Source organism: Streptomyces sp. NPDC006602, assembly GCF_042870385.1.
Lineage (GTDB): Bacteria > Actinomycetota > Actinomycetes > Streptomycetales > Streptomycetaceae > Streptomyces.
Window position 1 is genome coordinate 901,761 of the sequence record NZ_JBIAHG010000001.1, and the last position, 56,496, is coordinate 958,256.

Below are 56,496 nucleotides of genomic sequence, written 5' to 3' on the forward strand. Positions count from 1 at the left end.
GCTGCTGCTGGGTCTGACCATCGGCCTGGTCGGCATCGACACGGTGTCCGGGCAGCAGCGGCTCACCCTGGGCATCCCCCAGCTGGCCGACGGGATCGACGTGGTCGTCGTCGCCGTCGCCATCTTCGCCGTCGGCGAGGCGCTGTGGGTGGCCGCGCATCTGCGGCGCAAGCCCGTCGAGGTCATTCCGGTCGGCAGGCCGTGGATGGGGAGGAAGGACTGGAAGCGGTCCTGGAAGCCCTGGCTGCGCGGTACGGCGTACGGCTTCCCGTTCGGCGCGCTCCCGGCCGGCGGTGCGGAGATCCCGACCTTCCTGTCGTACGCGACGGAGAAGCGGCTGACCAAGCACCCGGAGGAGTTCGGCAAGGGTGCGATCGAGGGTGTGGCCGGTCCGGAGGCGGCGAACAACGCCTCCGCGGCGGGCACGCTGGTCCCGATGCTCGCCCTCGGGCTGCCGACGAACGCGACCGCCGCGGTCATGCTGGCGGCGTTCCAGTCGTACGGCATCCAGCCCGGTCCACTGCTGTTCGAGCGCGAGGCGAGCCTCGTGTGGGTGCTGATCGCCAGCCTGTTCATCGGCAATCTGCTGCTGCTCCTGCTGAATCTGCCGCTCGCGCCGACCTGGGCGAAACTGCTGCAGATTCAGCGCCCCTACCTGTACGCGGGAATCCTGTTCTTCGCGTCGATGGGTGCGTACGCCGTCAACGCACAGCCCCTGGACCTGTTCCTGCTGCTGTTGCTGGGACTCCTCGGCTTCGCGATGCGGCGGTTCGGACTGCCGGTGCTGCCGCTGATCATCGGCGTCATCCTCGGCCCGCGGGCCGAACTGCAGGGACGGCGCTCCCTGCAGCTGTCGGGCGGTGAACTGTCGGGGCTGGTGGGCGGACCGGTGTCCTACGCGGTGTACACGGCGATCGTGCTGGTGCTCGTCTGGCCGTTGGTGCGGCGGTTCGTCGTACGTCCGCTTCGTGAGCGAAGTGCCTGAGAGTGCCGGAGAGGGGGTCTGCAAGGGCCCTGGAGGGAGAGCAGAGATGACCGTACTGGTCGGATACGTACCCACACCCGAGGGTGAGGCCGCGCTGCGCGCGGGAATCGACGAGGCCCACCTGCGCGGCGAGAAGCTGCTGGTGGTGAACACCTCTCGGGGTGACGCCTATGTGGACCCGCGCTTCGCGCAGGAGCCTGATCTGGCTCATGTCCGCGAGGACCTGGCCGCGCTGGGGATCGAGTTCGACGTCCGCCAGGTGCTCGGCGGTGGCGATGCCGCCGAGGAGATCATCGAACTGGCGGAGCAGGCGGACGTGTCCCTGGTGGTGATCGGGCTGCGGCGCCGGAGCGCGGTCGGCAAGCTGATCATGGGCTCCGCCGCGCAGCAGATCCTGCTGGGAGCCGGCTGCCCGGTCCTCGCCGTGAAGGCCGCTTCCTGAGCACGGCGCCGGGGGCCGGGAGCTCCCAGCCCCCTCGGAGCCCCTCGGAACTCACTCTCACCGTATGGGACAACGATGATCTTTAGAACATTCGGCTGGTCGTTCGTCGTCACGGCGGCCGGCCTCACCTTCGCCGCGTGGCAGTGGGGATGGGAGGCGTTCGGGATCGTACTGATCCTGTCGATCCTGGAGATCTCGCTGTCCTTCGACAACGCGGTGGTCAATGCCGGAATCCTGAAGAAGATGAATGCCTTCTGGCAGAAGCTCTTCCTCACCGTCGGCATCCTGATCGCGGTGTTCGGCATGCGGCTGGTCTTCCCGGTGGTGATCGTCGCCATCAGCGCGAAGGTCGGTCCCATCGAGGCGGTGCGGCTCGCCCTCGACGATCCGGGCCGGTACGAGGACCTGGTCACCGACGCCCACCCGGCGATCGCCGCCTTCGGCGGCATGTTCCTGCTGATGATCTTCCTCGACTTCATCTTCGAGGACCGCGACATCAAGTGGCTGAACTGGCTGGAGCGCCCGCTGGCCAGGCTGGGCAAGGTCGACATGCTGTCGGTCTGCATCGCGCTCGTCGTGCTGCTGGTCTCGGCGATGACCTTCGCCACCCACGCGCACGTCAGCACGGGACATGCGGACAAGGCCGCCACGGTGCTGCTCTCCGGAATCGCCGGTCTCATCACGTATCTGGTCGTGGGCGGCCTCTCCGGATACTTCGAGGACAAGCTCGAGGAGGAAGAGGAACACGAACACGAGGAGGAAGAAAAGGCCAAGGCCGAGGGCAAACCGGTCTCGGTGGTCGCCCTGGCCGGCAAGGCCGCGTTCTTCCTCTTCCTCTACCTGGAAGTCCTGGACGCGTCCTTCTCCTTCGACGGCGTGATCGGCGCCTTCGCCATCACCAACCACATCTTCTGGATGGCGCTCGGCCTGGGTATCGGCGCCATGTACGTCCGGTCCCTCACCGTCTACCTGGTCCGCCAGGGCACCCTCGACGACTACGTCTACCTGGAGCACGGTGCGCACTACGCGATCGGTGCCCTCGCCGCCATCCTGCTGATCACCATCCAGTACCAGATCAGCGAGATCATCACCGGCCTGGTCGGTGTCCTCCTGATCGCGGCTTCCTTCCTTTCATCCGTGCGCCACAACAAGGCACGCGAGGCGGCCGAGGGGATAGGCCCGACCTCGGACGAGAAGGCGGAAGTCTCGTCCGGAACGTGACGTGACCGGCCGGCGATCAGGGCCGAAGGCACGTTCCGCACTCCAGTACGGCGGTCGGCGCGGCCACCGCTGACCACCGTGCGGCACAACTTCGCCGCGGTCGGCCGGCTCAGTCTTCACAAGCTGCTGAGCAAGATCGGCCGCACTGGGCCCGACGTGATCGACAGCCCTTGGTCCCGACCCGGCTGGCGGTCCGCGCGAGCACGGGAGCGCCGCCGCTCTCACCCGAAGGCGAAGCGCGGCGGCGCTGACCCGCACGGGCCCGGCGAGGGTGCTCGAAGGGCGCGTGCGGTTCGGATCAGTGGTTGAGGGGAGCGGGTTCCGGCATCAGCTTCTGGTCCACTGCTGGTTGCTGCTTCCATTGCAGTACCAGACATCGACCGCGGTGCCATTGCCGGTGCCCGCTCCGGCTGCGTCCAGGCAGAGCGCCGGGTTCGCGACGCTGGTCACACTGAGGTCGGCGTTCAGGTTCCACTGCTGTGCCGCCGCGCCGGTGCAGTCGGAGATGACCACGGGGTCTCCCGCCGTGGCTCCGGTGCCTCCCACCGTCATGCACTTGTTGCCGTAGACGGTGAGTTGTTTGTCCGCGTTCCAGTTCCAGATCTGGTTGCCGCCGTCGTTGCAGTCCCAGAGGTCGAGTTGGGTGCCGTTGGCCGTGCTGAAGCCGGGCACGTCGACGCAGCGGTTGGAGCCCACTCCGCGCAGGACCTCACCGGGAGGCGCGGGCGGCAGGTCGTTGACGGGCGGGGTCGTGCCGAAGCCGTAGCCCCAGCGCAACAGGGCGACTCCGGTGGCGCTGTTGTCCACCAGGTTGCCCTCGGAGTCCAGCGACTCGATCGAGTAGGCGTCGCCGAACCTCAGCCCCGGCCAGTACACCAGTCCCATCCCCTTGCCTCGGGCGGTGTTGGCCACGGCCGCGAGATACGAGGTGTAGACGTTGCCGTTCCACGCGCCGTAGTTCAGACCGATCGTCATCGGGGCGCCGGCCTCGTCGATGATGGTGCGGCCGGCGTACGTGCCGATCCGGGCTTCGAGGTCGGCGACCCAGTCCGCCTGCTGGGTGTAGCTGGCCCAGAAGCCGTAGAAGTGCAGCGACAGCAGCGTTCCCCGCAGTTCGGGTGCCGTGCCGACACCGGTGACGTTGTCGTTGTAGCCGGTACCGCTGATCACGACACGGCCGCGCGGGACGTCCTGGTGCTGGGCCAGCCAACCACTGGTGACGGACACCCACTGGTCCAGGGTGTAGCCGTGCGGCTCGTTCATGGGCTCGAAGTAGACCCGTGGGTTGTGCTTGTACTCCCGCACCACGGTGTTCCACATCTCTTTCCATGCGGCCGTGTCGTCGACCAGGCCGTCCTTGCTGGTGTTGGCCTCCCAGTAGCTGACGATGACCTTGTCACCGTAGGCCGTGGCCGCGTCGATCGTCGCCCGGTACGACTTCCACCAGTTGGTGCCGACGCTGGCCGGGTTGATCGGCAGTCGCAGTGTGTTGGCGCCCAGGTTCTTCTTGAAGCCGCGCACCATGTGACCCGTGGTGCGGTACACGGTGCGGTAGTCGTCCGTCACCGACAGCCCGCTGGGCACCACGGCGTCACTGGCGTAGTTGTCCCGCGGGTCCGCCCAGTTCACCCCGCGGAAGTCACTGGTACCGCCCTTCGACGCAGCCGTCACCGGCGGGGGCGAGGCGGCTGACGTCTCGGCGGCCGACTGGGCGAGGGCGGGGGCGGGGGCGGTCAGGAACATGAGTGTCGCGCCGAAGCCGGCCACGAGCACACTGGCCAGTCTTCTCGACCTCGTCCGGGTCTTGGTCATGTCGTCTCCAGTGACGGAATCGCGGAGGGCGGAGTGCGGGTTCGTCACCTGAGCCGAGGCAGTGATGAACCAGGGTCCGGACAAAGACACTTGGACCCCTGTAAACCGGCCATGGTTACGTAACCATGGCCCGGACACTGGCACGACGCCCGCACCGGTGACAAGACCCGTGACGGTTCCGAAGTACGACAGACCCCCGCCCCGCGTCGATCTTGACCGGTGCCGGACGCCCAGTTCCGCCGCCCGCCGGCCCGGCACCGCGTGCAGATCCGTACGCCGCATGCTCGGGCCGGGTCCGTGGCGGAAGCCGGCCTCGGCCTGCCGGGCGTCGCCCCTGGCGGCGAGGTACCGGATGCCGCGCAGTGTGCTGCCGTGGCCGACGAGATCGGCGCCGAGCGCACCGGTATCCGTATCTCCCCCGGCAACCCCTACAACGACATCGCCGAGTCCGACACCGCCGAAGCTGTATCCGGCGCTCCTGCGTGCCCTCAGCCCGCTCGGTCTGGCCTACCTCCACGTGATGCACGCGGGCGACGAGGAGCTGGTGGGCACCCTGCGCCCGCTGTGGCCGACCACCCTGATCCTCAACCGGGCCGGCACCGACCTGCCCACCCGCGCCACGAACATCGACCACGGCACGGCCGACCTCGTCTCCGTCGGCGCCCTCGCGCTCGCCAACCCGGACCTGGTCGAGCGGCTACGCTCTGACGCGCCGCTGAACACCCCCGACCCGGCGACCTTCTACGGCGGCGGAGTGGCCGACTGCACCGACTACCCCACCCACACCGTCCGAGGAACCGCATCATGCCCGCCTCCACACACCGCACCCCCTCTACGGCCAGCGAGGGGCCGATGAGCTACGCGATCTTCCAGCTCGCCCGCGCTCACCGCGCCCGCGCCGGCGTCATGCTCCGTGAGATGGACCTGCATCCCGGACAGGAACTGCTGCTGATGCAACTCCTCGACCGGGACGGCCAGACCCAGTCCGAGCTGCTCGAAAGCGTCGGCCTGGACCACTCCACCGTTTCCAAGTCCCTGCGCCGCATGCAGGACGCCGGCCTGCTCGTCCGCGAGCCGGCCGAACACGACCGGCGCGTCATGGTCGTGCACCTCACCGACAAGGGCCGTGCCATGCGCGAGCCCATCGCGGCCATGTGGCGGGCCCTGGAGGAGACCTCCGCGCTGAACCTGTCGGCGCAGCAGGCGGAGTCCTTCGTCCGCACCGCCTACGCGATCGCCGACGCGATCAACAGCCGCGCTCTTCCGCGGGAAGAGTCCGAGTAACTCCCCTCCGCTCGCACCCCGGTTCCGGCCTGGAGTGCGCTTCGTTCCCGGCGTTCTTGCGAGGTGGTGAGCCGAGCCGGCAGCTGTGGCGGAACCCGCCCGCTGCCCCCGACGTACGTCAGGGAGGACAAGGACGGGCGGGGGTGAGCGGGGCCCAGCGTCAGGGGCGAGCGCGAGCTGTCCCGGTGCGAGCAGGCCGGAACTCATCCGGGGGCAGGGCAACACCCCGCGGGGTCGGCGTGACCTCCCCCGTCGCCGGCCGACCGGCCGGCCGCATATCGGGTCCCCATGACCACCACCCTCCCCGTCCTCGTCGTCGGCGCGACCGGCTCCCTCGGCGGCAAGGTCGTCGACGAACTGCTCAAGCGCGGTAAGAGCGTCCGCGCCCTGGTCCGGCCGACCACCGACGCGAGCAGGCTCGAAAGGCGGGGTGTCGAGATCGCCCGCGGCGACATGCTCGACCTCGACTCGCTCGTCGCCGCCATGAACAGCGCCGACGCCGTCATCACCACCGCCGCCGGCTACACCCGCGGCGGCAAGAACGCTCACGACGTCGACACCGTCGGCAACGCCAACCTCGCCGAGGCCGCCCACCGCGCCGGCATCCGGCGGTTCGTCCTGACCAGCATCCTCACCAGCAGGAGGCACGCCGCCTGTGCGCCGTCCTGCGGGACCGGCCGCGGCGAGCCCTCGTGGAGCCATTGACGCTGCCCGCCCCCAACAACTCCCTGCCGGGGCAGGCGTGCGCGCTGGTGACCAGCGATCTGCGGCAGCCACGGACTGCCGCCTGGCTCGCACGGAGCATCGGTCCGCAGCTCGCCGAGCGGACCGCTACCGGCAAGTGGGCACCGAGGGAGACTTCGCCGAACTCACCTTCCCTCGCGGAACCGTTGGAAGCGCCGGCCCATACGGCGACTGGCCAGTACCGACGCGCCCGCGCCGACACGGCAGGCACCCGGAACCTACTGGCACCTATGCGGCGCTGTTCCCGAGTTGTCCGAGCTGTCAGCTCGCTTTGCCAGATCTATTGACTTGTCCTCCCGTCCGTCACTACCGTCTCGCAGAATTTCGAACGACGTTCGATATTTCGAACAGCAAGATCTCGCATGAGTGCCCAATGGAGGACACCTCTATGCGTCACCGACCCAGACCCGGCACCCGCCTGTTGGCCGCCCTGTGCGGCTCGACGCTGTCCATGGCCCTGTTGACCGGGGGGCCGGGGGCGACCCCCGCCCAGGCGGCCGACGACCCCAACGCGGTCGCGCTCGACAAGGACGCGATCCTCGCCGCCAACCAGCTCGACGAGCGGCAGTGGTACAAGGACAACATCCCTTTCCTCGACACCCCCGACAACGACATCGACGATGTCTACTACTACCGGTGGAGCACCTACAAGCGTGCACTCCGCTACACCGTGCCGGGCACGGGTTACGTGTCGACCGAGTACGACGTGCCGATCGGCTATGCCGGGAACCCGTACACCGCGCTCCCGGACGCAGCCGGCTACCACCTGCTGGACGGGCGCTGGCTGCGCAACCGGGACTACGCCGGTGACTACCTGGACTTCTGGCTGCGCGGCGCGGGCAACTCGGGCGCCCGCAACTTCAGCGAGTGGATCACGAGCGCCGCGTACCAGCGTTATCTCGTCACCGGGGACGCCGCCCAGATCAAGTCCGCGCTCCCCCACCTCATCGCGCTGTACAAGCGGTGGGATTCGAGCTTCACCAGCGACATCACGGTGAACGGCACGCAGTCCACCAGCGACCTGTACCACCAGAGCCCGCTGTCCGACGCCACGGAGTACACCGAGACGTCGATGCACAGCAGCAACTGGTTCAGCGGCGGCCGCGGCTACCGGCCCACGATCAACGCGTACATGTTCAGCGCCGCCCAGGCCATCAGCAAGATCGCCACGCTGAACGGCGACACGGCGACCGCGAACGATTACGACGCCAAGGCCGCGCAGCTCAAGTCGGCCGTGCAGAACTCGCTGTGGGACCCGCAGCGCAACTTCTTCATGCAGGTCTACAACACGGACACCACCAACGGCACCCTGAAGCAGACCAGGACGACCTGGCGGGAGCTGATGGGCTACGCCCCCTGGGCGTTCAGCCTGCCCGACGCGCAGTACTCGTCGGCGTGGAAGTACCTGACCGACGCCAAGAGGTTCAAGGCGCCGTTCGGGCCCACCACCCTGGAGCGGGTGCACGACTTCGAGGCGGAGCAGGCCACCCGCAACCACGCCAACCTGTTCAGCTCGTCGACCGCCTCCAACGGGCAGTACGTCGGGCAGATCGACTTCGACGACAGCTACGTCACCTTCACCGTGGACGCGCCCGGCGCCGGGACGTACCCGGTGACCGTGCACTACGCCAACGGCACCAGCGGCACGTCGACCCACAAGCTCATCGTGAACGACGACACCGCCAACCCGATGACGGTCAGCTACGCGCCCACCGGGGCCTGGCAGAAGTTCTCGGAGTCGCAGGCCGTCACCGTGCAGGTCCCCATGAAGGCCGGCGCCAACACGCTGAAGTTCGCCAAGGGCACCAGCTACGCCGAACTCGACCGGATCACGGCAAACCCGTATTTCGACTACGAGGCGATCCCCGCCACGCAGCAGCGCGACGACGCCAACTGCTGCCACTGGAACGGCCCGAGCTGGCCGTACCAGACGAGCCAGGTCCTGACCGGCATGGCGAACCTGCTCCAGGACTACCCGGCGCAGAGCTACGTCACCAAGGCGGACTACCAGACGATGCTGGCGCAGTTCGCCGACCTCCAGCACAAGGACGGCAAGCCCTACATCGCCGAGGCCGCCGACGGCGACACCGGCGCGTGGATCTACGACGGCTTCAACTTCAGCGAGAACTACAACCACTCCAGCTTCAACGACCTGGTGCTCACCGGTCTGCTGGGCATCAAGCCGCAGGCGAACAACACGCTGGTGCTGAAGCCGCTGGTCTCGTCCGGCTGGGACTGGTTCGCGGTGGAGTCCCTGCCCTACCACGGACACACCTACTCGATCCGCTGGGACCGTGACGGCACGCACTACGGCAAGGGCAGCGGCCTACAGATCTTCCAGGACGGCCAGCGCATCCACCAGTCGTCGACACTCGGGGACACCACGGTGAACGTGGCCGCCCCCGTCACCCCGGCGCCGGCCACGCGGCTGATGAACGTGGCCGCCAACCCGCTGACCGCCGAGCAGGACTGGCTCGGCCGGACCATCACCCAGCCCTACCCGAAGGCCTTCGCCTCCTACACCAACACCGTCTCCAACGGTCCGCACTGCCACAGCGGGCAGACCTGCAAGCCCACCACCTTCGACGCCCCGCTGCGGGCCACCGACGGCTGGATCCGCTACGACAAGATCCCCGACGACCGGTGGACCAACTCCGGCTCGCCGAACGCCACCGACCACCTCGGCGTCGACTTCGGCGCCCCTCGGAAGATCAACGAGGTGAAGTTCTACACCTACGACGACGGCGCGAACATCCGCGTCCCGGGGAGCTACACCGTCCAGTACCTCAGCAACGGCTCGTGGGTGAACGTCCCGAACCAGACCAGGAGCCCTGCCACCCCGGTCGCCAACAACGCCAACGAGGTGACCTTCCCGACGATCATGACCTCCCAGTTCCGGGTCGTCTTCACCCCTCAGGCCGGCAAGTTCGTCGGCGTCACCGAGCTGGAGTCCTGGTACCCGGAGACGCCGGCCGTGAAGATCGTCAACAAGAACAGCAACCTGGAGCTCGGCATCTCCGGTTCCTCGATCGCCGCAGGAGGCGCCGCCCAGCAGCAGACGGCCGACGCCACGGCCAACCACCAGTGGAAGATCGTTCCCGCCGAGAACGGCTACTACAAGATCTTCAACACCAACAGCGGCCAGGTGCTCGGCATCAAGGACGCCTCCAAGACGGCCGGCGCCACCGCACTGCAGTGGGGTGACACGCTCACCGCCGACCACCTCTGGTCCGTGGTGGACGCGGGCGGCGGCTACTGCAAGATCATCAACAAGAACAGCGGCATGGCCCTGGGCATCCAGGACATGTCCACCACAGCCGGGGCCCAGGCCTTGCAGTGGGACGACAACGGCACCGCCGACCACCTGTGGCGCATCACCACGGCCGACGGATCCACACCGTTCAACTCCTGACCGACCGTCCGCCGCGGTACTGCCGTCGTCCGGGGTCCGGAATTCCGGGTCCCGGCCGGCGCTGTCGCCATTTGGGGCACATCCCGTCACTTCGGGTCAGGTGCCGAGTCGGCTCTCATCCTTACGTCCCGGACGCACCCAGGTTGACGCCTCAGGGAGGCACGGAGTCGATGGGGCCGGCTCGGGCCACTGGGTGCCGGGACTTGGCGGGTGGTGAACTCCTCGAGGCCCCGACACTCAACCAGACCGTAGGGGCAGCCGCCGCGCCGGACTGCCTCAACGTCCCAGTCGACCACTGGACCGCCTCGACGGCCGACTCGACCTGCGGCGCTGGTGTGCAGCCCGGTCAGGCCGAGCGCTGCTGCGCCGAGCCCGGCGGTGACCAGCAGCGCGTACCGGCGGGGGCGGCGCAGCACCGTCCGGCCGAGGGCGCCCCAGGCCCGCGGCGTCCCGCATGTCGGTGTGGAGCTTCTGGGCCGGCGGTACCTTGGCGACGTCGTAGGCGGAGAGCGTCACCGCGCCGAGGAAGAGGCCGCCCTGCAGCGCGCCGCCGACCGTCATGAAGCCCGCGTCGCCGCCCGCCGAGTCCGCCGGCTTTCTCGCGGTCGAGGCGGCACTGCTGCCCGAACCACCGGTGGCCCCGGCGGCCTTGGCGAACTCCCCGATCTGTTCGGGGTCAGCTTGGGCGTCATATTGAGGTTGTCGTTCAGGTGGCCGAGCCTGGTGGATGGATCGACGTTGACACCCATCGTGGACAGAATGCCCGCGCCTGCCCGACCGGGATCGTCACCCGGGCCCGGCCGGCGAGCTCGGCGGCGGACACCTCGACCATCACTTCGCAGCGACATTCGCACCTGACCAGAAAGGAGTCCGCGCCCCGCCCTTGAAGGAGCGGACCCCCGTCGACACGGTGACGGCCGACGGATGGTCGGCTGCCTGTCACGCCCGGCGGCAGGCTCGGGGCCCGACGGGAGCGCGACGGCGGCACGCGGGGACGACGCGGCCAGGTGCCGCCCGCACGTGGTCACCGGTTTGCCGCCGCCGGCAGTGCGCCGGCCGGAGAATTGGCGTCGAGCTGGGCCGGTGGGTCGGTCCTGCGCGGGGGGCGTGACATCCGGCGCTCGACGGCTTCGGCCAGTTGGGAGAGGCTGAAGTTGACCAGGATGAAGAGAGTCCCGATGACACAGAACATCTGCAGGGGGTTCTCCAGCGTCTGTACGGCGATCTGGCCGCGGCGCAGGAGCTCTTCGTAGCTGATGATGAATCCCAGTGAGGTGTCCTTCAGTACGACCACGAGCTGCCCGATGAGTGCGGGGAGCGTGATCCGGAACGCCTGGGGGAGCAGGATCAGACGCAGGGTCGCGCCCTGGGTCAGGCCGATGGCGTACGCGGCCTCCGCCTGGCCCTTGGGCAGGGCCTGGATGCCGGCGCGGATGACCTCGGCGATGACCACCGAGTTGTAGAGCGTCAGGCCGATGACGAGGAACCACATCGTCGGCAGATCGATGCCGATCTCCGGCAGCACGCGCGCGGCGAAGAACACGGACATCACGACCGGGACGCCGCGGAAGAGCTCGATGAAGCCCACCACCGCCCAGCGGTATGCCCGCGTGGCCGAGACCCGGGCGACGGCGAGCGCGCTGCCGAGGGCGAGGGACAGCACGATCGAGATGGCCGCCGCCTGCAGCGTGGCCACCAGGCCACCGCCCAGGAACTCCCACACCAGCCCGAACTGCGGGTCGGAGGGGTTGATCAGGGGACCCCACTTGGCCTCGTCGAGCTGCCCCTGCCGGGAGAGCCTGGCGATGGCGAGGGCCAGCAGGGCGGCCAGTGCCGTCAGGGCGGCGGCGGTGCCCCACAGGATCCGCCGCCGGGAGCGCGGACCGGGCGCGTCGTACAGGACATCGGGCGCGGTCATCGGGCGATCGCCACCTTGCGCTCCAAGCGGCTCAGGAGGAATCCGACGGGCAGGATCAGCAGGAGATATCCGGCGACGACGCCGGTGAGGGTGGGAAGCGCGGGCAGGCCCCGGGCCGAGGTGAGGGTGTCCGCCACGCTGAAGAGCTCCCCGCCGACGCCGAAGGCGCCGACGATCGCGGAGTTCTTGATCATGGCGATGAGCGCGTTGCCCAGGGGCGGGACCATCGAGCGCAGGGCCTGCGGCAGGATCACCAGCCGCAGGCTCGCACCGAAGCTCAGGCCGATGGCCCGCGCCGCCTCGGCCTGGCCGGCCGGGACCGCGTTGATTCCGCTTCGGACGGCTTCGCAGATGAAGCCCGAGGTGTAGCAGACCAGTCCGGTCACCCCGAACCAGAAGTAGCTGCCATGGAGGCCGACTTCGGGGAGGCCGAACGCCATGAAGAACAGCACGACGGTGAGCGGGCAGTTGCGTACGGTCTGGACCCAGAGGGCGCCCAGGCGCTGCAGCAACGGCACCGGGGAGACCCGGGCCACGGCGACGGCCATGCCGAGTACGAGCGAGCCGACGGCCGCGTAGACGCAGATTTCGATGGTCTTCAGCCAGCCGGACCAGAAGAGACCTGCGTTGTCGATGATCACGTTCATGTGTCTGCTCCGAACTGCGGGTTACGCGCGGGTCACTCGCAAGGGCCGAGTTCCGGAAGCTTCGGGACCTCCGGTGACGCGTCGCCGACGGAGTCCTTCCACGCCTTGGCGTAACTGCCGTCCTTCACCGACTCGGTCAGCACGTCGTTGACGAACTCGCAGAACTCGACGTCGCCCTTCTTGATGCCGATGCCGAAGGGCTGGTCGTAGAAGGTGTCACCGACGGTCTTGAACTTGCCCTTGGAAGCGGAGACAAAGCCCAGCAGGATGGCGCTGTCCGTGGTGACGGCGTCGACCTGACCGGTGCGCAGGGCGTCGGCGCACTTGCTGTAGACATCGAACTGGACGAGCTGGCTGTCCGCGTCCTCGAGGTACTTCTTGATCACCTCGCCGTCGATGGAACCAGTTGCCGTACACACCTTGAGACTTGCGTCCTTCAGTGACTTCGGGCCAGTGATCTTCGTGTTGTCGCTCTTGACCATCAGGGTCGAACCGGCGTTGTAGTACGGCCCGCCGAAGGTCACCCGGGTCCGGCGGTCATCGGTGATCGTGTAGGTGGCGGTGATCAGATCGACCTTGCCCTGCGCCAGGTACTCGTCCCTGACCTTGGAGGGAGTCTCGACGAACTCGATGTCGGCCGGGGCGATGCCGAGCTTGCCCGCGATGATCTTGGCTGTCTCCACGTCGAAGCCGGCCGGCTTGCCGTCCAGGCCCTTGAGGCCGAAGAGCGGTACGTCGAACTTCGTACCGATCGTGATCCTGCCGGCCGCGGACAGCTTGGCCATCGTGGTGCCGGCCTTGAAGGTGGGCTTGGCGGCGCTCGTCGTGGCGCTGTCCGAGTCGCTGCCTCCGCATGCGGCCAGGGGCAGGGCCAGGGCGACCACGGCGGTGGCGGCGAGGGCGGCGCGTCTGTGCTGGAACATCTTGTTCTCCTAGTGAGTTCGCGTGTTCAGGGGTTGCGGGAAGCGCGGCCGGGCCGCGGGATCAGTGGCTGAGGATCTTGGAGAGGAAGTCCTTGGCGCGTTCGCTCTTCGGCGCGGAGAAGAACTCCCCGGGCCGCGCTTCCTCGACAATGCGGCCGTCCGCCATGAAGACCACTCGGTCGGCAGCGCGGCGCGCGAAGCCCATCTCGTGGGTGACGACGACCATGGTCATGCCCTCACGCGCCAGTGCCGTCATGACGTCCAGGACCTCGTTCACCATCTCCGGGTCCAGGGCCGAGGTGGGCTCGTCGAACAGCAGCACCTTGGGGTCCATGGCCAGGGCGCGGGCGATGGCGACCCGCTGCTGCTGTCCTCCGGAGAGCTGGGCGGGGTACTTGTTGGCCTGGCCGGCCACACCGACCCGGTCCAGCAGTCGCAGCGCGCGTTCCTCGGCCTTGGCCCTGGCCATCCGCCGGACATTGACCGGGCCGAGGGCGACGTTCTGCAGCACGGTCTTGTGCGCGAAGAGGTTGAAGGACTGGAAGACCATTCCGACGTCCGCTCGCAGGGCGGCCAACTCCGTGCCCTCAGCGGGCAGTTCGCGCCCGTCAAGGGTGATATTCCCGGATCCGATCGTCTCCAGCCGGTTGATGGTGCGGCACAGGGTGGACTTCCCCGAGCCGGACGGGCCGATCACGACGATGACCTCACCCTTGGCGACGTCCAGATCGACGTCGGCCAGGACGTGAAGGGCCCCGAAGTGCTTGTTGACGCCCCGGAGGGACAACAGGGGAGGCCGAGCGTTCCAGTGCGCAGACGCTTCCCCGGCAGCGACGGCCTGGTGGTTTCTCAAGGAAGACATGAACTACTACCTCGCTGAGAGGAGAGAGCGGAGCACGAGCAGTGGTCCGACCGGGTGAAACTGGTCCAACCTGTTGGACCAGTGGACGGGCTGTCGGTCCCCGATGTCAAGGGTTGCCCTGGAATTGGTTGTGACGTCTGCGTTACGGCCCGGGCCGCACCCCCTGCAGCGCCGACCCGTTCGCGGCGTCGGGGTAAGCCCCGTCGCCTGGCAGTTACGCGAGTCCCCCGCTGGAATGACAGAAAATATCGCCCGAAAAACCTCAAACTGCTCTGCCAATCGGATCGTGAGGCCCGGCAACTGCCATGTGGACACCGGCAGTCGGTCGGTCGGCCCGGCACTGAGGAGTGGCACCCCGGAGGGCTGCGGTCTTGACTCTCACCGCCCGGCATGGTGAATTGGTCCTACCGGTTGGACCAACCTAACCGTCCGCGTCTTCCGCGCGCCGGAGCAGAGGAAAGAGACAGCGCCCGTGAGTGCCATCGACATCGCGAACCTGCGCACCCTGTTCCCGGCTGCGGCGGAGGGCCTGTATCTGGACGCCGCCCACCAGACGCCACTGTCGCTTCCGGTCCGCGCCGGCCTGGACGCCTTCTACGACCAGGCGCTGAACACCGCCGGTCCGAAGAAACGCTGGCTGGCCCGGGTGGAAGAGGTACGCGGACGGCTGGCGGCTTTCCTCGGAGCCGGCCCGCACGAGATCGCGTTCACCAAGAACACCTCCGAGGGTCTCAACATCGCCGCCCACGGCCTGCGCTGGGAGCCCGGCGACAACGTACTCCTGCTGGAGGGCGAACACCCGAACGTCGCCTACGCCTGGCTGAACCGCCGCCCGCAGGGTCTGGAGGTCCGGATGGTGCCGCAGGACAGGGCGAAGAAGTGGGCCGACGCGGACACCTTCGCCCCGTACCTGGACGCCCGGACCCGGGTGATCGCCCTGTCCCATGTGATGTTCCACAGCGGACAGCGCAACGACGTGGCCGGCATCTCACAGCTGGCCCGCCGGCACGGATCCGAGGTGGTGGTCGACGCCATGCAGGCAGTCGGCATCCTCGAGGTGAACGCCCGCGCGCTCGGGGTCTCGGCGCTGGCCTCCGGCTGCCACAAGGGTCTGCTGGTGCCCCAAGGACTGGGCCTGCTCTACACGCCGTACGAGACGGAAATGCTACGGCCGACATATATGGCGTTGGCCGGCGTGGCCAACCCTGACGAGCACATCGTCGTCGGAGCGGGAAACGTCGAACCGCGGACCGACGCGCAACGCTTCGAGATCGGCAACTTCAACCTCCCGGCGATCCATGCGCTGGGCGCCGCGCTGGACCTCATCGAAGGCGTGGGCGTAAGCGACATCGAGCGGCACGTACTGGACCTGGGCGATCAGCTCATCGCGCACCTGGACGCACTTGGCATCGGCCTGACCGGGCCGGTTGAGCGCGAACACCGCTCGCACATCCACGTTCTGGACCTGCCCGGCCCTTGGTGGGCGGATTTCCTGGCCGCCGAAGGACTCCGGGTCTCGCCCGTACGCGAGGGCATCCGGGTCTCCTTCGGCCTGTACAACAACGCCGACGACGTGGACCGGCTGGCCGACGTCCTGCGGCGGGGACTGCGGAAGATCGCCCACCGGGCAGCCTGACCCGCCCGCCCCTCCCAGCCGAATCCCCCCTCATCTGGAGCGACCGTCGTGACCTCACCGCACCCCGTCCGTATGGAACATGACCTGCTGGGTGACAGAGCCGTCCCAGCGGACGCCTACTTCGGGGTGCACACCCTGCGTGCGACCGAGAACTTCCCCATCACGGGTATCCCGATCAGCCGATACCCGGACCTGATCACCGCGCTGGCCTGCGTCAAGCAGGCTGCCGCCGAGGCCAATCGCGAACTGGCCCTCCTGGACGCGGACAAGGCCGACGCCATCGTCGGCGCGTGCCAGGACATCCGGGCGGGCCGGCTGCACGGGCAGTTCGTGGTGGACGTCATCCAGGGTGGCGCCGGCACCTCGACCAACATGAACGCCAACGAGGTGATCGCCAACGCGGCGCTGGAACGACTCGGCCGGGCCCGTGGTGAGTACATGTACCTCCACCCGCTCGAAGACGTGAACATGAGCCAGAGCACCAACGATGTGTACCCCACGGCGGTCAAGCTGGCACTGTTCTGCCTGGCCCGAGGGCTCGGCGACGCCATGACGGGTCTGGCCGAGGCGTTCTCGGCCAAGGCCGAGGAATTCGCCGACGTGATCAAAATGGGCCGGACCCAGCTGCAGGACGCGGTACCGATGACCCTGGGCCAGGAGTTCGGCAGCTACGCGGTGACGATCCGCGAGGACGTCGAGCGCCTCGCAGAGGCGATGGCCCTGATCACAGAGATCAACCTCGGTGGCACCGCCATCGGCACCGGCCTCACCGCGCACCCCCGCTACGCGCAACTTGCCTGCGCGCGGCTCCGGGAGATCGCCGGCATTCCGGTGACCACCGCGGCAGACCTTGTCGAGGCAACGCAGGACGTCGGATCGTTCGTCCTGTTCTCCGGTGTTCTCAAGCGGGTGGCGATCAAGCTCTCCAAGATCTGCAACGATCTGCGGCTGCTGTCCTCGGGCCCGCGCACCGGATTGTCTGAGATCGGCCTGCCCCCGGCCCAGGCCGGGTCGAGCATCATGCCGGGCAAAGTCAATCCGGTCATCCCGGAGGTGGTCAACCAGGTCGCTTTCGAGGTGATCGGCTACGACGTCACCGTGAGCATGGCCGCCGAAGCGGGTCAGCTCCAGCTCAACGCCTTCGAACCGGTCATCGCGCACAGCCTCTTCGAGTCGGTGACCCGCCTGACCGCCGCCTGCGGCGCGCTGACCGACCGGTGCGTCACCGGGATCACCGCCGACGCCGAGCACCTGCGCCGCACCGTGGAGTACTCGATCGGCGTGGTCACGGCCCTCAATCCGCACATCGGCTACACCGCGGCCACCAGCATCGCCGCAGAGGCCCTCGCCACCGGCCGCAGCATCCCGTCCCTGGTGGTCGGGCGGGAGCTGCTCACCGAGGCGGAGCTGGCCGACATCCTGAGCCCGGAGAACCTGGTGCGCCCCGGCGGCGCCCCGGTCCCTCCGCAGGGTCAGCCCTGCAGCACCGGATAGTCGTGATAGTGCTGGCTCGTCGACTCGTACACCGCCACCACGTCCTTGTCGCGGATCGCCTTCACCAGCGCCTGGTGGACATCCAGCGAATACGCGCCGATCGCCGGCGTGTACCGGGTGTGCAGCAGCCATTCGTGATTCTGGTGCTTGGTCGTCAGCTCCGTGACGAGGCTCACCAGCAGTGGAGTACGGGACGCCGAGGCAATCGCCCTGTGCAGGTCCATCGTTGTGGCCAGATAGGTCTTGTAGTCGTCCTGCTCCAGATGCTCTTCCATCTCCGCCACAAGAGCGTCCAGCTTGAGCAGGTCGGACCTGGTGGCCCTGCGGATCGCTGTCAGCGCGCTCGCCAGTTCAAGGGCCTCGCGCGCCTGGAGCAACTCATTGATGTTCAAAGCGGCGACAAGCCCGGCGTCGTTCTCGTCGCGGACCGTGCCCTCCGGCCGCGCGATATAGCTTCCGTCCCCGAGGCGCGTCTCGATGTTGCCGCTGAGCTGCAGAACGGCCAGCGCCTCCCGGACGGCGTTCCGGCTGACACCGAACTCGCCGGCCAGATCCCGCTCGGACGGCAGCCGCTCACCGACAGGCAGCTCTCCCGACCGGATCTTCGCCAGCAACGCCTCCGCGACCAGTTCCGGCTTTCGCTGGCGGCCGGACGAAACCTGCGATGCCATCGCCCCCCCTTTCGGTCATACCGGTAGGACCAAGTCGGTAGGACCAGCGTTCCATGCGGTGGTCAGGCCGTCAAGAAAAGCTTTCGGGCCCCTTTGTCATTCGACGCGGCCCTGGCGGTGACGCGGCCCCGCGACCTGTCCGCCCCACGACGATGGGGCACCGTGAGCCGATATGGTCTCGCTCGCGCTGGCCGAGGGCGGCTTCGGCGGCGGCAACCATAGGGACCGCCGTCAAGAAGCGATGCCGATGTCCCGCCACAGGGCACGCCGACCAAACCGGACGACTTGTCTCGGAGACGACACCCACTTCGGGTGGGGAACCGAGATCGTCACCACCATGAGTTGCAACAAGCGCGAGCCCCGGTTCAACTTCCGATTCGACAACGACCCGGGACCGAACGCACCGCTCGTGGCGTTCTGGACACCGACGCCCGCCGGGCAGGCCCGCCTGCCCGGCGACGCACCACCGAACGTCAGGCTGGGGGCCAGGGTGGGGTGACAGTGGCCCCCAACGGCGCCCAAGGGCGGACCTCAGCCGCGAGACCCCTCGCGGACATCGACTCGAGGCGGAGAGACCGCCGGCTGGGTCAGCCCCGGACGTCCCGCTGCTGGACTTCCTTGACGACGTCCGCCACGGCGACGAAGTCGTTGTCCACGTGGAGCACGGTGTGACCGTGGTGAACCGCAGTCGCGCATACAAGCAGGTCGATGGCGCCTGCCGCGCGATGCTGTCCGTGCTGGGTGAGCTTGTACTGCGCGGTGTCCACCCAGCGCCAGCCACTCTTCGGCACGGAGGCGAGGTGACACAGAGCGTCCAGTTCCGCTGCCATGTCATCCCTGTGAGCGGGTCCGGTGGCCGAGTGGAGGAACTCGGTCCGGGTCGGCTCGCAGACATGGAACACCCCGGCTGCGATATGTCCCTCCCAGGGACGCAACGCCCCCGGGGTACGGAACAGGTGCCACAGCGCCGAGGTGTCGAGCAGGTACGTGATCACTCGAACGTCGCCCGCCGGGCACGCTTCGCCGCCTCATGCGCTGCCGCCGCCCGGTCGAACTCGCCGCGCGCTCCCCGCTCGGCCAGCTTCTCGGCCGCTTCCAGCCGCTTGACCCGGGCCACGTAGTCTCGCAGCGCGGCGTTGACCGTCTCCTTCTTCGTCGTGACCCCCATGAGCCGCATCGCTTCCGCCAGAGCCTCATCATCGAGATCAATCTGAGTGACAGACACGACCACCACCTCCATACATGCAATGTATGCGCACATTGTATGTGACCAACATGACGGGCGCACCGCCGCTTCGGCAAGCGCAGTCATGACCGACTAGTGCTGGTTCCGTGCCGGTGCGGGCAGTGCTACTGCCCACACCCGGGACGCCCGCCGCGCCCGCCGCCGGGCCGGCGGCGCGGTTCCGGCCCGTACATCGCCCCGGCGGCCAGAACGCCGCCCCACAGCACGTGGGCGTCCTCCCAGTGCGGGTCTCCCGGCGGTACGAACAGCGCGAGGCGTGGCGGGAGGAACGCACCGGCCGTGACCGGCAGCATCAGCACGGCGCCCGCCACGGCCGTCCCTGGCCCCGGCCCCGAGCCACGAGCCACGAGCCACGAGCCACGAGTTACGGTGCGTAACGGTGGTACAGCGCCTCGAAGGCGCCACGGTCCCCGTCCGCGACTGCCCGCAACAGCTCGGCGTCGCTCGGACTCCCCCGGTTCGTTTCGCTCACACACCCTCCTCGCCGTAGCTCTCGCCGCCGGCCCCGATGATCCGGCCGTCCTCATCGCGCCGGAGGGCGACATGACCGCGGCGCACGGACTCGCCCGGCAGGCCGCCGCCCTGGTCGACTCCCTGCCCGAGCCGCACCGGGAGCCGTTTCGGGGACGCCCGCGCGGAGCAGGACTGAGCGTGGTCCAGGTGCCCTCGGCGGTGATCAGTGAGTCCCTGCGAACCGGCCACGCGGTCTCGGCCGGGAAGCTGCCTACCTGACGTCGACGAAGTCGCCGGGCGCCGTCGCGGAGCCGGTCGTGGTGGTGCCGGCGAAGACGAAGCGGTAGTAGCCGTCGGAGCCGGCCTTGGTGGTGGTGCTCAAGGTGCCGGTGCTGCTGGTCTTGACCGTCTTGAGGGTGGTGTAGGTGCTGCTGCCCTTCTTGCGGAACTGCAACTTCACCGGCTGGGTCGCGTATCCCGCGTACTTGCCCGTGGTCCAGTTGGCGCGACTGAGCTTGCCGGTGACCGTGATGGTCCTGCCCTTCTTCACCGGCTCCGGGGAGGCGTTGGCGGTCAGCTTGGCGGCACGCTTGATCCTGGTCCTGGCGACGTCGTCGTCGTAACTGGCGTTCGCGTAGAGGTCGTAGGCGCCCAGGAAGAGTTTCCAGGTCCCCGCGGTGCCGTTGCCGTCCTTGAAGGCGACCGCGGGGTCGATGGTGAAGACCGTTTTGCAGCTGTAGCTGTAGCCGCCCTGGACCGGCGTCTCCGTGCAGGTGGGGTATTCGTCCGACTCCAGGCCGCCGGTGATGGTGTCCGTGCTCGAACTGTCGGTGCCCTGCCACAGGAACGCCTGGGTGATGGCTACGCCTTCCACGTCGAAGGCGGTGAACGTGACGGGAACGGCCTTCTTGCCGGTGACGCCGAGAACGATGTCCTTGCCGGCGTTGACGACCCCGTCCGTGAAGGTGGTGCCGCCCAGCGCGTCCTTCGGCTGGACGCTCTGCGGGGCGAAGGCCAGGAGATCCGTCGCCGCCCCGGGATGCTCCGCCGCCTGGGCGGCACCCGGAAGAACGAGCGCCGAGAGTACGACGGCGCCGGAAAGGACGGTGGCAGCAGCGCGTATGCGCATGTGATTCCCCAAGGTGAGGTCGGGCGGCCCTGCCGAACTGTCCTTGTGGCAGGGCCTGATGATGTGGTGGTGAAGAGGCCGGTGCCCGCCCGGGTCCCCGCGGAAGAGGTTCAGGGCGTGGGAGAGCGCAGGACGTCGTCGATGTCGAAGCTTGTGTCGGGCGTCGGGTAGAGGTCCGTCGGGTGGAGGTCCGTCGGGTAGAGGTCCGTCGGCTGGGAGCCCGGTGTGGGTACATCGGCCGGGTCGGCGGTGGGCTTGCCGTCCGGGCTGCACACCTGCGGTGCCGAGGGCTCGGACAGTTCGTAGTCGGCGACCCGCTGCGACCGGAAGTCCACAGTGGCGCGACCCCAGGCGTCCTCTCCGCCGCCGACCTCGACCTCCTTGGGCAGTTCCTTGCTCGTCAGCGGCTTGCCCAGGGTGATCGAGAGGAGGGCGCCCTCGCAGGGACTGCGGTCCGTCGCGTAGAGGGACGCGGGCAGGGCGATCTTCCGCTCGACGCTCGCGTCCGCATGGAGTTCGACGCGTTTCACCCGGCGGATGTCGAGGTAATAGGCGGGTCGCGTCCCGTCCGAGAGGCGTTCGCCGTCGGCGCCGTTCGCGACTCCGTACACCAGCTTCCAGAACTCGACCTGCACGGTGATCTTCCGGCAAAGCGGTCCGTTGTACCCCGGCAGGCTGACAACCCTCAGCCCGTCGCCCACATAGTTCTCCTTGGGCGTGTCGACGACGAGCCGGACCCAGTCCCTGGATTCCTCGACCGTCCACCCCTTGTTGTCGTGGCAACCGGACGCCCCGGTCGGATACGGGGGAGTGAGAGACGGGGTCGGCGAAGGGCTCGGCGACTCGGACACCCCCGTCGCGCTCTCGGACGGATCCCCGGAATGGGAGGTGCCGTGGGCGCTCGAACAACCCCCGGTGAACAGGACGACCACGGCGAGGGCCGCGACGACAGGCACGACGGAGTCGTTCCGCCCGGGTATGCGCCTCGGTACGTACCTCATCGGTCGAACCAGTTCCTGGCTTCCACGGTGCTGAAGCCCCGCAGCACGACGAGGGCGAAGGCGATGCCCGGGAGAACCGAGACGCTGCCCTGGAGCAGGCCCAGCACACCGCTCAGCAGGCTCAGCGCCTCGATGACGATGACCGTGACACGTATCCCGTTCGACCGCTTGCCCGCGAAAACGCCGCATAGCAGAAGCGCCCCGGCGATCAGCAGCGACAGCACCGCCAGGAACCGGAGCAGCCCGGCCCCTTCGTCCTGACCGTGGTCCGCCGCGTCGTTCACCAAGGCCAGCAACAGGAATCCCGCCGCCAGGTTCAGCACGGCCTGGACCCAAACCCCCACCAACGCCAGCCTGACACTCTTCGGCATCTGCGCTTTCACGCTCGGTGTCGTCATGAATGCAAGAAAACGGCACACGTGTCAGGGACACGTCGGTAGGAGTACGTATTTCGTGTACGTATGTGCCATCGCCGCCTGGCCGCCGCGATCTCCTCCGCCGTCGCTTCGGCGCGCGGAAACACGCTGTCTGCTCTCGGCGACGAGGTCCACGGGCGACATCAGGATGCGAGCGCCGGGCCAACCCCGCCGACCGCACGGTCGACGCGCCCCTGGACGCGGCCGGGCGCCGGCACGCCCGCCCGGTACTCGACTGCCACGTCGGGGATAGCAGCCCTTGCTGTGCAACCTGCCGTTGGAACAACACGAACCAGCCTGGAGACACCGTCGCCTTGGCCACGGCTACGCCGGCCCGGCCCCCGTACGGCCCCTGGGTTTTTTCATCGGCCTCAAGGCAGCCGCCCGGACCCCGAGCGACAGCCTCGATCATCTACTCAGCCGCAGGTCAAACGGGTTGGATCTCCCCCGAGCACCGCCGCACCGCCAACCCGCGAGCAGCGGATTCAGTCCGTTCAGGCAAAGTTGGCGCTCCGACACCCGAAAATGAACGTTTCCGCAGGTCAGAAGCCTGCGCAGGTGGGGCGGGTGGGACTCGAACCCACGGCCGACGGATTATGAGTCCATTGAGGATCTTGGCGGTCCTTGCCGATCAACGCTCATTTTTGACGTTTTCCCAGGCCAAACGCGCCGATCAGCGTCAGTCCTGTGTGGTGCTTGTCGATGCATTCCTGTCCTTGTGGCCCCTCAATGGCCCCTGGGGATCGACGAGCTGGACGATCACCACAGAAGCAGCCGCGTCCGCGCAGTTCAGCCAAGGGGATGGAACCCTCGCACAGCGGATCCCCTTACCGACGAGATGATGCCCCCCTTGTCCCGGGTGGAGCATCGTCCCTGACGAGTTCGTCTGCCGGGCTGCGCATGATCCTGGACCGCAGCCTGTCGATCGGGTCAGCCGAGGACGTAGGTCTCATCACCGAAATCAGCGACGATCTTCAGCTTGCCGCCGAGCGCCTTGACGTAGGCAGCGAGGGTGTCGACCTCGCTGCGCTCCAGTTGGCCCTTCTCGATGCGCGAGACGCGGGCCTGGGTGACGCCCATGGCTTCGGCAACCTGGACCTGTGTGGTGTGCTGCCGCTTCCGCAACTCGGCGAGGCGGTGCACACGGGAGGCCAGGACCATTGCCTGCGCCCCCTTCTGAATCTGATCCTTTTCGGCATCGGTGAAGGCGAAATCATCAGTCAGGTCTCCCCAGGAGACGGCCTGTGGGTCCTTGAGGTGATCAGTCATCGTGCCCCGTCCTCTCCATCGATTCGCTTCAGATGCTCCGCGTATGCCTGCTCCGCCTGGGGCACTGCGACGCGGTACCAGCCGGACCAGTTGCCCGCCTTGTCACCGCCGACCAGGATCACGGCCTGGCGGTCCGGGTCGAACACGAACAGCAACCGCACTTCTGTGGCCCCCGCCGAGCCCGGGCGGAGTTCCTTGAGGTTCGGTAGCACCGACCCCTTGATCGTGTCCACCAGAGGCCGGCCCAGCGCGGGACCTTCCTCCTGAAGAGCAGTGACAGCCTGACTGACCTGAATCAGGGTGTCGCGGTCAGTACGGCGCAGGCCATGAAGCCACGAAAGAGCCGGCTCGACCACGACAATCTTCCAAGCCACGCACAAGACCCCATCTGCAATTTATTACACTGCTAGCATACATCGCTGGCGTCATATTGGGAGGGACTACGGTTCTCGCAGTCACCTGTGCCGCCTCGACGGCGGGCATGTCACTACTCGCGGGGTCGAGAACGCCCGCTTCAGGGTCTTCCCGGTTTTAACGGAAAGGCGCGAAGTGGGCGGGGTCCCCCTCGATGAACTCGCCGCGTTCCTGGGCGTCCACGATGACCCGCTCGAAGGACTGCGATGCCCGATGGGCGAGGCCGACAACCTCCTCGGGGGCGTCAGGGCTGCGCCTGCGGGCGAACATGATCTCCACCAGCACGGCGTTGTCGGTGGCGAAGGTGACGTAGGCCCGCGCAAGGACGGTGAGGCGAGGCTGGACCGGGAGGGTGGGATCGCCTGCGCCTTCGAGGGTCTGCGTCAGCCGCTCGTAGCCGTCGAGCGCCAGGGCGTCGAGCAGCGCCTGCTTGTCCTTGAAGTGGCGCCCCGGCGCCGCGTGACTGACACCGATGTCCCGGGCCAGCTCACGCAGCGACAGTGACCCCACCCCTTTCTCGCGCAGGGTGCGCTCGTCGCGGTACGGGACCCGGAGCGCGGCCGGGCGGCGGCGGATTCCGTGCGCGGCAGCACCGAGGTGCGCCGCCTGGACCTGGCGGACCTGTCCTCCGTACGGGAATTCGCGGACGCCTGGGAGGGCCGCCCGCTGAGCCTGCTGATCAACAATGTGGGTGTGATGATGCTGCCGTAGCAGCAGACGCGGGACGGCTTCGAGATGCAGTTCGGCACCCACCACCTGGGCCATTTCGCCCTGACGAATCTGCTGCTGCCGTACGTCACGGACCGGGTGGTCACGCTCGCGTCCTCGCGACCCACACAGCGAATCCGTTCGCCCGCGCCATTGTGCCGATCACGAACAAGTTCCTCGCCCAGGACGACAAGGACGGCGCACTGCCGACCCTGTACGCGGCGACGCAGGACCTTCCGGGCGCGAGCCACGTCGGCCCCGACGGTCGCGGCGAGTCGAAGGGTGCCCCGACCCTCGTGGGCCGCACGGCCGCGGCCGGCGACCCGGTGGCCGCCCACCGCCTGTGGACGGCGTCGGAGGAGCTCACCGGGGCGAGCTTCCCGCAGGAGATCCAGGCCCTGAGCCGAGAGTCCGTTTCCAGGTGACTTCAGTGCAAGGCCGCTGACCGTGGAGCTGCGGGCCGCTACCGCCGCCCACCTCCACAACGAACTCGAAAGCGGGATACTCATCCCGTATAGTTAATCGGGATAGCCATCCCGCTTATGGGTGGCCGTCCATCCCCGCAGGAGGTTTACGTCATGAGCAAGGTCTGGTTCATCACCGGTTCGTCGCGCGGCTTCGGCCGCGAGTTCGCCCTCGCCGCCCTGGAGCGCGGCGACCAGGTCGCGGCCACCGCCCGCAACACCGAAACGCTGACCGACCTGGTCGAGCGGTTCGGTGACGCGGTACTGCCGCTGCGTCTGGACGTCACCGACCGTGCGCAGGTGTTCGAGGCGGTCGCGGCGGCCAAGGAGCGGTTCGGCCGGCTGGACGTGGTGGTCAACAACGCCGGTTACGCCCTGGTCGGCGCCGTGGAGGAACTCGGCGAGCAGGAACTGCGCGACGAGCTGGAGACCAACGTGTTCGGCGTCTTCCACGTCACGCAGGCGGTACTGCCCGTCCTGCGTGCGCAGGGCAGCGGACACATCGTCCAGATCTCCTCGGTCATGGGGCTGACCACCTTGGCCGGCGCGGGCGGCTACAGCGCCTCCAAGTGGGCGCTGGAAGGCCTGAGCGAGGCACTCTCCCAGGAAGTCGCGCCCTTCGGCATCAAGGTCACGGTGATCGAACCCGGCGGCTTCGCCACCGACTTCAAGAACTCGTCGGTCTTCACCGCGCACCGCCAGGACGCCTACGACCCCCTGCACGCGTCGCTGACCGAGATGAGCGCCGCCGCCCAGATGCCCGGCCCCGAGGGTGTCGGCGGTGCGATCCTCCAGCTTGTCGACGCCGAGGAGCCGCCGCTGCGCGTGTTGTTCGGCGAGCAGCCCACGCAGTGGGTACCCGCGGTGTACCAGCAGCGCCTGGAGACCTGGGCCGAGTGGGCGCACGTGTCCAAGGCCGCGGAAGGCAAGTAAAGAACTTCCGGCCCTCGGGCCATGACACGCCCACTCCACGGCGTGCACCCGTACCGTCGGCGCCTGAGAGAGCCTGGGCGGCACACCCGCCCAGGCCCCCTCACCGGGAGGCGGCAGGTCCTTCTCCAGCGAAGCACCTTCGGATGCCTCTCGGCCGGCGGCCCGGGCAACTCGTCCCATACAACCAACAGCAGCGCAACCCAGGAGCGGGCCGACCGGGCCCACCCGTCCCACACCACCGAGGCCCACTGAAGGAGCCCCCGTCATGCCCACCACCAAGCGTCGCGCACTGATCCTCATCTCGTCCGGCCGCCAGCTGCCGTTGGTCGAGCCGGCCGAGGTCAAGTCGATCTCGACCGGGTTCTTCCTGGTCGAGATGGCTCAGGTGCTCAAGGAGTTCGAGAACGACTACGAGTTCACCTTCGCCACCCCCGACGGCAACGCCCCGCAACTCGACATCAACGGCATGGCCCTGTCCGTGCACTCCATCGAGAAGACCGGCGCCAAGACCCTCCCCCTGCGCATGCAGCAGCGCCGCCGCTCGTTCAACGTCAACAGCTTCCGGCAGCGCCACCCCGAGCTGGTCGCCCGCCGCGAGCAGGAAGTCCGGCTGCTGGAGCGGCACATCGGCCGGATCCCGGTCTCCGAACTACTGCCCAACAGCGAACCGGAGCTCGCCGAGTACCGCCCCGAACTGATCCGCCGCCTCGACAAGCTGCCCGAGGGCACCTTCCACTCGCTGCAGGAGCTCGTCCTGCGCCACCGCGACCCGGCCGACTCGTTCACCTTCGCCGACTTCGACTTCATTCACGCCCCCGGCGGTCACGCCCCCATGGTCGACTTCCGTGACGATGCGTGGCTCGGCGAAACCCTCCACGTGGCCCGGGAGAACGACGTCACCATCTCGTTGATCTGCCACGCGCCCGTGGCGGTGATCTCCACCCGGCAGCGCGTCGACGCGCAGGGCCGCTCCTACCTCGTCAGCGACAACCCGTTCCTCGCCGCCACCATCTCGACCGTCCCCAAGATCGGCGAGCGGTTCGCGCTGCGGTTCCTCTACCCGCGCGTGCCGGGCAAGGCGACCCGACTGCCCTACTTCGTCGACGTGGCCATCAAGGAAGCCGGATTCACCGTCGCTTCCTCCCCCAACATCTCCGCCCCGAAACTGGCCTACGAGCCGTCCGTGCGGCTGCTCACCGGCAACGGCCCACAGGCCATCGACAAGCAGACCGCCAAACTCCGCAGCATCCTCACCCACAGCCCCGCTGCCCGCCGGACCAGCGGCAAGCACGCGAGCGCGTAGCCACGACCACATGTGCCGACCAGGCAGCCAACGACGCGGGCGAACAGACGGGACAGGTACGGAGGCGGGCCGATACGGCCCGCCTCCGTACCTGTTCTGGTCGCGCCCTGCTGGAGGCCCGGCCCGACGACGAGCGACTGTGGACCTCACCGACCGCCGTTCTGCTCGACTACGTCGAGAGCCAGCGCGACACCATGCCGCTGAGCCACCGCCTCAAGGCGCAGTCACCGGCTCTCGCGCAGTCGGCCCACGCCTTCGGCGACCAACTCCGCACCGACCTGCGCACCTGGGTCCTGGGCCGCGTCCCGGGCGACGACACACTGATCGCGCCCCTGAAACTGAACCTCGCGCTCACCGCTTCCATGACCGCCTACCAGAGCTGGCGGGCCGACGAGGACTTCGACGTCCTCACCGGGCGCACCAGCCAGTGTCTGGACCAAGCGGGCGCCGGGTTCGCCACTCCCGCTTCACTGTGAGAACTCCCCGCCGGGCGCAGTACTGAGGCAGGGTCGGCCTGTGGCGCGTAGGGCCTGGTCCTGGCGCGACGTCCGGCATGCGCAAGGATCTCTCACGGCAAAAGAATCCTCAGCCTCTCACCGACCCCCGGCCCCCCAACCCACACGACCGACCGTGTGAGCGGACACGGCGTCAAGCTTCGCCGCACCAAGTCCCTTCGGCCCTATCCTCGGCGCGGTCGGCAGACGCCGCTACCGCTGGGCGCGCAGGCCCGCGCACGCCAGGTCGATCATGCGCTTGCGCGCCTCCGGGTCGGGGCCCTGCTGCTCCCGGGCCAGACAGCCGACCATGAGCGCCTTGACGTCGGCACGCACGACGTCCGGCCGCACGGCGCCGACTTTCTGCGCACCGACGAGCAGCTCCTCTTCCACGGCCAGCAGATTGTGCTCGGGGGCCAAGGCCACCGAGTGGACGTCGAAGCCTGTCCCGCTCATCGCCTGCGACAGACCGAGATTGACCGCGCTGTGCTCGACCATCAGGGCGAAGAACTCGAAGAACGCTGCGCCCGGATCACGGGTCGCGGCCAGTTGCCGGGCCCGGTCGACGATTTCGGCCACCAGATGCAGCACGATCGCCTCGTACAGCGAGTCCTTCGTCGGGAAATGCCGGCTGACCGTCCCTGTGCCCACACCGGCCCGCCGGGCGATCTCCGCCACCGGTACCGACAGCCCCTCGGCGGCGAACGTCTCCAACGCCACCTCCAGGACACGCTTGCGGTTGCGCTCGGCATCAGCACGCATCAAAGACCCTCAGACTTCCTACCAAGCGGGACAGCTATCCCGATTGTAGTGGACCGGCCTTTCGGGACCACCACAGAAACGGGATCACAGTCCCGCATAGCGAATCGGGACACGCATCCCAGTTGCGGGAGGCGTCCGTGCCCACAGGAGGCTTACGGCATGAGTTAGGTCTGGTCCGTCGCCGGTTCCTCGCGACGTCGGTCGCGAGTTCGCCGTCGCCGCCCTGGAGTGCCGCGGACCGGTCGCCGCCCCGCTACCCGGATACCGGCGCGGTGACGAACCTCGCCGCCCGGATCGGTGGCGGGGTACCGCCGCCACCCACGCAGCCGGCGCGCGGTACGCAGTGCCGCCGCAGCTCCGCGAGGACCGTCGTCACCGAGGGACTGACCTATCGCCCCTTAAAGGCGCATCACCACACCTGTCGCGATGACTCGACTTCCACTCAATGGCGCGAGCTGCACCAATGGCAACTCCGTACTGCCGCGATAGCTCGGACCCCGGAGAACATGCGGCTGCCCGATGACACCGCGCTCGATGGGGTTATGTGACCTGTACGGGTGTCTCAGACCCAAGGTGTCTCAGGCGGTGCACCTCCGTAGACGAGACGCGTTCACCTCCGTTGGTTCGGGAAGCCGAGGAAGGCAATCGGGCCGTGCGGCCGTCGGTACGGCCCGGATAACCTGCGCGAATGAAGCGGATTCAGCGAGCGGCCGGCGCGGTCGTCGGCTCAGCGGTGGGCGACGCTCTGGGCGCCCCCTTCGAGTTTGGCCCCCAGGGAGCGTTCTCTGCGCGGTTTCCCGCGCCTGGTGCCGGTGGCGAGATGTGCGGAGGTGGTGGCTGGGACCCCGGCGAGGCCACTGACGACACGCAGATGGCCGTCTTGGTCGCGGAGTCGCTGCTGGAGCGGGGCGGGCTGGATCTGCCGGACATCTTCGCCCGCTTCCAGCGGTGGGCGGCATCAGAGCCGAAGGACATCGGCTTGCAGACCGAAGACGTCCTGACCAACGGCATGCCCTGGGACCTCGCCGCCGCGATCCACTTCCAGGTCAACCAACGAGCGGCGGGAAACGGCTCCTTGATGCGGGCGTCGACCTCCGCAGTTCACTTCGCGGCCGCCGGCCAAGAAGCCACCATGGAGGCGGCCCGCCGTATCGCTGCCCTCACCCACGGGGACCGCGCGGCCTGGGAAGGCACCGCGATCTTCCACGAGCTCATCCGTGTCACGTTCGAGGACATTGACCCCCTCGCCGCGCTCCCGGACGTCCTGGCTCTTGTCCACCCCGACCACCGCGGCCGCTACGCCACCGTCCTCGCGCCCGACTGGCACCCCGATCAGGCGACCGAGTTCAACGGTGCCGTCTGGCCCTGTCTGGGCTCAGCCGTCTGGGCCTTGCGCACCACCGCCAGCTTCGAAGACGCGATACGCGCGGCGATCGACCTCGGCGGTGACACGGACACCGTCGCCGCGGTGACCGGAGGCCTCGCGGGGGCGTACTACGGGCTGGACGCAATCCCCGCCCGCTGGACCCAACCGCTCCGTGTCCCCCTCCCAGGATTCGACGGACGGGTGCTGCACGCGCCAGATCTACTCAACCTTGCACACCGCCTCGGAGGCTGAACCGGGTGCTGTTCCGCACTCTCCACGAACTCCGGCCCTCAGCCGCAGTCACTTGACCAGTGGCTCCGCAAGGAGGACGACTCGATCTGCTTCGACATCGAATCCGAGCACCGGATGACCATGGGCACCCTCCGGGTGCATCAGCACCGGCTTACCCAACCGCCGCCCGATCTCCCGCAAGAAGCCGCAGAACAGTTCAAGTCGCTCCTGCCCCTGCAACTCGCGCAGATCAACGTCGAAATCGATCTCCTCGTCTGAGTAGAAGCGGAAGATCGCCAGCACATCAGCTCTCAGCCAGACACGCAGGCTCGGGCACTCCGTATCCGCTGGTCGAGACAGTGCAGCCTCCGCCCGGGGCAGGGGAAGCACCCTCTCTCCTTCGGAGTATTGGCACTTCCAGCCCTTCTCCACGACGAGATCCAGTACCTCCTGCCAGTTATTCCTCGAGGCATCAGGGACACTCACGTCCGGTAGCGATCCCATCAGGTCCGGATCGAAGAAGCACTTCACGTCATCCCACAGGAGATCAGCCACACCGTCATACTGCCCGGCACCCGGCCTCAAGGCAGCCCTATTTTCCCTGATCAAGGGCATAGAAGCCCTCGCAGGAAGTAGAGGCGCGGCAGTCATTCCGGCGGCAGCATTCGAGGCGTCACGGGGAGGGAGGCCACGGAGCCGCCGCGGTGGAGGGCTTCGCGCAGGGTGGCATTCTCCGCTTCGAGTTCGGCGTTTCGCAGGCTCAGAGCCTGGATGTGGTTGGCGTAGGCGGCGATGGTTGCGCGCGCCTCCCGTTGCTCGGCCGCGTGTTGCGAACGCAGCGTCCGGTCGGCCTTCTTGAGGCGGGCGATGTCCGCCGTCAGGGTGTCCGTCTGCGGGCGGGGCGCGTCCGGTGTCCGGAGCAGTCCGGTGATGATCTTCGCCAGGGGTGAGCGGTAGTAGGTGGCGCGCGAGATGCCGGCTTCCGTGCACAGCGTGGAGACAGACAGAGCGCCGCTGGTGTGTTCGGGGCTGCCGGTCACGATCCGCTCGAAGGCGTGCACGACAGCCTGGTCGGTGCCCGGCCGCACGGGAATGCCGGCGTGTTCCAGGGCGTGTCGCAACCGCAGTGCCGAAGTGTCATTCATGCGTCGGGGGTTCCGGTGGCGGTGAGTTCTGCAATGGCGTGGTCGAGGTCGGCGATGTGCGTGGTCAGCGCGGCGGTCTGGAGGCGGGACAGCCCTGCCGGGGCGTCGAGCGGGCGCTGGGCCTGGGCGCGGGCGGTAGTCAGACGAGGGAGGTGGACGCTGGAGCGGCGGGCGTTGGGACAGGTCAGGCACATGGTCAGCAGCGGCAAGGGGCGGCCCGCGTGCTTGGCTCGCTTTGCGCAGAGAGCGGTGGAGGGCTGATAGAAGCAGTCGTTGAGGATGCCTGGGTGAAGAGTCTTCGTCAGGTGCTGCAGCATGATGCGTAGCCGAGCGGGACTGGCGATGATGCCGGGCAGGTCGCCTAGCTCCCGGCGGATGCGGTCGAACTCGGCATTTACGCGGCCGGCAGCGCCGCCGCTGGTGCGGTGGCCGTCGTTCCAGTCGCGGTAGAGGTCCTCGACGTAGTCCAGCTGGGCGATGGCGCGTTCGGCGGCGACCTCGGCGGCAAACCCGGAGGAAGAGGTGCCCGCATAGCCTTCGAACAGGGCGAGTTCAGCATGCTGGTACTGCCGGGCACCCGCGACGACGCCGAACGGCTGGTGTGCGATGTGCCAGGCCAGGGTGCGGCGGAACTGCCGGGTGTTCAGTCGCCACGGCACGCATTCCTCTTCCCCTTCCTCACCCTCCGATTCGTCGTGAGCGGGCGTGTCGTTATCCGGCGCCGGTGCGGCCGTGTGAAGCGGCACGTAGGGGGTGTCCGGGGTGCTGAACAGCTCGTTGAGGTGGTCACGGAAATCGTTCAGGCGCCTGTTGACCGAGCCGAACAGGACAAGGCTGTTGCTGGTCATGCCCTTGTGGGCGAACAGGTGGGTCGGGTCGTCGTTGACGGCGGCGAGCAGCGCGACGGCTCGGTGGACAACATCGAGCACGACCCATTCGGCTTCCTCGCCGGTCAGCTTGCGGCCCTTGAGGACCCGGCCGCGCAGCTTGTGGCGGATACGGCCGTCCGGACCGTCCTCGGTGAACGCGCAGTCGGGGGCGAGCTCCCGGACCTCGGCGTCCCTCATTCCGGACAGGTACGCGATCACGATCCAGCAGGCCGTGCGCATCTGGACCACTTCGGTGGCCAGTTCCAGTGGGCCGAGGCCCGGCCGCCACGGGCGTCCGCTGCCGGGCCAGCTCGACATCGCGGTACGCAGGCCTCCGACTTGGTAGCCGAGCTCGGCAGCTGCCTCGGTGAGGTACCGGCGGACCTCTGCGGAGGCGGCCACCCCGGTCAGGCGCGCGACGAGCGCGACGTTGGGCGCCTGCAGCACTCCGTCGACCACTGGGACGCCCGGGTGTCGGAGGGCCTGTCGGGCGGGCAGGGCGGGAACACCGCGGCCGGTGGCACGCAGCTCGGCCACATATGCCTCGATCCGGGTCCGGGCGGAGCCGTTGCCGCGGCAGGACCGCGGTGTCTGATGGGCGGCGCTCAGCTCGGCGTGTTCGCGCTGGGCGGCCAGGATGTCGGGTCCGGCTGTGGTGACGTAGAAGACGGCGCCTTTCACGAGCGGAGCGATGATCTCCTCGGGGATGCGCTCGGTGGTGTTCTCCGCGTCGCGGACCACTCCGGCCACCGCGTGCCCGGAGCGGCCGGGCCAGGGGTTGACCAGCAGCCGGTCGGCAGTCAGGAACGGACCGTGGGCGAACAGATGTTTCACGGCGGTCACCCGTAGCGCCGCCTCCTCCGCCGAGACGCTCTGCCAGCGCTCCAGCGCGGCCTGCAGGTGCTCCGGCGTTACCTCACTGAGTCGGCGGGCGCCGACCGCCTGAAAGGTGGTGATGACGGTCCGAGCCTTCTGGAAGGCCCCGAAGATGCCGGTGAGCTTCATCGGTCCTCGCCGAACCAGGGAGGAGTTGCCACGCCGCAGACGGGAGTAGAGGTATTCCCGCAGCACCAAGGCAGTGACCGGGTCGGCCACCGAGGTGAAGACGATCGTGCGCTCGCTGTTGCTGCGCGGCAGGAACGGGCCCACGTCCCAGACCGGGTCGGCGAAGCGGGGCCCCGGCCCCGGACGGGCCGCGGCGGCCAGCACATGGTCGGGCAGCACGAGTGCGTCGTCCGGGACAGGTCCGGGTGCCGCTGGCCGGTCCGGACCGGACGGCTCGGCGGGAACGGCGGAGGGGGCGGTGGAGGTCACGTCAGTCCCTGAAGGATCTGGCCGGGCAGGTGGAGGGCCGCATCGTGGCCTTCGGCGATGAGCCGGGCGGTGGCCTGCTGCTCGCCGGTGAACTGCGGCAGAATGCCAGTGATGATCCGTTCCCAGGCCAGTGCGTAGCGGGCGTTCCACTCCAGCACCGTCATCGCCTCACGCTGGGCAGTCAGGAATGCGGCGAAGCTGAGAATCGCGGGCAGGTGCCGGGTGGTGAACACCGCGTTCGGGCACTCCAGGCAGCCCCACACCGCCACCGGGCAGCCGGAGCCCGGGCGGCGGGCGAACGGCGAGGCGTGGAAGTCACGGCAGGACGCCAGCCATACGTCGCTGTCCCCGGACAGGGCCACCGCCACCTCATCGGGAGGCAGTTCGGCCGCCGACCTGTCCAGTCGGCGGCCCTGGTCGTCGAGGACGACGGGCGCTTCCATTGCGGCGTCCAACGCCTCGCGCAGCCCTTTCTCGACGGCTTCCTCATGCAGCGGACGGTGCGCTTCGATGTCGGCGTAGTGCTTGGCCGCGACCCGGGGGCTGTGGCCCTCGGCGAAGTCCTCCAGCACTCCTCCGGTCTGCTGGTAGCGGCGCGACTTGTAGGTCTTGCGCAGTCGCCGCAGGTTCAGCGACGCCTCTTCGCCGGATGCCTCGAACAGCGCGGTGAGCTGGTGGCGTTCGAGGAATGCCTGCTTGACCGGGCCTAGGGAGGTGGCCCGGTGACGGCCGAAGGTGGCGATCACCTCCCCACTGCGCAGCGCGTGAGCCCAAAGCAGGTCCGTGGCCGCCAGGCGGCGGCCGTGAGCGGTGAGCCGCACCGCGAGGCGGATCAGGCCGCCGGGCTGGTGCACGGCACCGCCGTCGGTCACCCGCAGCGTCTTGCGGGACTGGCCGTGGGACCGGTTCTTGACGTAGGCGATGCTCACATACCCGCGGGCCGGGTTGATCAGGCAGTTGGCCGACAGGCGGCACGCGGCTTCCGGCTCCAGGCCGGTCTGGCACATCAGCAGCACCACGAACGCCAGCACATCGTGCGCCGTGAGGAAAAAGTGGCTGTTGAGCCTGCCGATTCCGCCCAGCTCCGTGATCTTGTCCATGGCGCCGCGCTCGGCGCGCAGTGCTCCCGTCAGCGGTCCGCGGTGGGCGATGTGCCACGCCGCGTTTTCCCGGGTCCAGCCGTGCCAGCCCCCGCCGACCGGATCTCGGCCAGCCGTCGCCAGCTGCTCACCGGTCAGCATCCGGTCGCGGGCTGCCCGCACGTCGGCCAGGGCCGCAGCCTGGACCCCCTCGAACAGCGCATCGGGGTAGGCATCCAGCGGCCGGCCGCGGCCCTGGCCAACCTGGACCGTGGTGAAGCCCAGCCGGGCCTGCATCGCCATGCCCAGCCTGTCAGGGTGTTCCTCCTGGACGAGCCGCAACAGCTTCACCACCTGCTGCATTCGCAGATACGGCGTGGTGCTGGACTCCCCGTACCGGGCAGCCAAGATCGCCTCAAAGGAGTCCAGGTACTCCGGAAGCAAGTCCTCCAGATCCATGTCGCCCGACATGTCCGTGGCCTGCGCCAGGTGGGTGACGAACTCGGTCAGCGTGTGGGCGTAGCTGTCTGTCGTGCCCACGTACTTGTGGCGGTTCTCCACTCCGGCCAGGCCCGCCAGCGCCCGGGCCAGGTGCCGCACCAGCCGAGGACACGCCAGCGCGGAGAAGTCGTAGCACCGCTCGACCCCGCCAGAGAAGACCGCGGTGAACACCACCGGACCCACCGCCGGGACCGCCTCCGGCTCCGGCGCCAGATCCTCAGGCGCGGGAAACCGTACCCGCCGGCTCACGATGCTTCTCCGGCCCGCTCCAGCGCCACGCTCTGCGCGTCCCACTCGGCTAGCGCGGCCAGCACAATCTCCTGCGCCTCGTCCAGCACGTCGAGATACACGTAGACGGTGGCTTCCCGGGCATGGCCGAGGAGCAACTGGAGGGTCCGCATCGGATTGCCGATCAGCAGCCGCCGCAACTCGGCGTGCGAGAGCGGCCCGTCCAGCGGGCGGCCCAGCGCCCGGACCGTCTGCCGCAGCAACAGCCCAAGCATGTACACGGCATAGGTATGACGCAGGGTGTGTGGATGCACCTCGATCTCGATCCCGAACGAAGCACACCGCGCGTTCGCCCGCCGGAACACCGCCTGCCACGCGGCTGACTCAAGCGGCCGCCCGTCATCGGCCAGCCACAACCACAGCGGCTCCCCGGTGCGCCTCACCAGACGGCGCCGCTCCGCCGGGCCGATACGCCCGTACGGCCAGTTTCGGGCACCGCCGTCCAGCACCAGCGCATACCGGCCCGTGCGGAGCACCGTCCGGTCCGTGGCCGCAGGCGTAAAGCGGCCCTCGGCAGAGCAGCGGGCCAGAACCGGACGAAAAGCATCACGTCCCGGGCGTAACCCAGCACGCTGTTCTCGGCACGCACACCCCAACTCGGCAACTCACGCAGAAACCGGTTCAGTTGCAGGTCATACGATCCGTCCCCTCCCAGAATGAACGGCTGACCGTCGCGGACACCTACGCGGTCGAGCACGGCCACCGGGCCAGCCGCACCCGGGCAGCTCTCCAACCGGTCCCGGCTCGTCGCGCACAGATCCGTGATCACAACACCGCCCCGTCCGCTTCGATCACCACATTGAGTCCGGCTCCACTAACCATCCCGGAGCTGAGGCACGAGGGCCTTCCCCTCACCTCGGAACCACTCACGCTGGTGATCTGCCGTCGAGTGAAGACCGTTGATGAGACAGATGTGGTAGCCCACATAAACGGGGAACTGGTGGCGTAGGAGGAGGGACCGGCTGGCCTACGAGCGTCTTCAGCAGCGCGTTCACCGCAGTGCATCGGTCACTGTCCATGCGGCCGGACAGTGGTCGGCCCACTTGTTGCTTTCGACCTGCTCCGGGCGGGTGCCGACCTGACCGCGCAGTCTCGCCGGGCCCGGCGTGCGGCACGGGAACGGCTCGTCGCCGACCGCTGTCTGCAAGCTCCCCGGCTCTGTGTCCCTCACCACTGACCCGATGGCCCAGCAGATTGGCCGCCGGGTTCCGTACACGGAACGCCGCCAGGTCCTCCTGGACGTGCTCGCCGACACCGGCCCGCCGATCGTGCCGCCTGCGGGTGACTGTCGCGCCGGCCTGACCAGTCGAGCCGCAGGGCTCCACACAAGAGGGGCCAGTAATCCAGCGGGGCAGTTTCCTCTTCGGGCCGTTTCCTAGCTCCATCGGCCATCGCCAGATCGCTCTCTCAGCAGCCATCTGCCGCCACGGAACACCAGGTGTGCCATCAGCAAGCTGGCCGCCGACGCTCCTGGACGACATCACGGGTCGAGCGACACGAAGGCGCCAGCGTCTCCACAGCACGGTGAACAGCCGACGTCGCCCTACTCTCGCTCGCGCACCCGCCGTGCCGGTATCTGCACAGCCTCTGCTGCCGGCCCGGTTCTCGGCCGGCAGCCCCGTGGACCGCAGCCCATGCCGCGCAACCAGCGGATGAATTGCCTCGGAAACACCGTCGGCCTGGACACGGCCGCGCCGCCCCGGCCCCTGTACGGCCCCTGGGTCCTGGCATCGGCCCTCAGGGCAGCCACCCGGACCGCGAGCGACAACCTCGATCACCTGCTCCACCGCAGGTCAGATGGGTTACAGCTCTCCCGACCACCGTCGGACTCCAAACCCACGAGCAGCGGATTCAGTCCGTTCAGGCAAAGTTGACGGTCCGGCACCCAAATCCCCGCGTACCGGGGCAGAGCCTCGCGGCCAGCGTCGCCGGCCAAGACGTCTGCACCGGTCCTGAGCACCGATGCAGGGTAGGGTGGTTGCCCTTGCGGGCGGTGCGTCAGCAGCCCATTCCGCGATTGCGGCCAAGGACTTCGCTCCGGCCAGGGCCAGGCCAGGACAAAGGCGAGCTGGTGGTGGCGGCCCGGGCAGGCAGGTCTTCCGTCGTGGTGATCAGGGACTCGACACCTCACGGTCACCGGAAGCCGTGCCTGCCTCTGTTACACCCCGCGAGAGCCTCACCCCTGCCCCGAAGCCGCACCAATCCGGACACACCGCCCGAACCATGCCGCCCTACGGCTGACACTGCTCAGGCGTGGGAGACGGAGAGTGCGCTCGTTCCCTCTCGTAAGCGCGGGCGCGGATCCCTTCATCCGAACAGTAGCCGCTTCCGTCTCGCTTCAGACAGAGCAGCCCGAGCAGTCGACCGGAATCGTCGACCACCGCCAACCGACGTCGCGCCTCGAATATCATCACTGCTGTAGCAGCATCAAGTGGGTACGACGCCTGCACCGTTCTGCCGACAAGAGTCCCGAACTCCGTGACGGCCACGGAATTCGAAGCGGCTTCGGGGATGTCCGGTCGCTCGATCGTCGTTATGAGCCGTCCGTCCAGGTCGACCACCAGGGCCATGTGGAGGTGGTCGTCGCTGAAAAGAGCTCGGAGGTCGTCCACCCTGGAGAGCGGTCCCAGGGTCTTGGGACAGGTGACCATTGCATCTGCAACGCGATTCCGTACAGCGGCTTCACAGGTCATGGATCTGCCCGGGACACTGCTCATTACGGGTACCTGTCTTTCATCGTGGATTCCTCACCTCACGGGCCTTGATTGAGGAGAATCGGCGACTTCGGGCAACAGACCTGCCCGCGGCAACGGTGTGGGTGCGGGCACGAGCTGGTCGAAGCGGCCAGGACGTTGAACGGAGCCACCGCGCATAGCTGCAACCGTCGGATACGTCTTCGGTCAGGACCACGTCCCGCGGACCGGTCCGGCGGCCGGGCGACCCGGGGGTCGCCGACCGGGTAGCGCCGACAGCGCGGCGCGGTAACCGTCGGCGGAGAGCAGGACCATGTGCGGTCATCCGCCGCTGATCGGTGGCAGCACTGCGATCTCGTCGCCGTCCTCGCATGGGGCGCCGCGCATGTCGTCGTACGGCGTCTCTCCATTGAGCCACACCCGAGAGTTCGCCAGCACTTGGGCGAACTCTCCGCCGTAGCGCCGGCGCGCCTCGTCGAGAACCTCGCCGAGCGTGCTGCCGGGAATCACGTCGCAGGCTCGGCCTGCCGCCTCCCGCGCGGCCGCGAACAGCAGCATAGTGGGCATGAGGCGATCCACCTTTCTCCAGGTCACCCGCCGATGTAGGACATCTCGACCCGATCGCCGCGCGCTCGTGTGTGGCGCCCGCGCAACTCCGAATAGCGGTCCTCCCGGGCGCTCCAGAGTGCGCCGACGGCCGGGCGCAGTTCCTCGTCGGAGGCGCCCGCTCGCAGCAATGCCCGCAGGTCGGTCCCGCCGGAGGAGAACAGGCACGTGTGCACCTTCCCGTCGGCGGACAACCGGGCTCGCGTGCAGTCCCCGCAGAACGGCCGCGTCACCGAGCCGATGACACCGATCTCCCCAGCGCCGTCCCTGAAGCGGTAGCGGGTGGCCACCTCGCCGGGGGCGGTCGCGCCGAGCGGTTCGAGCGGGTAGCGGTCGTCGATCAGGCGCACGATCTCGGCGGCGGGCAGCACCTCGCCGAGTTGCCACTCGTTCGTGGCCCCCACGTCCATGTACTCGATGAAGCGGAGGATGTGGCCGCTGCCCCGGAACCGCTCCACCATCGGCAGTACGCACCCGTCGTTGACCCCCCGCTTCACCACCATGTTCACCTTGACGGGGATGAGGCCGGCCCGTGCGGCGGCGTCGATGCCGTCGAGGACCCGGCGCACCGGAACCGCGGTGTCGGCGAGCGCCCGGAACACGGTGTCGTCGAGCGAGTCCAGGCTCACCGTCACCCGGCGCAGCCCGGCTTTCGCCAGACGTTCCGCCATCGCCGGCAGCAACAGCCCGTTGGTCGTCATCGCGAGATCGAGCCCGGGTACCGCGGCGAGCAGCGCCACGAGGTCCGCGACGCCCCGACGCAGCAGCGGCTCGCCCCCGGTGAGGCGGATCTTGCGCACGCCGAGGGAGGCGAACACCCGAGCCAGGCGCGCGATCTCGTCGAAGGTCAGCAGGTCGGCGGGCTTGAGGTAAGGGTGCCCCGGGCCGAAATGCTCGCGCGGCATGCAGTACCGGCACCGGAGGTTGCACCGGTCAGTGATGGAAATCCGCAGGTCGCGAAGCGGACGGGACCGGCGGTCGACGACAGACGGGATCATCACGCCGTCGGCTCCGGGTTACGGGCGAGGCACCAGCGGTGCGCTGAGGCGGTGACGTTGTCGATCTGGTTCCCGGTCGCCACCCAGCTGCTCGTGCCGTCCCCGCTGTGTTCGCGTTTCCACACCGGAACGGACTCCTTGAGGACGTCGATGCAGAAGCGGCTGCGGTGAACGCCTCGCTGCGGTGGGGTGCGGACACCACGACCAGGACGCTCGCCTCGGTGACCGGCACCGGCCCGACGCGGTGGAACAACGCCACGCGCCCGAGGACGGGCCACCGGTCTCGGGCGGCGAGGGCGATCTGGCGAAGTCGCGGCTCGACGTGCCGGTCGAACGCCTCGTAGTCGATCGCGACGATCCCGGTATGGTGCCCTGCCAAGTCGTCGTTGCTGTCGCGTACCGTGCCGGTGAAAGTGACGACCGCGCCACAGTGCGGCACGGTCGCCCACTCGATCGCCTCGGCGACCGGGACGTGGTTGCGAGTCAGACCCACTCGGATGTCCTCGATCGATTCTTCCCGTTCTTCCGGACAGCGGATCTGATCATTCACGACGGCTATCACGATGCGTTCCCTCGGGTTCTTGATCGGCACTGGCGTTCATCTTCACCGGCCGGGGCTGCCCGCACAGGACTCCGTGCGACAGGCCTTTGACCAGCGGCGACCGGAAAGCGTCACTGAGCGGGGGTTTTCCGGCTTTTTACATTGCGACAACGATCCGCCTATGGAAATGGCTGAGAATCTCCCCCACCAGCACTCGTCCAGCGCCGGGTGGGCACCGGAAACGAGCGAGGTGGAGCCATGACAGCAGCGGGGTCGAACGAGACGAATACCAGCCGGCGGGAGGTCTGGCGGGACCTCCTTCGGGACCATTTCGTCAGCCTCGACGTGGACGTCGAACGGGACTGTGGCACGTTCGACGGCGCTGTGCGCAGCGGCTTCCTCGGCCACCTCCGGGTGTCGGGAGTCCGCTCGGTGGACCAGGACGTCGTCCGCACGCAGGAACTGCTGCGGCGCGATGGTGAGCGCTACTTCCAGGTCTGCCTGGTCCGGCGGGGTGAGGCGCGTGCCGCGCAGGACGGGCGCGAAGCGACCCTTCACCCCGGCGACTTCGTCATCTACGAGACAGAACGACCTTTTCACTGGGCGCTTCGTTCGGGTGCCGCCTCCCCCTACTGGGACCTCGCTGTCTTCACCTGGCCTCGCGACACGATCCGGCTCAGCGACAGCGAGTCCGTCTCGCTCACCTGCCGGACTCTGGACGGCGGCAGCGGCATCACCGGGGTGCTGAGCAGGATGCTGACCGACGTACTCGTCGCGAAGCCGACCGTCAGCGAGGCCGGCGCCCTCCGGATCGCCGATGAGATCGGCGACCTGGTGGCGACCATCGCGACGGAGGCGCATGGGCTCGGCGAGGGCACCGACCGCCACGCGAGCCTGCTGCGGCGGATCGACGCCTACATCGAAGAGCATCTCGGTGATCCGGATCTGTCCCCGGAACGCGTCGCACAGGCGCACTTCGTGTCGACGCGCCAGCTCCAGCGGATGTTCGCGCGCCGGGGACAGACGGTGTCCCAAGTGATACGGCGTCAGCGGCTGGAGCGGTGCCGACGTGACCTGCTGACCCGCCGGGGAGGCGACGCCACGCTCACCGAGATCTGCGTCCGCTGGGGGTTCACCGATCTCGCCGTGTTCAGCCGGGCGTTCCGCGAGGCCTACGGCACCTCCCCCGCCGCCTACCGCACTCGGGCCCGGGCATAGGGGCTGTCACTGCCCGTCGCTGGAGTGTCCTGGCACTGTGCCGAGGGCGGGATCGACCAACGGGGCGAGGCTGTTCACCGCGAGTGCGGCCTCGCCGAAACCGACCGAGATCAGCGCGACCTTGCCGTCGTAGTCGGCGATGTCGCCCGCGGCGTACACGCGCGGCCGGCTCGTGCGCATGGTCCGGTCGACCGCGATGTGCCGGCCCCGCATCTCGAACCCCCACGTCGTGAGCGGGCCGAGGTTCGCGACGAAGCCGAGGGCAGCCACCACCGCGTCCGCCCGCAGGCTCTCGGTGGCCCCGGTCTCAAGGCTCAGCAACTCCACCTGTTCGACGCAGGCGTCGCCGCTGATCCGGTGCACCTCGTGCGGGGTGTACAGCCGTACGGACGACGCGCGCAGCAGCCGGACGCTGTGCTCGTGTGCCCGGAACCGGGGCCGGCGGTGGACGAGCGAGACGGTGCGGGCGAGCGGTTCGAGCGCGAGCGCCCAGTCCACCGCGGAGTCCCCGCCGCCGACGACCACCACGTCGGCGCCGGTGAGTTCGGCCGGCTTCGGCACGAAGTAGCGAAGGCCGCGGTTCTCGTACTCGGAGCCCGTAGGCAGTGGGCGTGGCGTGAAGCTGCCGATCCCGCCGGTGACCAGTACAGCTTTCGCCGTAACCACCGTGCCCTGGTGGGTGGTGACGGCGATGCCGTCCGCCGTGTGCTCCACTGTCTGCGCGGTGTGGCCGAGCAGATACCGGGGCTTCGCCTGCGACGCCTGCTCGACCAGGGCGTCGACGACGTCCTGCGCCTTCACGGCGGGGAATCCGGCGATGTCGTAGACCTTCTTCTCGGGATACAGCGCCGCCATCTGGCCGCCGGGCTCGTCGAGAGCGTCGATCACCGTGACCGACATTCCCCGGAACCCGGCATAGTAGGCCGCGTAGAGACCGACCGGCCCGGCGCCGACGATCAGCAGGTCGCTGTCGTACGCGTCGCCGCCGGAACCGGACCCGGTCTCGTGCTCAGTCCTCACCGGTGCCACGCCTTTCCCGCAGCAGGGGGTGGTCGACGCCGACTGGTCCGCGCGAGGACGCACCGCCGGCCGCGTCCTCGTGCTTCTCGAAGAACTCGACGGCGGCTGTGGTGAACGGGGTCAGTTCCACGGGGATCTTGTGTTCCCAGTGGATCGCGTCGCTCGGGCAGACGGTCATGCACTTCCCGCAGTCGACGCATTCGTCGGGGTGGATGTACATCATCCGGTCGCCCTGGTAGATGCAGTCCACCGGGCATTCCTCGACGCAGGACTGGTCGAGGATGTCCACGCAGGCGTCGGTCACGACGTAAGCCATGGGTCAGGCCTTCTCTATCTGGACGAGTGTGTCGGAGAACGTGGGTGCGTTGCCCAGGTCGGCGAAGACGGTGGGATTCAGGGACGCCATCGTGGACAGCGACGTCGTGTGCATGCGCCAGCCGCCGTACGCCGAGACGGCGACGCCCGCCAGGACGGACTTGTCGACCTTCGCCTTCACCACGAACGAGCCGCGCTCGTTGAACACCCGTACGTCGTCGCCGGTGGCGATGGAGCGTTCGGCGGCGTCGTCGGGATGGATGAGGACGGTGGGGTCCCCCTGCACGCGCCGGTGCAACGGCAGGTTGGCGCTGCTGGAGTTCAGGTAGGCGTGCGACTTCGGGGTGATCAGGCTGAGCGGGTGCCGCGCGGCCAGCTCGGGATTCGTGCGCGTCGACTCGCGAGGCGAAACGTAGTGCGGCAGCGGATCGACCGGGGTGCCCGGCTGATGGTCGTTGGAGCCCTGCCGGAACAGCGGCACCACGAAGTTCCCGACGGTCTCCGCGATGGAGGACTTGAACTCCACCTTGCCGGACGGGGTGGGGAAGTCGCCCTCCGCGTACGGGGCGTACTGGTCCGCGGGCGGCACGGTCAGCCGCTGCCAGCCCTTTTCCTTCAACGACTCGACGGTGATGCCCTGCATGGCGGGCGCCGACCAGTCGAAGGCCTCCGCGATCATCTCGTCGTCCGTACGCCGGAACACCGCCTCGGTGAAGCCCATCCGCGCTGCCAGCCGCCGGAATAGCTCCGTGTTGGGTACCGCTTCGCCCAGCGGCGCGATCGAGCGGTGGTTGTAGGTGACGTAGAGGTGGCCCCAGGAGAACATGATGTCGTCCTGCTCCAGCTGGGTAGTGGCGGGCAGCACGATGTCCGCGAACTGGGCGGTGTCGGTCATGAACTGCTCACTGACGACGGTGAACAGGTCCTCACGCTTCAGGCCCTCGATCAGCTTGTCCTGATCGGGGCAGACGACCACGGGGTTGGAGTTGTAGACCATCAGAGCCTTGAGGGGCGGATCGAGGCCGAGGCCGCCGGTGAGGGCCTGCCCCAGCAGGTACTGGTTCACGACCCGCTTGCCGGGCTGAAGCATCTCCGGATACATCATCGCGCCCCAGTTGACCGGGAACGCCCACAGCGGCAGCTGCAGAATCCCGCCGCCGGGGTTGCGCCATGCGCCGACCAGCGCGGGCAGGGAGGCCAGCGCCCGGACGGTCTGGCCACCGCCGGCATGCCGCTCCACCGCCACCCCGATGCGGATGACCGACGGCTGCGCGGAGGCATAGCCGCGGGCGAGCCGCCGGATGTCCTCTGCGGGGACACCGGTCTCCTCCGCCGCCCATTCGGGGGTGTACCGCTGCACCCGGTCGACGAGTTCCTCGTACCCGACCGTGTAGCGGGCGACGTAGTCGTCATCGGTGAGGCCCTCGTTGATGATCACGTGCATCATCGCCAGTGCCAGCGCGCCGTCGGTGCCCGGCCGGATCGGAATGTGCCAGTCGGCGGCCTTCGCGGTACGGGTCTTCACCGGGTCCACCACGACCACGGTGGCGCCCCGCTTACGGGCTTCGGCGATGAACGGCCACAGGTGCAAGTTGGTGCTCATCACGTTGCAGGCCCAGATCAGGATGAACTTCGAGTGGACCAGGCTCTCCGGGTCCACTCCGGCGCAGTCGCCGATCGTCATCGTGTAGGCCGTGCACGCACCGGAGTCGCAGTAGGTGCGTTCGGCGACAGTGGCGCCGAGCCTGGCGAAGAACGGATCGCCGACGTTGAGCCCATTCAGGATTCCCTGCGTGCCCAGGTAGCTGCACGGCATGATGGCCTCGGGCCCGAACTCCGCGGAGATCGCCCGGAACCGGTCCGCGATCTCGTCCAGCGCCTGGTCCCAGGTGATCCGCTCGAACCGTCCGCTACCCTTCGGCCCCGTCCGCCGCATCGGGTACAGCACACGGTCCGGGCTGTACACCCGGTCCAGGTAGTTGTCGACCTTCACACACAAGCCACCGCTGGTGTACGGATGCTCCCGGTCACCGGCCACGCTCACAGCCTTGCCGTCCGTGACAGTGATCCTCATCGCGCAGGTATCGGGGCAGTCGTGCGGACACGCACCCCGCACCTGGACAGTACCGGTCGCCGCTGTTGCGCTCATCTGCCTTCTCCTCGGATCGTTCCTGCCTCGATCGTCGAAGATCCGGCGGCCGGCGGATGGACACCAGGCGACAGGCTTTTGACCAAGCGCGACAGACCCGGGTCACGTGTCTGTGCGCTGATGGTCTGTCTGCGGGCAGCGTCGCTACGTCTCGGTCGGCCACTGTTCACGAAGTGCCCAGTTACCGGCCTGCCGAGACCGAGACCGCCCTTGTCGCCGTCGTCGCGCCGCAAAGACCCGATCGCAGCTCCCTTCTCGGCGCCGATCAGCTCGGTTTCGAGTCCGGTGCGCAGGCTGGTCGGCTTCGGCACGGCAGAAGCCGCGTGCGCCTCTTCCTCACCTACGACCCGCATCGGCCTCGGCTGCTCCGCGATCGAGACCGGTCTGGCCTTCATCCCGATGGTCGCCGTCAATCATGGTCGGTGCTACCGCCTCCACGAGCGTCCTGCTCCCGCGGATCGGCCCCAAGATCATCGTCCCGGTGGACATGCTCCTGGCGGCGGGCCACGGAATGAAGGAAGGCCGTTTCGGAGGCGGACGATCAACGGTGCCTTCCCGGCAGTGGACGCGCGTGCGCCGAACGGCCTCAAGCTCAGCGCCGCACTGCCAACTCGGCTCGCTGAGGCCACCCTTGCCACAAGGCTCACAGATCTGGACGGTTCGACGGCTGCGCTCAGAGGACCGGCCCCAGGAGATCAGGCTCGTACGTCTCGCTGCTGAACGTCCTTGAGTACTCCAGCCACCGTCACGAAGTCCTTGTCCACGTGGAGGACGGTGTGCCCGTGGTGGACCGCGGTCGCACACACCAACAGGTCGATCGCTCCTGCCGCGCGATGCTGGCCCCGCTGGGTCAGTTTGTACTGGGCGGTGTCGACCCAAAGCCAGGCATTCTTCGGAACGGGAGAGAGCAGGCAGAGTGCGTCCAACTCCTCCGCGAGCTCGTCCCGGTGGGACGGGCTGGTTGCCGAGTAGAGAAATTCGGCGCGTGTCGGCTCGCAGAGGTGAAACACCCCGGCGGCAATGTGCCCCTCCCAGGGCGCTAGTGCTCCGGGGGTGCGAAACACGTGCCACAGGGCGGAGGTGTCGAGCAGGTACGTGATCACTCGAAGGCCTCGCGTCGGGCACGCTTGCCTGCGTCATGCGCCGCCGCGGCCTGCTCGAACTCGCCACGCGCACCGCGCGCGGCCAGCTTCTCGGCGGCATCGAGCCGCTTGATCCGTGCCACGTAGTCCCGCAGGGCCGCGTTGACCGTCTCCTTCTTCGTCGTGGCACCCATCAGCCGCATGGCCTCGGCGAGTGCCTCGTCATCGAGATCAATCTGCGTGACGGACATCGAGCACCTCCAGCATCCATGATGTATGCCATCAAGGTACATCGCCAACATTGGCACGGCCACCGCTCAGGGTAGTGGGGCGAGGTCTGGGCAGTTCCCCGTACGGGTCGTTCCGGCCCAGCACTCACGACAGCCGACCACCGCGTACCGACTCTCCGGCCAGCAGCACCTCGAACATGATCTCGACCGGTTAGGCAACGACAAGACCATGAACAGAACCTGCCGAAGCACCGCAGAACGCCCAGCAGCCCGTGCGCGCCGTCAAGGCCGGACACCGGACCAGTCACCCGGCCTCAGGCCGGCACACGACGGTGCCATGGCAGCAGCAGCTGCGTTCTTGGAGAACGCGGAGCGAGGCGCATCGGCCGCGGTACAGAGCAAGCCCGGCACCGGCGCGACGGACGCGCGCGACACTCGGTGCAGTAGCAGCTACCGGACCACTCGACGACCAACAGAGGACCCCCATCGAAACACTGCACGCGGATCACGCTGGACAGACGGCAGACCTCGTCCCGCTGCCGCGAAGCTGATGCGCGGCGCACACGTGCCGCCTGAGCCAAATCTGGCAATAGTGCGACATGTCAAATTTAGACAATCCGGCAGCCTCAATTTCGGCCTCAACGTCAAGAACCACGATCAGACAGAGGTGCCGGGCCCCTCAACTCACCCGACCTTCCAGCGAAGTTGCTGGTCAGATCGATTCTGCCCGCGTAGTGCGAAGTGGGGCGGGTGGGACTCGAACCCACGGCCGACGGATTATGAGTCCGCTGCTCTAACCGGCTGAGCTACCGCCCCATCGCGGCGTGTCGCGTACAAGTGTGCGCGCCGTCTGCCGCAGCATAGCCGCTCATACGATCTCCCGCGTCGGGTGGTCGGCTTCGCACGGCGTCCGCGAGTTTGAGGACTGCGCCGTGCCGCGCCCGGTTCCCCGGGACATGAAAAAGGACCCCTACGGGGTCCTCGTTCAGCATGCTCCCCCGACTGGACTCGAACCAGTAACCTGCCGGTTAACAGCCGGCTGCTCTGCCAATTGAGCTACGGAGGACCGAGCTCCCCCGACTGGACTCGAACCAGTAACCTGCCGGTTAACAGCCGGCTGCTCTGCCAATTGAGCTACGGAGGAATGCCTCGTTGCATCGAACGTACCTACCTGGGTATTCGCCAGGAGGCGGGCGGTCGCTGCGACACATACATTAGCGCAAGCAGGGGGGTGCTCCGCCAATCGGTTCTCCCCCTGGCACCGATGCCGCACCGGAGACACACACGAGGGAAGGGTGGCCATCATGCGCTACCGGCTCACGTTCGTCGTCGGACTCGCTCTGGGTTACGTGCTGGGCACAAAGGCCGGACGCGAGCGCTACGAGCAGCTGAAGAAGTCCGCCCGCCAGGTCGCGCAGAACCCCGCCGTCCGCAACACCGCGGAGACGGCGGCGCAGCAGGGCCGCCAGTACGCGGGCAAGGCGTACCACGTGGTGAGCGAGAAGGTGGGCGACCGGGTCCCGGAATCGGTGGCCCAGCGCGTCCGCTCCCTGCGTGAGCGCAACGGGCACGGCGCCGCCGAGGACGACTGGGGTACCGGCAATACCTGACAACCTCGACCGCACAGGGGGCCCTTCGACGGGCAGGGGCCCCCGAGCCGACACGGTCACCCCTCCCGGTACGGCAGAATTTTGGCCATGGGGATAGTCGCCGGGTTGGACAGTGCGCCCGATTTCACTCGTATCGTCGTCTGCGACACGGACACGGGCGCCGTGCTCAGGCAGGGGTACGCGCCGCATCCGGTCGAAGGGGCCGAGAGCGGATCGCGGCCCTCCGATGTCGATCCGCAGGCCTGGCTGCTGTCCCTCGGTGAAGCAGCCGGCGGCGGACTGCTGGAGGGCGTGCAGGCCATCGGCGTGTCCGCGCAGCAGAACGCGGTGGTGCCGCTGGACTCCCAGGGCAACACGGTGCGGCCGGCCATGGTCGGCGGGGACAAGCGGGCGCAGGTCGCGGCGGCCGATCTGGTCGACGCGCTCGGCGGGCGCGAGGCGTGGGCGCAGGCGGTGGGCAGTGTGCCGCAGGCCGCACAGCCGGTGGCCAAGCTGCGCTGGCTCGCCAGGACCGAACCCGAGGCCGCCCAGCGAACCGCCGTGCTTCTGCAGGCCCACGACTGGCTGGTGTGGCAGCTGCTCGGACGGCCGGTGAGACGGACCACCGATCGGGGTGGGGCTTCCGGTACCGGGTACTGGTCTGCCGCCACCGGCGGCTACCGGCCCGATCTCGTCGAGCTGGCGCTCGGCCACCAGGTCATGCTGCCCGAGGTGATCGGCCCCTCCGACGCGGCCGGTACGACTCCGGAGGGGCTGCTGATCTCCGCCGGGACCGGCGAGACGATGGCCGCCGCCTTCGGGCTGGGGCTCGGCCTGGGTGACGCGGTGGTGTCGCTCGGGGCATCCGGGTCCGTGATGGCCGTGCACCCCGAGGCGCTGGTCGACCAGACCGGGATGATCACGTCTTTGGCGGACGCCACGGGCATGCACCTGCCGGTCGTCACCACGCTGAACGCCGTACGGACTCTGCGCGGAGCCGCCGAGATGCTGGGGCTCGCCGATCTGGAGAGTCTGTCCGACCTGGCGATGAAGTCGACGCCGGGGGCGCACGGGCTGGTGCTGCTGCCCTATCTGGAGGGTGAGCGGACGCCGAGTCTGCCGCACACCGCCGGGACTCTGGCGGGCCTCAGGCGTGAGTCGATGAAGCCGGAGCATCTGGCGCGGGCCGCGTTCGAGGGCATGCTGTGCGGGCTCGCGGACGCGCTCGACGTGATGCGCGGCCGGGGTGTGGAGGTGCGGCGCGTCTTCCTCCTCGGCGCGGCGGCCGAGCTGCCCGCCGTGCAGGCCGCGGCGCCCGCGCTGTTCGGCGCGCAGGTCGTCGTACCGCAGCCGGCGGACTACGCGGCCATCGGCGCGGCCCGGCAGGCCGCCTGGGCGCTCGGTGTGTCGCAGGGGGCCCTCGACCCGCGTACCCCCCCGGCCTGGCAGGGGGCGGCGGCGCAGGTCCTGGAGCCCGGTGAGGAGCTGGCGGTGGGGCAGGCCGTGCGGCAGCAGTTCGTGTCGGTGCGGGAGCAGACGCATCCGGGGGCGTTCCGGTCATAGCGGAACGTAAGACTCCGGTGTGAGCCGTACCCGACGGGCCGGAGGAAGCACTGCTGTCGGCTTAATCGGTTGAGGTAACACGGGTGGAGTGTCCGACGATAGGGGCCAGGGGCAACCAACCTCGCCCCCACCGCCGACTCCGAGAGACCGAGTGTGCTCATACGACTTCTGCGGACCTATCTCAGGCCCTACAAGAAACCCATCGCCCTTCTGGTGCTGCTGCAGTTCCTGCAGACCTGCGCCAGTCTCTATCTGCCCACGCTGAACGCGGACATCATCGACAGCGGCGTCGTGAAGGGCGACACCGGCTACATCCTCTCGTTCGGCGCCGTGATGATCGGCATCTCACTGGTGCAGGTCGTGTGCAACGTCGGTGCCGTGTACTACGGCGCGAAGACCGCGTCGGCGCTCGGCCGGGACGTGCGGGCCGCCGTCTTCGACCGGGTGCAGTCCTTCTCGGCGCGCGAGGTCGGCCAGTTCGGCGCTCCCTCGCTGATCACCCGTACGACCAATGACGTCCAGCAGGTCCAGATGCTGGCCCTGATGACGTTCACACTGATGGTGTCGGCGCCCATCATGTGCGTGGGCGGCATCGTGCTCGCGCTCGGCCTGGACGTGCCGCTGTCCGGGGTACTGGTCGCGGTGGTGCCGGTGATGGGCATCTGCGTGACGCTCATCGTCCGCGCCCTACGGCCGCTGTTCCGGTCCATGCAGGTGAAGTTGGACACGGTGAACCGGGTGCTGCGTGAGCAGATCACCGGCAACCGCGTCATCCGCGCCTTCGTGCGGGACGAGTACGAGCAGCAGCGGTTCCGCAAGGCCAACACCGACCTGACCGACACGGCCCTGGCCAGCGGCAATCTGCTCGCGCTGATGTTCCCGATGGTCATGACGGTGGTGAACCTGTCGTCGATCGCCGTCTTGTGGTTCGGCGCGCACCGCATCGACGGCGGCCAGATGCAGATCGGCGATCTGACCGCGTTCCTCGCCTATCTGATGCAGATCGTGATGTCCGTGATGATGGCCACCTTCATGTTCATGATGGTGCCGCGCGCGGAGGTGTGCGCGGAGCGCATCGAGGAGGTCCTGGACACCTCCTCCAGCGTGGTCCCGCCCACGGCTCCCGTGCGCGAGCTGCGCCGGCACGGTCATCTGGAGCTCCGCGGAGCGGGCTTCCGCTACCCGGGTGCCGAGGAGCCGGTGCTGAAGTCGATCGACCTGGTGGCCCGGCCCGGCGAGACCACCGCCGTGATCGGTTCGACCGGCAGCGGCAAGTCGACGCTGCTGGGGCTGGTGCCGCGACTGTTCGACGCGACCGACGGCGAGGTGCTCGTCGACGGCGTGGACGTGGCGAGCATCGACCCGGTGCTGCTGGCGAAGACCGTCGGCATGGTGCCGCAGCGGCCGTACCTGTTCGCGGGCACGGTCGCCACCAACCTGCGCTACGGCAATCCGGACGCGACCGACGAGGAGCTGTGGCACGCGCTGGAGGTGGCGCAGGCCAAGAGCTTCGTGGAGCGCCTGGAGGGCGGGCTCGACGCACCGATCGCGCAGGGCGGGACGAACGTGTCGGGCGGTCAGCGGCAGCGGCTCGCCATCGCCCGCGCCCTGGTGCGGCGGCCGGAGATCTACCTCTTCGACGACTCCTTCTCCGCCCTCGACTACGCGACCGACGCGGCCCTGCGTGCCGCACTGGCCGACGAGACCGCCGAGGCGACCGTCGTGATCGTCGCCCAGCGGGTGGCGACCATCCGGGACGCCGACCGGATCGTCGTCCTCGACGAGGGGCGGGTCGTGGGGACCGGACGGCACCAGGAGCTGATGGCGGACAACGAGACGTATCGGGAGATCGTGCTCTCCCAGCTGACGGAAGCGGAGGCTGCCTGATGGCGGGGCCTGCAGGGCGGATGATGGCCGGGACCGGCCCCGACCACCATTCGATGGACTTCAAGGGGTCGGGCAAACGCCTCATCGCCCAGTTCAAGCCCGAGCGGCTGACCATCTACACGCTGCTGTTCTGCGTGACGGTGAGCGTCGCGCTGTCGGTCGTCGGGCCGAAGATCCTCGGCAAGGCCACCGACCTGGTCTTCGCGGGGATCATCGGGCGGCAGATGCCGGCCGGGTCCACGAAGGAGGAAGTCCTCGACTCCATGCGGAAGCGGGGCGAGGGCTCCGTCGCCGACATGCTCCGCAGCACAGACTTCACCCCGGGCAAGGGCATCGACTTCGGTGCCGTCGGGGAGGTGCTGCTGCTCGCGCTCGCCGTGTTCGTGGTGGCCGGCGTGCTGATGCTGGCGGCCACCCGGCTGGTGAACCGGGCGGTCAACCGGACCATGTACCGGATGCGCGAGGACGTGCAGACGAAGCTGTCGCGGCTGCCGCTGGCCTACTTCGACAAGCGGCAGCGCGGCGAGGTGCTGTCCCGCGCCACCAACGACATCGACAACCTCGGGCAGACCCTCCAGCAGTCGATGGGCCAGCTCATCAACTCGCTGCTCACCATCATCGGTGTGCTCGTGATGATGTTCTGGGTGTCCTGGCTGCTGGCGCTGGTCGCGCTCGTCACCGTGCCGCTGTCGTTCTTCGTCGCCACCCGCGTCGGCAAGCGGTCGCAGCCGCACTTCGTGCAGCAGTGGCGCACCACCGGCAAGCTCAACGCGCACGTCGAGGAGATGTACACCGGCCACAGCCTGGTGAAGGTGTTCGGCCGTCAGGAGGACTCGGCGCAGCAGTTCGCCGAGCAGAACGACGCGCTGTACGAGGCCGGGTTCAAGGCGCAGTTCAACAGCGGGGTGATGCAGCCGCTGATGATGTTCGTGTCGAACCTGAACTATGTGCTGGTCGCGGTGGTCGGTGGGCTGCGGGTCGCCTCCGGCACGCTGTCCATCGGCGATGTGCAGGCCTTCATCCAGTACTCGCGGCAGTTCTCGATGCCGCTGACGCAGGTCGCGTCGATGGCGAACCTGGTGCAGTCGGGCGTCGCCTCCGCCGAGCGGATCTTCGAGGTCCTGGACGCGGAGGAGCAGGAGGCGGACCCGGTGCCGGGCGTGAAGCCCGAGGAGTCGCGCGGGCGGGTGGCGCTGGAGCACGTGTCGTTCCGGTACGACCCCGACAAACCGCTCATCGAGGATCTGTCGCTGAAGGTCGAGCCCGGCCACACGGTCGCGATCGTCGGACCGACGGGAGCCGGCAAGACCACGCTGGTCAACCTCCTCATGCGGTTCTACGAGGTGTCCGGCGGGCGGATCACCCTCGACGGCGTCGACATCGCGAAGATGTCCCGGGACGAACTGCGCTCCGGGATCGGCATGGTGCTCCAGGACACCTGGCTGTTCGGCGGCACGATCGCCGAGAACATCGCGTACGGGGCGTCCAGGGAGGTCACCCGGGGCGAGATCGAGGAGGCGGCGCGCGCGGCCCACGCGGACCGGTTCGTCCGGACGCTGCCCGACGGCTACGACACCGTGATCGACGACGAGGGCAGTGGGGTCAGCGCCGGTGAGAAGCAGCTCATCACCATCGCGCGGGCGTTCCTGTCCGATCCGGTGATCCTGGTTCTCGACGAGGCGACGAGTTCGGTGGACACGCGTACCGAGGTGCTGATCCAGAAGGCGATGGCGAAGCTCGCGCACGGGCGTACGTCGTTCGTCATCGCGCACCGGCTGTCGACGATTCGGGACGCGGACACGATTCTGGTGATGGAGAACGGGGCGATCGTGGAGCAGGGCGCGCACGCGGATCTGCTGGCGGCCGACGGGGCGTACGCGCGGCTGTACAAGGCGCAGTTCGCGCAGGCGGTGGCCGAGGTGGACTAGCGTTTTCGCCCCCGCCGCCCCTTCCCGTTCCCGACCTTGGGGGCTCCGCCCCCAAACCCCCGCTCCTCAAACGCCGGAGGGGCTGATTTTTCAGCCCGTCCGGCGTTTGAGGGGCGGAAGGGGCGGCGGCGGCGAAACCCTCCTCAGTCCAAGTAGCCCCGCAGTTGGTCCGCGAAGGCGTGGTCCCTCAGCTTGTTGAGGGTTTTCGATTCGATCTGGCGGATCCGTTCCCGGGTCACGCCGAAGATGCGGCCTATCTCCTCCAACGTGCGCGGGCGACCGTCCGCCAGGCCGTAGCGGAGTTGTACGACCTTGCGCTCACGTTCGCCGAGGGTGGAGAGGACCGCCTCCAGGTGCTCCCTCAGCAGCAGGAACGCCGCCGACTCGACCGGGCTCGCCGCGTCGCCGTCCTCGATGAGGTCGCCGAGGGCCACGTCGTCCTCCTCGCCCACGGGGGCGTGCAGGGAGACGGGTTCCTGAGCCAGGCGCAGGACCTCGCTGACGCGCTCCGGGGCCAGGTCCAGGTGGGCGGCCACCTCTTCCGGCGTCGGTTCGTAGCCCCGTTCCTGGAGCATGCGGCGCTGGACGCGGACCACCCGGTTGATCAACTCCACGACGTGGACGGGGACTCGGATGGTGCGGGCCTGGTCGGCGAGGGCGCGGGACATGGCCTGGCGGATCCACCAGGTGGCGTACGTCGAGAACTTGTAGCCGCGGGCGTAGTCGAACTTCTCGACGGCCCGGATCAGGCCCAGGTTTCCCTCCTGGACGAGGTCGAGCATGGTCAGTCCGCGGCCCACGTACCGCTTGGCGACCGACACGACCAGTCGCAGGTTCGCCTCGATCAGACGGCGTTTGGCCATGCGGCCCATCACGACCAGCTTGTCCAGGTCGAGGGCCAACTGGCTGACCAGGTCAGGGGTGTTGCTCAGCTTCTCCTCGGCGAACAGGCCGGCCTCGACCCGGCGGGCGAGTTCCACCTCCTCGGCCGCGGTGAGCAGCGGGATGCGGCCGATCTCCCGCAGATACTGGCGGAACAGGTCCGAGGAGGGAGCGCCGTTGTCGGCGCGGCCACGGCGCGGCTCGGGGACCTCGACGGGTTCCGGTACCTCGATGGGTTCGGGGGCCTCGGCGCTCTCCAGCGCCTCGGCCGGCGGGGCCTCGGGCTCCGTCTCTGGGTGGTGCACGGCACGGTTCTGCGACGGGACCGCGACGAGAGTGTCGGTCTCCGTGTCCGGTTCCGTGCCGTCGGTACTGGTGTCGTTCTGGGCGAGGGTCTGGGTCTGCACGGGGGCGACCTCCAGGATGATCGCTGCTGAGGTGTGCGGCAGCGCTGCTTCGGGAGCGGAGTCGACGGCCTCGCCGCTGTCCGTCCCGTACGCGATGAGCGGAACCGCGGGGGTGTGGGATCCGTTGGGGACGGATCGGCCGCGCTCCGAGGACTCAGGCACCGGAACCCAGTGTGGAGTAAGACACATCTCCGCCACGAGGGGCGTGCGGGGACTTTTTGAGTCCGGTCCGTGACCGGGTGGTTACCCTGACGGACGCGATCGGGTCAGAGAGCTGCGGCTCCGTGTTCGCGCAGTGCCTGGTCGTACTGCTGGAGTACCCACAATTCGTTCTGTACCGCGGCCAGCTGGGCCGGGTCGCCGTGGGTGCCGAGGCGGGTCAGGGCGGACTGGATGTCGCGGATGCGGCGCTCGACCGCGCGGCGGCGGACCGTGACGAGCTGGTCGCCCGCGTAGTTCTCGTCGACCGTCTTGCGCATGATCGCCTCGACCGCGAGTTCCGTGACCATCGCGCGCACGGCGTCGTCCGGGGCCGCGTCACGGACCCGGACCAGGTACTCCTGCGGGTCCTGTGTGCCGTACTCGGCGCCGCCCGCGTCCATGACGGCCTGGCGGACGGCGGCGTAGGGCGGGGCGGTGAACTCGTCGATGCCGTACGCGTCGAAGGCCGGGGAGACCAGCTCGGGGCGCTGGAGGGCGAGCTTGAGGAGTTCGCGCTCGGTGGCGTAGACGGGATTGCGGAGGTTGAGCGCCGGCCCTGACACGGCGGGCCGGGAGGGGGCGTCGTACTGCTGGCCGCGGACCCGCTGCGGTGCCGGGCCCTGGCCGCCGCGGTCGCGGGCCCAACGGGCCAGCTGGGCGACCCGCTTGACGACGAACTGCGTGTCGAGGATGCCGAGCATGCCGGCGAGCTGCACGGCGACCTCGTGCTGGGCGCCGCTGTTCTTGATGCGGGCGACGATCGGGGCGGCCTCGTCCAGCGCCGCCGCGCGGCCCGCCGGGGTGTCCAGGTCGTAGCGGACGACGATCTGGCGCAGTGCGAACTCGAAGAGGGGCGTGCGCGGTTCGACCAGGTCGGCGACCGCCTCGTCGCCCTTGGCGAGGCGCAGGTCGCACGGGTCCATGTTGTCCGGGGCAATGGCGATGTAGGTCTCGGCGGCGAACTTCTGGTCGTCCTCGAAGGCGCGCAGGGCGGCCTTCTGACCGGCCGCGTCGCCGTCGAAGGTGAAGATCACGCGGGCCGAGCCGTTGTCCATGAGGAGACGCCGGAGGATCTTGATGTGGTCGCTGCCGAAGGCCGTACCGCAGGTCGCGATGGCGGTGGTGACGCCGGCCAGATGGCAGGCCATGACGTCCGTGTAGCCCTCGACCACGACCGCGCGGCTGGACTTGGCGATGTCCTTCTTCGCCAAGTCGATGCCGTACAGGACCTGGGACTTCCGGTAGATCCCCGTGTCGGGCGTGTTGAGGTACTTGGGGCCGTTGTCCGCCTCGTACAGCTTGCGGGCGCCGAAGCCGACGACCTCGCCGCCGATGTCGCGGATCGGCCACATCAGGCGGCCGCGGAAGCGGTCGATGGGGCCGCGGCGGCCCTCCTGGGAGAGGCCGGAGAGGAGCAGCTCCTTGTCGGAGAAGCCCTTGCCGCGGAGGTAGCGGGTGAGGTGGTCCCAGCCCTGGGGGCTGTAGCCGACGGAGAAGTGCTCGGCGGCGGCCTGGTCGAAGCCGCGCTCGGCGAGGAACTTGCGGCCGGTCTCGGCCTCGGGGCTGGTGGCCAGCTGCTCCACGTACCACTGGGCGGCGACCTGGTGGGCCTCGACCAGGCGGATGCGTTCGCCGCGCTGGTGGGAGGGGTTGTACCCGCCCTCCTCGTAGCGCAGGGTGATGCCGGCCTGGGCGGCGAGGCGCTCGACCGCCTCGGAGAAGGAGAGGTGGTCGACCTTCATCACGAACGT

53 protein-coding genes, 3 tRNA genes and 2 pseudogenes (2 of these 58 running past the window's edge) are annotated in these 56,496 nt (G+C 68.5%); 21 read left to right on the forward strand and 37 right to left on the reverse strand.

Annotation, left to right across the window (positions count from 1 at the left end):
• The 3 genes from ACFYO2_RS04170 to ACFYO2_RS04180 all read left to right on the forward strand — a co-directional run.
• Positions 1–985: the 3' portion of a tripartite tricarboxylate transporter permease gene (locus ACFYO2_RS04170; protein WP_388343690.1), read on the forward strand. Its footprint begins 515 nt before the window's first position; 985 of the gene's 1,500 nt are visible here — the last part of the coding sequence; its start codon lies beyond the left edge, outside the window; its stop codon occupies positions 983–985.
• A gap of 46 nt (positions 986–1,031) precedes the next feature.
• Entirely contained in the window at positions 1,032–1,427 is a 396-nt protein-coding gene (locus ACFYO2_RS04175) for a universal stress protein (protein WP_388343692.1), read from the forward strand.
• Positions 1,428–1,502: 75 nt separating this feature from the next.
• The gene (locus ACFYO2_RS04180) at positions 1,503–2,648 is read left to right on the forward strand and encodes a DUF475 domain-containing protein (RefSeq protein ID WP_388343695.1); all 1,146 of its coding nucleotides are present in this window, start codon (positions 1,503–1,505) and stop codon (positions 2,646–2,648) included.
• A gap of 327 nt (positions 2,649–2,975) precedes the next feature.
• Here the strand turns inward: ACFYO2_RS04180 and ACFYO2_RS04185 are convergent, their stop codons facing one another.
• Complete coding sequence (locus ACFYO2_RS04185) at positions 2,976–4,460, reverse strand: ricin-type beta-trefoil lectin domain protein (protein WP_388343697.1); 1,485 nt, start codon at positions 4,458–4,460, stop codon at positions 2,976–2,978.
• A gap of 520 nt (positions 4,461–4,980) precedes the next feature.
• On the opposite strand from ACFYO2_RS04185, the gene ACFYO2_RS04190 reads away from it, so the two are divergent.
• From ACFYO2_RS04190 to ACFYO2_RS04205, 4 genes are all read left to right on the forward strand, one after another.
• Positions 4,981–5,316 carry a hypothetical protein gene (locus ACFYO2_RS04190; protein WP_388343699.1) on the forward strand — a complete coding sequence of 112 codons (336 nt, stop codon included), beginning with the start codon at positions 4,981–4,983 and terminating at the stop codon, positions 5,314–5,316.
• Positions 5,265–5,744: a MarR family winged helix-turn-helix transcriptional regulator gene (locus tag ACFYO2_RS04195; protein WP_388343702.1), complete on the forward strand. Its 480-nt coding sequence runs from the start codon at positions 5,265–5,267 to the stop codon at positions 5,742–5,744. Before ACFYO2_RS04190 ends, ACFYO2_RS04195 begins: the two co-directional genes overlap by 52 nt.
• A gap of 288 nt (positions 5,745–6,032) precedes the next feature.
• Complete coding sequence (locus ACFYO2_RS04200) at positions 6,033–6,449, forward strand: NAD(P)H-binding protein (RefSeq protein ID WP_388343704.1); 417 nt, start codon at positions 6,033–6,035, stop codon at positions 6,447–6,449.
• Positions 6,450–6,876: 427 nt separating this feature from the next.
• Positions 6,877–9,900, forward strand: coding sequence for an RICIN domain-containing protein (locus ACFYO2_RS04205; protein ID WP_388343707.1), 3,024 nt, complete (start codon positions 6,877–6,879; stop codon positions 9,898–9,900).
• A 1,024-nt stretch (positions 9,901–10,924) separates the two neighbouring features.
• Here ACFYO2_RS04205 and ACFYO2_RS04210 read toward each other — a convergent pair.
• The 4 genes from ACFYO2_RS04210 to ACFYO2_RS04225 form a co-directional block, all read right to left on the reverse strand.
• Complete coding sequence (locus ACFYO2_RS04210; RefSeq protein WP_388343710.1) at positions 10,925–11,818, reverse strand: amino acid ABC transporter permease; 894 nt, start codon at positions 11,816–11,818, stop codon at positions 10,925–10,927.
• Positions 11,815–12,465 carry an amino acid ABC transporter permease gene (locus tag ACFYO2_RS04215; protein WP_388343713.1) on the reverse strand — a complete coding sequence of 217 codons (651 nt, stop codon included), beginning with the start codon at positions 12,463–12,465 and terminating at the stop codon, positions 11,815–11,817. Before ACFYO2_RS04215 ends, ACFYO2_RS04210 begins: the two co-directional genes overlap by 4 nt.
• A 32-nt stretch (positions 12,466–12,497) precedes the next feature.
• Positions 12,498–13,388 (reverse strand): glutamate ABC transporter substrate-binding protein, encoded by an 891-nt coding sequence (locus ACFYO2_RS04220; RefSeq protein ID WP_388343716.1) that lies wholly within the window; start codon positions 13,386–13,388, stop codon positions 12,498–12,500.
• Between the two features lie 61 nt (positions 13,389–13,449).
• Positions 13,450–14,250, reverse strand: coding sequence for an amino acid ABC transporter ATP-binding protein (locus ACFYO2_RS04225; protein WP_388343719.1), 801 nt, complete (start codon positions 14,248–14,250; stop codon positions 13,450–13,452).
• 472 nt (positions 14,251–14,722) lie between these two features.
• On the opposite strand from ACFYO2_RS04225, the gene ACFYO2_RS04230 reads away from it, so the two are divergent.
• Positions 14,723–15,886 carry an aminotransferase class V-fold PLP-dependent enzyme gene (locus ACFYO2_RS04230; RefSeq protein ID WP_388343721.1) on the forward strand — a complete coding sequence of 388 codons (1,164 nt, stop codon included), beginning with the start codon at positions 14,723–14,725 and terminating at the stop codon, positions 15,884–15,886.
• 72 nt (positions 15,887–15,958) lie between these two features.
• Complete coding sequence (locus ACFYO2_RS04235; RefSeq protein ID WP_388343724.1) at positions 15,959–17,380, forward strand: aspartate ammonia-lyase; 1,422 nt, start codon at positions 15,959–15,961, stop codon at positions 17,378–17,380.
• On the opposite strand, the gene ACFYO2_RS04240 is transcribed toward ACFYO2_RS04235, so the two are convergent.
• The gene (locus tag ACFYO2_RS04240; protein ID WP_388343727.1) at positions 17,359–18,051 is read right to left on the reverse strand and encodes a FadR/GntR family transcriptional regulator; all 693 of its coding nucleotides are present in this window, start codon (positions 18,049–18,051) and stop codon (positions 17,359–17,361) included. The two genes, ACFYO2_RS04235 and ACFYO2_RS04240, sit on opposite strands and share 22 nt — an antisense overlap.
• Positions 18,052–18,223: 172 nt before the next feature.
• Between ACFYO2_RS04240 and ACFYO2_RS04245 the strand changes: the two genes are divergently transcribed.
• The gene (locus ACFYO2_RS04245; RefSeq protein ID WP_388343729.1) at positions 18,224–18,550 is read left to right on the forward strand and encodes a hypothetical protein; all 327 of its coding nucleotides are present in this window, start codon (positions 18,224–18,226) and stop codon (positions 18,548–18,550) included.
• 88 nt (positions 18,551–18,638) lie between these two features.
• On the opposite strand, the gene ACFYO2_RS04250 is transcribed toward ACFYO2_RS04245, so the two are convergent.
• The 3 genes from ACFYO2_RS04250 to ACFYO2_RS04260 form a co-directional block, all read right to left on the reverse strand.
• Positions 18,639–19,046, reverse strand: a complete 408-nt coding sequence (locus tag ACFYO2_RS04250) for a PIN domain-containing protein (protein ID WP_388343732.1) — start codon at positions 19,044–19,046, stop codon at positions 18,639–18,641.
• Complete coding sequence (locus ACFYO2_RS04255) at positions 19,043–19,276, reverse strand: type II toxin-antitoxin system VapB family antitoxin (protein WP_388344008.1); 234 nt, start codon at positions 19,274–19,276, stop codon at positions 19,043–19,045. The genes ACFYO2_RS04250 and ACFYO2_RS04255 overlap by 4 nt, the downstream gene beginning before the upstream one ends.
• 125 nt (positions 19,277–19,401) lie before the next feature.
• Positions 19,402–19,608 (reverse strand): hypothetical protein, encoded by a 207-nt coding sequence (locus tag ACFYO2_RS04260; RefSeq protein WP_388343734.1) that lies wholly within the window; start codon positions 19,606–19,608, stop codon positions 19,402–19,404.
• 232 nt (positions 19,609–19,840) lie between these two features.
• Here ACFYO2_RS04260 and ACFYO2_RS04265 point away from each other — a divergent pair, with 232 nt between their 5' ends.
• The gene (locus ACFYO2_RS04265; protein ID WP_388343737.1) at positions 19,841–20,029 is read left to right on the forward strand and encodes a hypothetical protein; all 189 of its coding nucleotides are present in this window, start codon (positions 19,841–19,843) and stop codon (positions 20,027–20,029) included.
• Here ACFYO2_RS04265 and ACFYO2_RS04270 read toward each other — a convergent pair.
• From ACFYO2_RS04270 to ACFYO2_RS04295, 6 genes are all read right to left on the reverse strand, one after another.
• Complete coding sequence (locus tag ACFYO2_RS04270) at positions 20,022–20,879, reverse strand: hypothetical protein (protein ID WP_388343738.1); 858 nt, start codon at positions 20,877–20,879, stop codon at positions 20,022–20,024. The genes ACFYO2_RS04265 and ACFYO2_RS04270 overlap by 8 nt on opposite strands.
• 110 nt (positions 20,880–20,989) lie before the next feature.
• Positions 20,990–21,835 carry a hypothetical protein gene (locus ACFYO2_RS04275; RefSeq protein WP_388343741.1) on the reverse strand — a complete coding sequence of 282 codons (846 nt, stop codon included), beginning with the start codon at positions 21,833–21,835 and terminating at the stop codon, positions 20,990–20,992.
• Between the two features lie 41 nt (positions 21,836–21,876).
• The gene (locus ACFYO2_RS04280; protein ID WP_388343744.1) at positions 21,877–22,224 is read right to left on the reverse strand and encodes a hypothetical protein; all 348 of its coding nucleotides are present in this window, start codon (positions 22,222–22,224) and stop codon (positions 21,877–21,879) included.
• A 1,002-nt stretch (positions 22,225–23,226) separates the two neighbouring features.
• Entirely contained in the window at positions 23,227–23,565 is a 339-nt protein-coding gene (locus ACFYO2_RS04285) for an XRE family transcriptional regulator (protein ID WP_388343747.1), read from the reverse strand.
• On the reverse strand, positions 23,562–23,921 hold the full coding sequence (locus tag ACFYO2_RS04290) for a type II toxin-antitoxin system RelE/ParE family toxin (protein WP_362077466.1): 360 nt from the start codon (positions 23,919–23,921) through the stop codon (positions 23,562–23,564). The genes ACFYO2_RS04285 and ACFYO2_RS04290 overlap by 4 nt, the downstream gene beginning before the upstream one ends.
• A 175-nt stretch (positions 23,922–24,096) precedes the next feature.
• Complete coding sequence (locus tag ACFYO2_RS04295; protein WP_388343750.1) at positions 24,097–24,489, reverse strand: TetR/AcrR family transcriptional regulator; 393 nt, start codon at positions 24,487–24,489, stop codon at positions 24,097–24,099.
• A 21-nt stretch (positions 24,490–24,510) separates the two neighbouring features.
• On the opposite strand from ACFYO2_RS04295, the pseudogene ACFYO2_RS04300 reads away from it, so the two are divergent.
• The 4 genes and pseudogenes from ACFYO2_RS04300 to ACFYO2_RS04315 form a co-directional block, all read left to right on the forward strand.
• Positions 24,511–25,112, forward strand: a pseudogene (locus ACFYO2_RS04300) (oxidoreductase); the annotation flags it as partial.
• A gap of 153 nt (positions 25,113–25,265) precedes the next feature.
• Positions 25,266–26,084 carry an SDR family NAD(P)-dependent oxidoreductase gene (locus ACFYO2_RS04305; RefSeq protein ID WP_388343753.1) on the forward strand — a complete coding sequence of 273 codons (819 nt, stop codon included), beginning with the start codon at positions 25,266–25,268 and terminating at the stop codon, positions 26,082–26,084.
• A gap of 265 nt (positions 26,085–26,349) precedes the next feature.
• Positions 26,350–27,387: a hypothetical protein gene (locus ACFYO2_RS04310; protein WP_388343755.1), complete on the forward strand. Its 1,038-nt coding sequence runs from the start codon at positions 26,350–26,352 to the stop codon at positions 27,385–27,387.
• Between the two features lie 194 nt (positions 27,388–27,581).
• Positions 27,582–27,863, forward strand: coding sequence for a hypothetical protein (locus ACFYO2_RS04315; RefSeq protein WP_388343758.1), 282 nt, complete (start codon positions 27,582–27,584; stop codon positions 27,861–27,863).
• Between the two features lie 231 nt (positions 27,864–28,094).
• On the opposite strand, the gene ACFYO2_RS04320 is transcribed toward ACFYO2_RS04315, so the two are convergent.
• Entirely contained in the window at positions 28,095–28,643 is a 549-nt protein-coding gene (locus ACFYO2_RS04320; RefSeq protein WP_388343760.1) for a TetR/AcrR family transcriptional regulator, read from the reverse strand.
• A 688-nt stretch (positions 28,644–29,331) separates the two neighbouring features.
• On the opposite strand from ACFYO2_RS04320, the gene ACFYO2_RS04325 reads away from it, so the two are divergent.
• The gene (locus ACFYO2_RS04325; RefSeq protein ID WP_388343763.1) at positions 29,332–30,261 is read left to right on the forward strand and encodes an ADP-ribosylglycohydrolase family protein; all 930 of its coding nucleotides are present in this window, start codon (positions 29,332–29,334) and stop codon (positions 30,259–30,261) included.
• A gap of 48 nt (positions 30,262–30,309) precedes the next feature.
• Here the strand turns inward: ACFYO2_RS04325 and ACFYO2_RS04330 are convergent, their stop codons facing one another.
• The 10 genes and pseudogenes from ACFYO2_RS04330 to ACFYO2_RS04375 all read right to left on the reverse strand — a co-directional run.
• Entirely contained in the window at positions 30,310–30,795 is a 486-nt protein-coding gene (locus tag ACFYO2_RS04330) for a hypothetical protein (RefSeq protein ID WP_280888497.1), read from the reverse strand.
• Between the two features lie 92 nt (positions 30,796–30,887).
• Positions 30,888–31,385: a hypothetical protein gene (locus ACFYO2_RS04335; RefSeq protein WP_280888498.1), complete on the reverse strand. Its 498-nt coding sequence runs from the start codon at positions 31,383–31,385 to the stop codon at positions 30,888–30,890.
• Positions 31,382–33,568 carry a hypothetical protein gene (locus tag ACFYO2_RS04340; RefSeq protein WP_388343767.1) on the reverse strand — a complete coding sequence of 729 codons (2,187 nt, stop codon included), beginning with the start codon at positions 33,566–33,568 and terminating at the stop codon, positions 31,382–31,384. Before ACFYO2_RS04340 ends, ACFYO2_RS04335 begins: the two co-directional genes overlap by 4 nt.
• Positions 33,565–35,397 carry a hypothetical protein gene (locus ACFYO2_RS04345; protein WP_388343769.1) on the reverse strand — a complete coding sequence of 611 codons (1,833 nt, stop codon included), beginning with the start codon at positions 35,395–35,397 and terminating at the stop codon, positions 33,565–33,567. Before ACFYO2_RS04345 ends, ACFYO2_RS04340 begins: the two co-directional genes overlap by 4 nt.
• Complete coding sequence (locus ACFYO2_RS04350) at positions 35,394–35,912, reverse strand: hypothetical protein (protein ID WP_388343772.1); 519 nt, start codon at positions 35,910–35,912, stop codon at positions 35,394–35,396. Before ACFYO2_RS04350 ends, ACFYO2_RS04345 begins: the two co-directional genes overlap by 4 nt.
• Positions 35,913–37,667: 1,755 nt before the next feature.
• Complete coding sequence (locus ACFYO2_RS04355) at positions 37,668–38,153, reverse strand: hypothetical protein (protein WP_388343775.1); 486 nt, start codon at positions 38,151–38,153, stop codon at positions 37,668–37,670.
• A 297-nt stretch (positions 38,154–38,450) separates the two neighbouring features.
• Entirely contained in the window at positions 38,451–38,696 is a 246-nt protein-coding gene (locus tag ACFYO2_RS04360) for a MoaD/ThiS family protein (RefSeq protein ID WP_257561896.1), read from the reverse strand.
• A gap of 23 nt (positions 38,697–38,719) precedes the next feature.
• Complete coding sequence (gene moaA / locus ACFYO2_RS04365; RefSeq protein WP_388344011.1) at positions 38,720–39,733, reverse strand: GTP 3',8-cyclase MoaA; 1,014 nt, start codon at positions 39,731–39,733, stop codon at positions 38,720–38,722.
• On the reverse strand, positions 39,733–39,858 hold the full coding sequence (locus tag ACFYO2_RS04370) for a hypothetical protein (RefSeq protein WP_388344022.1): 126 nt from the start codon (positions 39,856–39,858) through the stop codon (positions 39,733–39,735). Before ACFYO2_RS04370 ends, moaA begins: the two co-directional genes overlap by 1 nt.
• Before the next feature lie 92 nt (positions 39,859–39,950).
• A pseudogene (locus ACFYO2_RS04375) lies at positions 39,951–40,325 on the reverse strand (molybdenum cofactor biosynthesis protein MoaE); the annotation flags it as partial.
• 207 nt (positions 40,326–40,532) lie between these two features.
• On the opposite strand from ACFYO2_RS04375, the gene ACFYO2_RS04380 reads away from it, so the two are divergent.
• The gene (locus ACFYO2_RS04380) at positions 40,533–41,492 is read left to right on the forward strand and encodes a helix-turn-helix domain-containing protein (protein WP_388343778.1); all 960 of its coding nucleotides are present in this window, start codon (positions 40,533–40,535) and stop codon (positions 41,490–41,492) included.
• Positions 41,493–41,498: 6 nt separating this feature from the next.
• On the opposite strand, the gene ACFYO2_RS04385 is transcribed toward ACFYO2_RS04380, so the two are convergent.
• The 9 genes from ACFYO2_RS04385 to ACFYO2_RS04425 all read right to left on the reverse strand — a co-directional run bounded on the left by ACFYO2_RS04385 (position 41,499) and on the right by ACFYO2_RS04425 (position 47,432).
• The gene (locus ACFYO2_RS04385) at positions 41,499–42,512 is read right to left on the reverse strand and encodes an NAD(P)/FAD-dependent oxidoreductase (RefSeq protein WP_388343780.1); all 1,014 of its coding nucleotides are present in this window, start codon (positions 42,510–42,512) and stop codon (positions 41,499–41,501) included.
• Positions 42,502–42,828: a ferredoxin gene (gene fdxA, locus ACFYO2_RS04390; RefSeq protein WP_388343783.1), complete on the reverse strand. Its 327-nt coding sequence runs from the start codon at positions 42,826–42,828 to the stop codon at positions 42,502–42,504. Before fdxA ends, ACFYO2_RS04385 begins: the two co-directional genes overlap by 11 nt.
• A gap of 3 nt (positions 42,829–42,831) precedes the next feature.
• A complete protein-coding gene (locus ACFYO2_RS04395; RefSeq protein WP_388343786.1) occupies positions 42,832–44,976 on the reverse strand; it encodes a molybdopterin-dependent oxidoreductase in 2,145 nt (714 codons plus the stop codon).
• Positions 44,973–45,389, reverse strand: a complete 417-nt coding sequence (locus ACFYO2_RS04400; RefSeq protein WP_388343789.1) for a hypothetical protein — start codon at positions 45,387–45,389, stop codon at positions 44,973–44,975. Before ACFYO2_RS04400 ends, ACFYO2_RS04395 begins: the two co-directional genes overlap by 4 nt.
• Positions 45,390–45,671: 282 nt before the next feature.
• Positions 45,672–46,079 carry a PIN domain nuclease gene (locus ACFYO2_RS04405; protein WP_388343792.1) on the reverse strand — a complete coding sequence of 136 codons (408 nt, stop codon included), beginning with the start codon at positions 46,077–46,079 and terminating at the stop codon, positions 45,672–45,674.
• Complete coding sequence (locus tag ACFYO2_RS04410) at positions 46,076–46,309, reverse strand: type II toxin-antitoxin system VapB family antitoxin (protein ID WP_175263413.1); 234 nt, start codon at positions 46,307–46,309, stop codon at positions 46,076–46,078. Before ACFYO2_RS04410 ends, ACFYO2_RS04405 begins: the two co-directional genes overlap by 4 nt.
• A 721-nt stretch (positions 46,310–47,030) precedes the next feature.
• Positions 47,031–47,104, reverse strand: a tRNA-Ile gene (locus ACFYO2_RS04415).
• 177 nt (positions 47,105–47,281) lie between these two features.
• Positions 47,282–47,354: transfer RNA gene (locus ACFYO2_RS04420), tRNA-Asn, on the reverse strand.
• Between the two features lie 5 nt (positions 47,355–47,359).
• Positions 47,360–47,432 (reverse strand) — tRNA-Asn (locus ACFYO2_RS04425).
• A 160-nt stretch (positions 47,433–47,592) separates the two neighbouring features.
• Here ACFYO2_RS04425 and ACFYO2_RS04430 point away from each other — a divergent pair.
• The 4 genes from ACFYO2_RS04430 to ACFYO2_RS04445 all read left to right on the forward strand — a co-directional run bounded on the left by ACFYO2_RS04430 (position 47,593) and on the right by ACFYO2_RS04445 (position 53,255).
• Complete coding sequence (locus ACFYO2_RS04430) at positions 47,593–47,898, forward strand: YtxH domain-containing protein (RefSeq protein ID WP_388343795.1); 306 nt, start codon at positions 47,593–47,595, stop codon at positions 47,896–47,898.
• A gap of 87 nt (positions 47,899–47,985) precedes the next feature.
• The gene (locus ACFYO2_RS04435; RefSeq protein WP_388343798.1) at positions 47,986–49,440 is read left to right on the forward strand and encodes an FGGY family carbohydrate kinase; all 1,455 of its coding nucleotides are present in this window, start codon (positions 47,986–47,988) and stop codon (positions 49,438–49,440) included.
• Positions 49,441–49,593: 153 nt separating this feature from the next.
• On the forward strand, positions 49,594–51,327 hold the full coding sequence (locus ACFYO2_RS04440; protein ID WP_388343801.1) for an ABC transporter ATP-binding protein: 1,734 nt from the start codon (positions 49,594–49,596) through the stop codon (positions 51,325–51,327).
• Positions 51,327–53,255 carry an ABC transporter ATP-binding protein gene (locus ACFYO2_RS04445; protein ID WP_388343804.1) on the forward strand — a complete coding sequence of 643 codons (1,929 nt, stop codon included), beginning with the start codon at positions 51,327–51,329 and terminating at the stop codon, positions 53,253–53,255. The genes ACFYO2_RS04440 and ACFYO2_RS04445 overlap by 1 nt, the downstream gene beginning before the upstream one ends.
• 143 nt (positions 53,256–53,398) lie before the next feature.
• Here the strand turns inward: ACFYO2_RS04445 and ACFYO2_RS04450 are convergent, their stop codons facing one another.
• Together ACFYO2_RS04450 and dnaG are read right to left on the reverse strand one after the other, a co-directional pair.
• On the reverse strand, positions 53,399–54,706 hold the full coding sequence (locus ACFYO2_RS04450) for an RNA polymerase sigma factor (protein WP_388343807.1): 1,308 nt from the start codon (positions 54,704–54,706) through the stop codon (positions 53,399–53,401).
• A gap of 104 nt (positions 54,707–54,810) precedes the next feature.
• On the reverse strand, positions 54,811–56,496 hold the 3' portion of the coding sequence (gene dnaG / locus ACFYO2_RS04455; protein ID WP_388343810.1) for a DNA primase. It continues 216 nt past the right edge of the window; only the last 1,686 of its 1,902 coding nucleotides appear in the window; its start codon lies beyond the right edge, outside the window; it ends in the stop codon at positions 54,811–54,813.

Coding starts and splice junctions, on each gene's coding strand:
- ACFYO2_RS04175 (WP_388343692.1), top strand. CDS start 1,032: ATGACCGTACTGGTCGGATACGTACCCACACCCGAGGGTGAGGCCGCG.
- ACFYO2_RS04180 (WP_388343695.1), top strand. CDS start 1,503: ATGATCTTTAGAACATTCGGCTGGTCGTTCGTCGTCACGGCGGCCGGC.
- ACFYO2_RS04185 (WP_388343697.1), bottom strand. CDS start 4,460: ATGACCAAGACCCGGACGAGGTCGAGAAGACTGGCCAGTGTGCTCGTG.
- ACFYO2_RS04190 (WP_388343699.1), top strand. CDS start 4,981: ATGCACGCGGGCGACGAGGAGCTGGTGGGCACCCTGCGCCCGCTGTGG.
- ACFYO2_RS04195 (WP_388343702.1), top strand. CDS start 5,265: ATGCCCGCCTCCACACACCGCACCCCCTCTACGGCCAGCGAGGGGCCG.
- ACFYO2_RS04200 (WP_388343704.1), top strand. CDS start 6,033: ATGACCACCACCCTCCCCGTCCTCGTCGTCGGCGCGACCGGCTCCCTC.
- ACFYO2_RS04205 (WP_388343707.1), top strand. CDS start 6,877: ATGCGTCACCGACCCAGACCCGGCACCCGCCTGTTGGCCGCCCTGTGC.
- ACFYO2_RS04210 (WP_388343710.1), bottom strand. CDS start 11,818: ATGACCGCGCCCGATGTCCTGTACGACGCGCCCGGTCCGCGCTCCCGG.
- ACFYO2_RS04215 (WP_388343713.1), bottom strand. CDS start 12,465: ATGAACGTGATCATCGACAACGCAGGTCTCTTCTGGTCCGGCTGGCTG.
- ACFYO2_RS04220 (WP_388343716.1), bottom strand. CDS start 13,388: ATGTTCCAGCACAGACGCGCCGCCCTCGCCGCCACCGCCGTGGTCGCC.
- ACFYO2_RS04225 (WP_388343719.1), bottom strand. CDS start 14,250: ATGTCTTCCTTGAGAAACCACCAGGCCGTCGCTGCCGGGGAAGCGTCT.
- ACFYO2_RS04235 (WP_388343724.1), top strand. CDS start 15,959: ATGGAACATGACCTGCTGGGTGACAGAGCCGTCCCAGCGGACGCCTAC.
- ACFYO2_RS04240 (WP_388343727.1), bottom strand. CDS start 18,051: ATGGCATCGCAGGTTTCGTCCGGCCGCCAGCGAAAGCCGGAACTGGTC.
- ACFYO2_RS04245 (WP_388343729.1), top strand. CDS start 18,224: ATGGTCTCGCTCGCGCTGGCCGAGGGCGGCTTCGGCGGCGGCAACCAT.
- ACFYO2_RS04265 (WP_388343737.1), top strand. CDS start 19,841: ATGACCGCGGCGCACGGACTCGCCCGGCAGGCCGCCGCCCTGGTCGAC.
- ACFYO2_RS04270 (WP_388343738.1), bottom strand. CDS start 20,879: ATGCGCATACGCGCTGCTGCCACCGTCCTTTCCGGCGCCGTCGTACTC.
- ACFYO2_RS04285 (WP_388343747.1), bottom strand. CDS start 23,565: ATGACTGATCACCTCAAGGACCCACAGGCCGTCTCCTGGGGAGACCTG.
- ACFYO2_RS04305 (WP_388343753.1), top strand. CDS start 25,266: ATGAGCAAGGTCTGGTTCATCACCGGTTCGTCGCGCGGCTTCGGCCGC.
- ACFYO2_RS04310 (WP_388343755.1), top strand. CDS start 26,350: ATGCCCACCACCAAGCGTCGCGCACTGATCCTCATCTCGTCCGGCCGC.
- ACFYO2_RS04315 (WP_388343758.1), top strand. CDS start 27,582: ATGCCGCTGAGCCACCGCCTCAAGGCGCAGTCACCGGCTCTCGCGCAG.
- ACFYO2_RS04320 (WP_388343760.1), bottom strand. CDS start 28,643: ATGCGTGCTGATGCCGAGCGCAACCGCAAGCGTGTCCTGGAGGTGGCG.
- ACFYO2_RS04325 (WP_388343763.1), top strand. CDS start 29,332: ATGAAGCGGATTCAGCGAGCGGCCGGCGCGGTCGTCGGCTCAGCGGTG.
- ACFYO2_RS04335 (WP_280888498.1), bottom strand. CDS start 31,385: ATGAATGACACTTCGGCACTGCGGTTGCGACACGCCCTGGAACACGCC.
- ACFYO2_RS04355 (WP_388343775.1), bottom strand. CDS start 38,153: ATGAGCAGTGTCCCGGGCAGATCCATGACCTGTGAAGCCGCTGTACGG.
- ACFYO2_RS04360 (WP_257561896.1), bottom strand. CDS start 38,696: ATGCCCACTATGCTGCTGTTCGCGGCCGCGCGGGAGGCGGCAGGCCGA.
- moaA (WP_388344011.1), bottom strand. CDS start 39,733: ATGATCCCGTCTGTCGTCGACCGCCGGTCCCGTCCGCTTCGCGACCTG.
- ACFYO2_RS04380 (WP_388343778.1), top strand. CDS start 40,533: ATGACAGCAGCGGGGTCGAACGAGACGAATACCAGCCGGCGGGAGGTC.
- fdxA (WP_388343783.1), bottom strand. CDS start 42,828: ATGGCTTACGTCGTGACCGACGCCTGCGTGGACATCCTCGACCAGTCC.
- ACFYO2_RS04395 (WP_388343786.1), bottom strand. CDS start 44,976: ATGAGCGCAACAGCGGCGACCGGTACTGTCCAGGTGCGGGGTGCGTGT.
- ACFYO2_RS04410 (WP_175263413.1), bottom strand. CDS start 46,309: ATGTCCGTCACGCAGATTGATCTCGATGACGAGGCACTCGCCGAGGCC.
- ACFYO2_RS04430 (WP_388343795.1), top strand. CDS start 47,593: ATGCGCTACCGGCTCACGTTCGTCGTCGGACTCGCTCTGGGTTACGTG.
- ACFYO2_RS04435 (WP_388343798.1), top strand. CDS start 47,986: ATGGGGATAGTCGCCGGGTTGGACAGTGCGCCCGATTTCACTCGTATC.
- ACFYO2_RS04445 (WP_388343804.1), top strand. CDS start 51,327: ATGGCGGGGCCTGCAGGGCGGATGATGGCCGGGACCGGCCCCGACCAC.